Origin of the sequence: Pseudomonas sp. GM18 (genome assembly GCF_000282195.1) — a bacterium.
Taxonomy (GTDB): domain Bacteria; phylum Pseudomonadota; class Gammaproteobacteria; order Pseudomonadales; family Pseudomonadaceae; genus Aquipseudomonas.
Genome location: NZ_AKJT01000070.1, coordinates 1 through 57671, shown reverse-complemented (window position 1 = coordinate 57671; position 57671 = coordinate 1). Strand labels below are relative to the sequence as shown.

At 60.1% G+C, this 57671-nt stretch carries 49 protein-coding genes, 2 tRNA genes and 1 pseudogene (1 of these 52 running past the window's edge); 38 read left to right on the top strand and 14 right to left on the bottom strand.

All coding sequences use genetic code 11. The features are described from left to right. Positions 1-868: the 3' portion of a putative hydroxymethylpyrimidine transporter CytX gene (cytX, locus tag PMI21_RS10310; RefSeq protein ID WP_007939633.1), read on the top strand. It extends 425 nt beyond the left edge of the window; 868 of the gene's 1293 nt are visible here — the last part of the coding sequence; the start codon falls outside the window, past its left edge; it ends in the stop codon at positions 866-868. Here cytX and PMI21_RS10315 read toward each other — a convergent pair. Next, entirely contained in the window at positions 837-1583 is a 747-nt protein-coding gene (locus PMI21_RS10315) for an RsiV family protein (protein ID WP_007939631.1), read from the bottom strand. The two genes, cytX and PMI21_RS10315, sit on opposite strands and share 32 nt — an antisense overlap. 229 nt (positions 1584-1812) lie before the next feature. Between PMI21_RS10315 and PMI21_RS10320 the strand changes: the two genes are divergently transcribed. The 9 genes from PMI21_RS10320 to PMI21_RS10360 all read left to right on the top strand — a co-directional run bounded on the left by PMI21_RS10320 (position 1813) and on the right by PMI21_RS10360 (position 11198). Then, on the top strand, positions 1813-2430 hold the full coding sequence (locus PMI21_RS10320; RefSeq protein WP_007939630.1) for an NUDIX domain-containing protein: 618 nt from the start codon (positions 1813-1815) through the stop codon (positions 2428-2430). Then, on the top strand, positions 2421-2873 hold the full coding sequence (locus tag PMI21_RS10325) for a DUF1249 domain-containing protein (protein WP_007939629.1): 453 nt from the start codon (positions 2421-2423) through the stop codon (positions 2871-2873). The genes PMI21_RS10320 and PMI21_RS10325 overlap by 10 nt, the downstream gene beginning before the upstream one ends. Before the next feature lie 111 nt (positions 2874-2984). Next, on the top strand, positions 2985-3800 hold the full coding sequence (gene cpdA / locus PMI21_RS10330; RefSeq protein WP_007939628.1) for a 3',5'-cyclic-AMP phosphodiesterase: 816 nt from the start codon (positions 2985-2987) through the stop codon (positions 3798-3800). Positions 3801-3968: 168 nt separating this feature from the next. Beyond that, positions 3969-4577, top strand: a complete 609-nt coding sequence (locus PMI21_RS10335) for a YqiA/YcfP family alpha/beta fold hydrolase (protein ID WP_007939626.1) — start codon at positions 3969-3971, stop codon at positions 4575-4577. 41 nt (positions 4578-4618) lie between these two features. Then, positions 4619-6526: a DNA topoisomerase IV subunit B gene (gene parE / locus PMI21_RS10340; RefSeq protein WP_007939624.1), complete on the top strand. Its 1908-nt coding sequence runs from the start codon at positions 4619-4621 to the stop codon at positions 6524-6526. Beyond that, the gene (locus PMI21_RS10345) at positions 6526-7515 is read left to right on the top strand and encodes an esterase-like activity of phytase family protein (RefSeq protein ID WP_007939623.1); all 990 of its coding nucleotides are present in this window, start codon (positions 6526-6528) and stop codon (positions 7513-7515) included. The genes parE and PMI21_RS10345 overlap by 1 nt, the downstream gene beginning before the upstream one ends. Then, the gene (locus PMI21_RS10350) at positions 7512-8033 is read left to right on the top strand and encodes a retropepsin-like aspartic protease family protein (RefSeq protein ID WP_007939622.1); all 522 of its coding nucleotides are present in this window, start codon (positions 7512-7514) and stop codon (positions 8031-8033) included. The genes PMI21_RS10345 and PMI21_RS10350 overlap by 4 nt, the downstream gene beginning before the upstream one ends. A 10-nt stretch (positions 8034-8043) precedes the next feature. Beyond that, a complete protein-coding gene (gene parC, locus PMI21_RS10355; RefSeq protein WP_007939621.1) occupies positions 8044-10308 on the top strand; it encodes a DNA topoisomerase IV subunit A in 2265 nt (754 codons plus the stop codon). Positions 10309-10484: 176 nt separating this feature from the next. Beyond that, the gene (locus PMI21_RS10360) at positions 10485-11198 is read left to right on the top strand and encodes a PqiC family protein (RefSeq protein WP_007939620.1); all 714 of its coding nucleotides are present in this window, start codon (positions 10485-10487) and stop codon (positions 11196-11198) included. Between the two features lie 239 nt (positions 11199-11437). Here PMI21_RS10360 and PMI21_RS10365 read toward each other — a convergent pair whose 3' ends face one another. Further along, positions 11438-12967, bottom strand: a complete 1530-nt coding sequence (locus PMI21_RS10365; protein WP_007939618.1) for an AhpA/YtjB family protein — start codon at positions 12965-12967, stop codon at positions 11438-11440. 135 nt (positions 12968-13102) lie between these two features. Here PMI21_RS10365 and serB point away from each other — a divergent pair, with 135 nt between their 5' ends. Beyond that, positions 13103-14317 (top strand): phosphoserine phosphatase SerB, encoded by a 1215-nt coding sequence (gene serB / locus PMI21_RS10370; protein ID WP_007939616.1) that lies wholly within the window; start codon positions 13103-13105, stop codon positions 14315-14317. 99 nt (positions 14318-14416) lie between these two features. Here the strand turns inward: serB and PMI21_RS10375 are convergent, their stop codons facing one another. The 4 genes from PMI21_RS10375 to PMI21_RS10390 form a co-directional block, all read right to left on the bottom strand. Further along, the gene (locus PMI21_RS10375; protein WP_007939615.1) at positions 14417-16204 is read right to left on the bottom strand and encodes a hypothetical protein; all 1788 of its coding nucleotides are present in this window, start codon (positions 16202-16204) and stop codon (positions 14417-14419) included. A gap of 135 nt (positions 16205-16339) precedes the next feature. Next, the gene (gene asd / locus PMI21_RS10380; protein ID WP_007939614.1) at positions 16340-17200 is read right to left on the bottom strand and encodes an archaetidylserine decarboxylase; all 861 of its coding nucleotides are present in this window, start codon (positions 17198-17200) and stop codon (positions 16340-16342) included. An 18-nt stretch (positions 17201-17218) separates the two neighbouring features. Next, a complete protein-coding gene (gene rhdA, locus PMI21_RS10385; RefSeq protein WP_007939613.1) occupies positions 17219-18034 on the bottom strand; it encodes a thiosulfate sulfurtransferase in 816 nt (271 codons plus the stop codon). 96 nt (positions 18035-18130) lie between these two features. Next, a complete protein-coding gene (locus PMI21_RS10390) occupies positions 18131-19663 on the bottom strand; it encodes an HDOD domain-containing protein (protein WP_007939612.1) in 1533 nt (510 codons plus the stop codon). A 166-nt stretch (positions 19664-19829) separates the two neighbouring features. Between PMI21_RS10390 and motA the strand changes: the two genes are divergently transcribed. From motA to PMI21_RS10415, 5 genes are all read left to right on the top strand, one after another. Further along, a complete protein-coding gene (motA, locus tag PMI21_RS10395) occupies positions 19830-20681 on the top strand; it encodes a flagellar motor stator protein MotA (protein WP_007939611.1) in 852 nt (283 codons plus the stop codon). A gap of 3 nt (positions 20682-20684) precedes the next feature. Further along, the gene (motB, locus tag PMI21_RS10400) at positions 20685-21710 is read left to right on the top strand and encodes a flagellar motor protein MotB (RefSeq protein ID WP_007939610.1); all 1026 of its coding nucleotides are present in this window, start codon (positions 20685-20687) and stop codon (positions 21708-21710) included. Positions 21711-22186: 476 nt separating this feature from the next. After that, the gene (locus PMI21_RS10405; protein WP_007939608.1) at positions 22187-22456 is read left to right on the top strand and encodes a hypothetical protein; all 270 of its coding nucleotides are present in this window, start codon (positions 22187-22189) and stop codon (positions 22454-22456) included. A gap of 210 nt (positions 22457-22666) precedes the next feature. After that, positions 22667-23821, top strand: coding sequence for a hypothetical protein (locus PMI21_RS10410; RefSeq protein WP_007939606.1), 1155 nt, complete (start codon positions 22667-22669; stop codon positions 23819-23821). Then, positions 23815-24576: a hypothetical protein gene (locus PMI21_RS10415; protein WP_007939605.1), complete on the top strand. Its 762-nt coding sequence runs from the start codon at positions 23815-23817 to the stop codon at positions 24574-24576. Before PMI21_RS10410 ends, PMI21_RS10415 begins: the two co-directional genes overlap by 7 nt. Before the next feature lie 116 nt (positions 24577-24692). Here PMI21_RS10415 and PMI21_RS10420 read toward each other — a convergent pair whose 3' ends face one another. The 3 genes and pseudogenes from PMI21_RS10420 to rsgA form a co-directional block, all read right to left on the bottom strand. Continuing rightward, positions 24693-25178 carry a toll/interleukin-1 receptor domain-containing protein gene (locus PMI21_RS10420; RefSeq protein ID WP_007939604.1) on the bottom strand — a complete coding sequence of 162 codons (486 nt, stop codon included), beginning with the start codon at positions 25176-25178 and terminating at the stop codon, positions 24693-24695. A 44-nt stretch (positions 25179-25222) separates the two neighbouring features. Then, positions 25223-25309: pseudogene (locus PMI21_RS29045) on the bottom strand (TIR domain-containing protein); the annotation flags it as partial. A gap of 225 nt (positions 25310-25534) precedes the next feature. Further along, entirely contained in the window at positions 25535-26566 is a 1032-nt protein-coding gene (gene rsgA, locus PMI21_RS10425; protein ID WP_007939602.1) for a small ribosomal subunit biogenesis GTPase RsgA, read from the bottom strand. A 108-nt stretch (positions 26567-26674) separates the two neighbouring features. On the opposite strand from rsgA, the gene orn reads away from it, so the two are divergent. Together orn and PMI21_RS10435 are read left to right on the top strand one after the other, a co-directional pair. Next, positions 26675-27217 carry an oligoribonuclease gene (gene orn, locus PMI21_RS10430; protein ID WP_007939601.1) on the top strand — a complete coding sequence of 181 codons (543 nt, stop codon included), beginning with the start codon at positions 26675-26677 and terminating at the stop codon, positions 27215-27217. Positions 27218-27334: 117 nt separating this feature from the next. Next, a complete protein-coding gene (locus PMI21_RS10435) occupies positions 27335-27946 on the top strand; it encodes a trimeric intracellular cation channel family protein (protein ID WP_007939599.1) in 612 nt (203 codons plus the stop codon). Between the two features lie 113 nt (positions 27947-28059). Here the strand turns inward: PMI21_RS10435 and queG are convergent, their stop codons facing one another. Further along, a complete protein-coding gene (gene queG, locus PMI21_RS10440; protein WP_007939597.1) occupies positions 28060-29124 on the bottom strand; it encodes a tRNA epoxyqueuosine(34) reductase QueG in 1065 nt (354 codons plus the stop codon). A 63-nt stretch (positions 29125-29187) separates the two neighbouring features. On the opposite strand from queG, the gene PMI21_RS10445 reads away from it, so the two are divergent. The 12 genes from PMI21_RS10445 (at position 29188) to PMI21_RS10500 (ending at position 44189) form a co-directional block, all read left to right on the top strand. Further along, the gene (locus PMI21_RS10445; protein WP_007939596.1) at positions 29188-30687 is read left to right on the top strand and encodes a bifunctional ADP-dependent NAD(P)H-hydrate dehydratase/NAD(P)H-hydrate epimerase; all 1500 of its coding nucleotides are present in this window, start codon (positions 29188-29190) and stop codon (positions 30685-30687) included. Then, entirely contained in the window at positions 30675-31145 is a 471-nt protein-coding gene (gene tsaE, locus PMI21_RS10450; RefSeq protein ID WP_007939595.1) for a tRNA (adenosine(37)-N6)-threonylcarbamoyltransferase complex ATPase subunit type 1 TsaE, read from the top strand. Before PMI21_RS10445 ends, tsaE begins: the two co-directional genes overlap by 13 nt. After that, entirely contained in the window at positions 31146-32579 is a 1434-nt protein-coding gene (locus tag PMI21_RS10455; RefSeq protein ID WP_007939594.1) for an N-acetylmuramoyl-L-alanine amidase, read from the top strand. Then, on the top strand, positions 32576-34486 hold the full coding sequence (gene mutL, locus PMI21_RS10460) for a DNA mismatch repair endonuclease MutL (RefSeq protein ID WP_007939593.1): 1911 nt from the start codon (positions 32576-32578) through the stop codon (positions 34484-34486). Before PMI21_RS10455 ends, mutL begins: the two co-directional genes overlap by 4 nt. Further along, a complete protein-coding gene (gene miaA, locus PMI21_RS10465) occupies positions 34486-35457 on the top strand; it encodes a tRNA (adenosine(37)-N6)-dimethylallyltransferase MiaA (RefSeq protein WP_007939592.1) in 972 nt (323 codons plus the stop codon). Before mutL ends, miaA begins: the two co-directional genes overlap by 1 nt. A 94-nt stretch (positions 35458-35551) precedes the next feature. Continuing rightward, positions 35552-35812: an RNA chaperone Hfq gene (gene hfq, locus PMI21_RS10470; protein ID WP_007902656.1), complete on the top strand. Its 261-nt coding sequence runs from the start codon at positions 35552-35554 to the stop codon at positions 35810-35812. A 12-nt stretch (positions 35813-35824) separates the two neighbouring features. Further along, positions 35825-37126, top strand: coding sequence for a ribosome rescue GTPase HflX (gene hflX, locus PMI21_RS10475; protein WP_007939591.1), 1302 nt, complete (start codon positions 35825-35827; stop codon positions 37124-37126). A gap of 96 nt (positions 37127-37222) precedes the next feature. Further along, positions 37223-38395 carry an FtsH protease activity modulator HflK gene (gene hflK / locus PMI21_RS10480; protein ID WP_007939590.1) on the top strand — a complete coding sequence of 391 codons (1173 nt, stop codon included), beginning with the start codon at positions 37223-37225 and terminating at the stop codon, positions 38393-38395. Beyond that, positions 38395-39264, top strand: a complete 870-nt coding sequence (gene hflC, locus PMI21_RS10485; protein ID WP_007939589.1) for a protease modulator HflC — start codon at positions 38395-38397, stop codon at positions 39262-39264. Before hflK ends, hflC begins: the two co-directional genes overlap by 1 nt. 317 nt (positions 39265-39581) lie before the next feature. Further along, on the top strand, positions 39582-40769 hold the full coding sequence (locus PMI21_RS10490; RefSeq protein ID WP_007939588.1) for an ATP phosphoribosyltransferase regulatory subunit: 1188 nt from the start codon (positions 39582-39584) through the stop codon (positions 40767-40769). Between the two features lie 54 nt (positions 40770-40823). Further along, positions 40824-42116 carry an adenylosuccinate synthase gene (locus PMI21_RS10495; protein ID WP_007939587.1) on the top strand — a complete coding sequence of 431 codons (1293 nt, stop codon included), beginning with the start codon at positions 40824-40826 and terminating at the stop codon, positions 42114-42116. A 138-nt stretch (positions 42117-42254) separates the two neighbouring features. Next, positions 42255-44189: a methyl-accepting chemotaxis protein gene (locus PMI21_RS10500; protein ID WP_007939584.1), complete on the top strand. Its 1935-nt coding sequence runs from the start codon at positions 42255-42257 to the stop codon at positions 44187-44189. A 48-nt stretch (positions 44190-44237) separates the two neighbouring features. Here PMI21_RS10500 and PMI21_RS10505 read toward each other — a convergent pair whose 3' ends face one another. From PMI21_RS10505 to PMI21_RS10520, 4 genes are all read right to left on the bottom strand, one after another. Continuing rightward, positions 44238-45803, bottom strand: coding sequence for an ABC transporter permease (locus PMI21_RS10505; RefSeq protein WP_007939583.1), 1566 nt, complete (start codon positions 45801-45803; stop codon positions 44238-44240). Then, positions 45803-46813: an extracellular solute-binding protein gene (locus tag PMI21_RS10510; protein ID WP_007939582.1), complete on the bottom strand. Its 1011-nt coding sequence runs from the start codon at positions 46811-46813 to the stop codon at positions 45803-45805. The genes PMI21_RS10505 and PMI21_RS10510 overlap by 1 nt, the downstream gene beginning before the upstream one ends. 234 nt (positions 46814-47047) lie before the next feature. Further along, a tRNA-Leu gene (locus tag PMI21_RS10515) sits at positions 47048-47134 on the bottom strand. Positions 47135-47298: 164 nt separating this feature from the next. Next, positions 47299-47385: transfer RNA gene (locus PMI21_RS10520), tRNA-Leu, on the bottom strand. A 226-nt stretch (positions 47386-47611) separates the two neighbouring features. Between PMI21_RS10520 and rnr the strand changes: the two genes are divergently transcribed. The 8 genes from rnr (at position 47612) to PMI21_RS10560 (ending at position 57537) form a co-directional block, all read left to right on the top strand. Next, positions 47612-50251: a ribonuclease R gene (gene rnr / locus PMI21_RS10525; RefSeq protein ID WP_007939581.1), complete on the top strand. Its 2640-nt coding sequence runs from the start codon at positions 47612-47614 to the stop codon at positions 50249-50251. Then, entirely contained in the window at positions 50248-51009 is a 762-nt protein-coding gene (gene rlmB / locus PMI21_RS10530) for a 23S rRNA (guanosine(2251)-2'-O)-methyltransferase RlmB (protein ID WP_007939580.1), read from the top strand. Before rnr ends, rlmB begins: the two co-directional genes overlap by 4 nt. Positions 51010-51335: 326 nt before the next feature. After that, the gene (gene rpsF, locus PMI21_RS10535) at positions 51336-51758 is read left to right on the top strand and encodes a 30S ribosomal protein S6 (RefSeq protein ID WP_007939579.1); all 423 of its coding nucleotides are present in this window, start codon (positions 51336-51338) and stop codon (positions 51756-51758) included. Between the two features lie 28 nt (positions 51759-51786). Beyond that, positions 51787-52017 carry a 30S ribosomal protein S18 gene (gene rpsR, locus PMI21_RS10540; RefSeq protein ID WP_002551829.1) on the top strand — a complete coding sequence of 77 codons (231 nt, stop codon included), beginning with the start codon at positions 51787-51789 and terminating at the stop codon, positions 52015-52017. Positions 52018-52053: 36 nt separating this feature from the next. Continuing rightward, positions 52054-52947 (top strand): hypothetical protein, encoded by an 894-nt coding sequence (locus tag PMI21_RS10545; RefSeq protein WP_007939578.1) that lies wholly within the window; start codon positions 52054-52056, stop codon positions 52945-52947. 19 nt (positions 52948-52966) lie between these two features. Continuing rightward, a complete protein-coding gene (gene rplI, locus PMI21_RS10550; RefSeq protein WP_007939577.1) occupies positions 52967-53413 on the top strand; it encodes a 50S ribosomal protein L9 in 447 nt (148 codons plus the stop codon). A gap of 136 nt (positions 53414-53549) precedes the next feature. Then, positions 53550-54947: a replicative DNA helicase gene (gene dnaB, locus PMI21_RS10555; RefSeq protein WP_007939576.1), complete on the top strand. Its 1398-nt coding sequence runs from the start codon at positions 53550-53552 to the stop codon at positions 54945-54947. A gap of 286 nt (positions 54948-55233) precedes the next feature. After that, the gene (locus PMI21_RS10560) at positions 55234-57537 is read left to right on the top strand and encodes a YgiQ family radical SAM protein (protein ID WP_007939575.1); all 2304 of its coding nucleotides are present in this window, start codon (positions 55234-55236) and stop codon (positions 57535-57537) included. The last annotated feature ends 134 nt before the right edge of the window (positions 57538-57671 follow it).

Here is a 57671-nt window from a genome sequence, read left to right as displayed (position 1 = left end):
GTGGACGCTGTTCTTCGGTGCGCTGGCCACCTTGCTGGCGGTCAGCGGTCCGCTGACTTTCGTGCGCAAGATCCTGCGCAAGTGGGGCATCTGGCTGTTGCTGGCCGCGTGCATCTGGCTGACCTGGAACCTGTTCGCCAAGGCTGATCTGGCGGCGTTGTGGGCGCAGGCCGGTGATGGTTCGATGCCGTTCGCCGTGGGCTTCGACATTGCGATCGCGATGCCGCTGTCCTGGCTGCCGCTGATTGCCGATTACTCGCGGTTCGGCAAGCGTGCGAAGAATGTGTTCGGCGGTACGGCGTTGGGTTTCTTTATCGGCAACTTCTGGCTGATGAGCCTGGGCGTGGCGTACACCCTGGCGTTCGCGCCGAGCGGTGAAGTGAATGCCTTGCTGCTGGCGCTGGCCGGTGCGGGCCTGGGGATTCCGTTGCTGCTGATTCTGTTGGATGAATCAGAAAATGCCTTTGCCGATATTCATTCGGCGGCGGTGTCCAGCGGGATTCTGCTGCGCTTGAAAGTCGAGCATCTGGCCTTGGCCATCGGCGTGATCTGCACACTGATCGCTTGCCTGGCGCCATTGGCCCAGTACCAGAATTTCCTGCTGCTGATCGGTTCGGTGTTTGCGCCGCTGTTCGGCGTGGTGCTGGTGGATCACTTCATCCTGCGCAAACGCAGTAGCCAAGTGGCGTCGGCTGCCTTGCGCTGGCCGGCGTTGCTCGCCTGGTTGGGCGGGGTGAGCACCTATCACTTGCTGGCCAATCTCTATCCGGACATCGGCGCAACCCTGCCGTCTCTGGTACTGGCAGGGCTGCTGCAACTGGTGCTTGGTCGGGCCTTCAGCTACGGCCGGGAAACAGCTCAGGCTTGAGAATGCCGTTCAGGCGTGGGTAGGGGATCTTCAGTTCGACGTGGCCCAGCGCGTAAGGCGCGAGGGTGCTCACTTCGTACTTGAGGATCACCCCGCCGTACGTCAACGCCACGTTCTGGGTTTTCACGAAGGGCCAGCTCTTGACGAACTCCGGCTCCTGATCGAGTTTGGTGCTGATCAGCCAGCTGTTGTGCGCCACCTGGGCCGCTTTCCAGAACGCTTCTTCCTGCCCCGGGATCACCATGTCCGACAGCGTCAGCACTTTATGTTGCTGACGCGAGTAGTTGATGAAACCGCGGCCCGGCGTGCCATGGGCACCGCCGTTGTCCAGGTAGCTGGACAATTCAATGATCACCAAGCCGTCATGCTGCTCACGTACCTTGGCTTGCAAGTAGCTGCTGTAGCGCGGCTCGGCACTGCTCAAAAATTGCTCGCGATACGCCGCCAGTGTCGGCGCTACAGGGGCGTCGGGCGAGGTACGGGTCATTTGCAGCAAACGTTTTTCGATGATGCCGTCAAGCGCAGGCTCGGTCGGGAAGTGCAGCGTATCGATGTTCACCAGCGGGCAGTCAGGGTTGGCGCAACCCGGTTTCAGCTGTTCGGAAGCGTCGCGGGTGGTTTCCAGTGGCGTCCGGTAATTGGGCTGGAAAAGACTCTGGCACGCACCCAGGGTCAGGGCGATGGCGGCCACGGAGGCGATCTTGAAAAGCGACATGGGCGTCCTTAATGAAACAGGGGAAGGCGAAAAGTTACCCGCTTCGACTCTCAACGAGGCAGTCAGTTCGCCACTAAGCTAATTAGAGTTGGTTTCGCCCTCACCGTCTATCCCGCTGACTGTAAAGGGGCTGCATCAAACATCGCGGGCGCGTTAGGATGGCGCGAAGTCGAGGTTGCAAGTAACAAAAAGGAGCCTCGTAACGGATTTGCAGTAAACGAGGATTGTCATGACTGATTTTGCCAACGCCATTCCGACCGCCGTTGATATCGTTCGGCGCGAAAAGTGCTACGAGGGCTTCTACAAGCTCGACCGCGTGCACTTGCGCCACGAATTGTTCGACGGTGGCATGAGTCGCGAGATCAATCGTGAAGTGTTCTTGCGCCACGATGCGGTGTGCGTGCTGCCTTATGATCCACAGCGCGACGAAGTGGTGCTGATCGAGCAGTTTCGCGTCGGCGCCATGGGCAAGACCGACAATCCGTGGCTGATCGAACTGGTCGCCGGTCTGATCGACAAGGATGAAATACCGGAAGAAGTTGCTCACCGCGAAGCGCAGGAGGAAGCTGGACTTGTATTCGGGGCACTCTGGCCGATGACCAAATATTTTCCATCGCCGGGTGGCAGTAACGAGTTTGTGCATTTGTACCTGGGGCGTTGCGACAGTGCCGGGGTTGGCGGCCTGCATGGGCTGGAGGAAGAGGCAGAAGATATTCGCGTCACGGTCTGGGCTTTCGAAGATGCCCTGCAAGCCGTGCGCGACGGACGTATTGCCAACGCGGCAAGCATCATTGCCTTGCAGTGGCTGGCTTTGAACCGCGTGGAAGTGAGGGGGTTATGGTCGTAAACAAGCTGCGCGATCGCTATCGGGTCGACCTCGTGGGGCTGCAAGCCTCTTGCGAGGCCAACTACGCGCGCCTGATGCGACTGTTGCCGGACATGCGCAACGATCCGGCGGCCCGGCGCATTGCCGTGACCCAGGGTGACCAGATGCTTGGCGTGCTGGCCCTGGAAGTGCTGCAAGCCTGTCCGTACACCACCACCCTGCAAGTGCGGCAGGAACACAGCCTGCCCTGGTTGCCGGTGCCGCAACTGGAAGTGCAGGTGTATCACGACGCGCGCATGGCCGAAGTTATCAGTGCTGAACATGCACGACGCTTTCGCGGCATCTATCCTTACCCGAACGCCGCGATGCATCAGCCGGACGAAAAGGCTCAACTCAATCTGTTCCTGGGGGAATGGCTGAGTCATTGCCTGGCTTGCGGACACGAGTACGCCGTTGTGCGCTAAGAGTGCTGTGTAGTTGTGAACTGCTTCCGGTTCACAGGTTTCCTCTTTTGATCGTCCCCCAGCATAATTGCGGCACTTTCCAATCCCGTGATCACGCCCTGGGAGAACGCCTTGCCGAGCGTATCCACTTTGACCACCGCCGATCCGGCGTTGCTGGTGCAACTCTCCGACAGTCACCTGTTTGCCGAGGCGGACGCGACGTTGCTGGGCATGAATACCCGCGACAGCCTGCAACAGGTGATTGAGCTGGTATTGAAGCAGCAACCGCAGATCGATCTGATGATTGCCACTGGCGATCTGTCCCAGGACGGGACGCTGGAGTCGTACCAGCTGTTTCGCGATCTGACCCGGCAGATCGATGCCCCGGCGCGCTGGATTCCCGGTAATCACGACGAGCCGCGGATCATGGCCGAGGCGGCGGTGCAGAGTGCATTGTTGAAACCGGTGGTGGACATCGGCAACTGGCGGGTGACGTTGCTCGATTCGGCGGTGCCAGGTTCGGTGCCGGGGTATTTGCAGGATGAGCAGTTGCAATTGCTCGTGCGCTCGTTGAGCGAGGCGCCGCAGCGGCATCATCTGGTGTGTTTCCATCATCATCCGGTGTCGATCGGGTGTGCGTGGATGGAGCCCATTGGCTTGCGTAATCCAGAGGCGTTGTTCGCGGTACTGGATCGGTTTCCGCAGGTGCGTGCAGTGCTTTGGGGGCATGTGCATCAGGAGATCGATCAAGAGCGCAACGGTGTTCGCCTGATCGCATCGCCCTCGACCTGCATTCAGTTCGAGCCGGGCAGCGACGATTTCAAGGTGAGTGAGCAGGCGCCGGGGTATCGGTGGTTGCGGCTGTTGCCCGATGGTCAGCTTGAAACTGGCGTTGAGCGCGTGACCGGGTTCGATTTCCAAATCGATTACGGCTCCAACGGCTACTGACACTTTTCCCTGTAGGCGCTAAGGCCCCCGTAGGAGCTGCCGAGTGCAACGAGGCTGCGATCTTTTGATCTTGCTTTTAAAAACAAAGTCAAAAGATCGTAGCCTCGTTGCACTCGACAGCTCCTACAGTAAACTCCGCCTTCTTTACCCGACGCACATGGAGCTCAAATGTCTGGTTCGATCCTTTATATCCACGGTTTCAACAGCGCGCCGGCGTCGAAAAAGGCCTGTCAGTTGATGAATGTGATGGAACGGCTGGGCTTGAGCGATCAGTTGCGTGTACCGGCCCTGCATCACCATCCCCGTGAGGCCATCGCTCAGCTGGAACGGGCGATTGTGGAGCTGGGGCGGCCACTGCTGGTCGGCAGCTCACTCGGCGGCTACTATGCGACTCACCTGGCCGAGCGCCATGGCTTGAAAGCCCTGTTGATCAACCCTGCCGTCAGCCCGCACCGGATGTTCGACGGGTTTCTGGGGACGCAGAAAAACCTGTACACCGATGAGACCTGGGAAATGACCCACGACCACGTGACGGCCCTGGCCGAACTGGAAGTGCCGGCGCCCCAGGATCCGCAGCGGTTTCAGGTATGGTTGCAGACTGGCGATGAAACGCTGGACTATCGCCTCGCCCAGCAATATTACCGGGCCTGTGCCTTGCGCATTCAGGCCGGCGGCGACCATAGTTTCCAGGGTTTTGCCGCGCAACTGCCGGCAATATTGAGTTTTGCCGGCATCGGCGCAGATTTGTATCAGGCGATCGATTTCACTGCACTGTGATTGCTCGCCTCTTTTTTTACTGACACTGACGACGAGACCCCATGGCCACTCCCAGCGCTAGCTCTTATAACGCAGACGCCATCGAAGTCCTCTCGGGCCTCGACCCGGTGCGCAAACGCCCCGGCATGTACACCGACACCAGTCGGCCGAACCACCTCGCCCAGGAAGTCATCGACAACAGCGTCGACGAAGCCTTGGCCGGGCACGCGACGTCGGTGCAGGTCATTCTGCACGCCGATCACTCCCTGGAAGTCAGCGATGACGGCCGTGGCATGCCGGTGGACATTCACCCGGAAGAAGGGGTGTCGGGTGTCGAGCTGATCCTCACCAAACTCCACGCGGGCGGCAAGTTTTCCAACAAGAACTACCAGTTCTCCGGCGGTTTGCACGGGGTGGGTATTTCCGTGGTCAACGCCTTGTCGACCGAAGTCCGGGTGCGTGTAAAACGTGACGGCAACGAATACCAGATGACTTTCGCCGACGGTTACAAGAAAACCGAACTGGAAGTGGTCGGCACCGTCGGCAAGCGCAATACCGGCACCAGCGTGTTCTTCGCGCCGGACCCGAAGTATTTCGATTCGCCGAAATTCTCCATCAGCCGCCTCAAGCACGTGCTCAAGGCCAAGGCCGTTCTGTGCCCGGGGTTGCTGGTCAGTTTTGAAGACAAGGCCACCGGCGAGAAAGTCGAATGGCATTACGAAGACGGCCTGCGCTCCTACCTGGTAGACGCGGTCAGCGAATTCGAACGCCTGCCGGACGAGCCGTTCTGCGGCAGCCTGGCCGGTAACAAGGAAGCCGTCGATTGGGCGTTGCTGTGGTTGCCCGAGGGTGGCGACAGCGTTCAGGAAAGCTACGTCAACCTGATCCCGACAGCCCAGGGCGGTACTCACGTCAACGGTCTGCGTCAGGGCTTGCTCGACGCCATGCGCGAGTTCTGCGAGTTCCGCAGCCTGCTGCCGCGCGGTGTGAAGCTGGCGCCGGAAGACGTCTGGGAGCGCATCGCGTTCGTGCTGTCGATGAAGATGCAGGAACCGCAATTCTCCGGCCAGACCAAAGAGCGCCTGTCCTCCCGTGAAGCGGCCGCCTTCGTTTCCGGTGTGGTCAAGGATGCCTTCAGCCTGTGGCTCAACGCCAACCCGGAAACCGGCATGTTGCTGGCCGAACTGGCGATCAACAACGCCGGCCGTCGTCTGAAGGCCAGCAAGAAGGTCGAGCGTAAACGCATTACCCAAGGGCCAGCATTGCCGGGCAAACTCGCCGACTGCGCCGGGCAAGACCCGATGCGTTCCGAGCTGTTCCTGGTGGAAGGTGATTCCGCCGGTGGTTCGGCCAAGCAAGCGCGAGACAAAGAGTTTCAGGCGATCCTGCCGTTGCGCGGCAAGATCCTGAACACCTGGGAAGTCGACGGCAGTGAAGTACTGGCCAGTCAGGAAGTGCACAACATCGCCGTGGCGATTGGTGTCGACCCGGGTGCGGCGGATATGAGCCAGCTGCGTTACGGCAAGATCTGCATCCTCGCCGACGCCGACTCCGACGGTTTGCACATCGCAACCCTGCTTTGCGCCTTGTTCGTCCAGCATTTCCGCCCGCTGGTGGATGCCGGTCACGTCTACGTCGCGATGCCGCCGCTGTACCGTATCGACCTGGGCAAAGAGATCTACTACGCCCTCGACGAGGCCGAGCGCGATGGCATCCTCGATCGCCTGGTGGCCGAGAAGAAGCGCGGCAAGCCGCAGGTCACCCGATTCAAAGGCCTGGGTGAAATGAACCCGCCGCAGTTGCGCGAAACCACCATGGACCCGAACACACGGCGTCTGGTGCAACTGACGCTGGGTGAAGATTTCGCCGAGACCTCGGAAATGATGGACATGCTGCTGGCGAAAAAACGCGCAGGCGATCGCAAGACCTGGCTGGAGTCCAAAGGCAACCTGGCCGAGGTTCTGGGCTGATGCGGTTTGGCTGGGCCCTGGCATGTGCGTTGCTGCTGACTTCGGTGACGGTTTCTGCCGAACCCGCGCCAGAGCTGCGCCTGTTGTCCGAACATGCCGTCGACGGCATGCGCGGCGGCAATCTGTCGGGGCTGGCCCAGTGTGGCAAGGAGCTGTGGACCGTTTCGGATCGCGACGATGATCAAATCTATCGCCTCGACACCCGCAACCCCACCTGGCAAGCCGAAACCGTGCACATTGACGTACCCCTGGTGCCCGACAGCGGTTTGCCCTGGGGCTTGCGTTCGCGGACCTGGGCGGCATCGTTCGTGCGCGGTGGGGATCTGGATTTCGAAGGTATCACCTGCGACAGCGCCGGCAATCGTTACATCGTCAGTGAAGGTCACGCCACGGTGTTGCAAGTACCGCCAATCGGGCCCGCCTCCTGGCTGAAAATCTCGCCGATGCTGGTGCGCGAAGCACGGGCGAGCGGCATGTTGTTGCACTTCAATGCGTTGTTCGAAGGCCTGGCGATCAATCCGGCCGGTGACACGCTGTGGCTGGCCGCCGAGCGTGAGCGCCGTGGTCTGCTGCTGATCAAGCGCCAGCAAACGGTGTGGGACTGCGATGGTGGTTGTGTGTTGCTGAGTGAAGGCGGGGTAGAAATGCAACCAGCGCAATTTCCCAACGCCAAAGCGCGCCCCCGGGATTTTGCCGATCTGTCATTGTTTGACGGCAAACTGTTTACCCTTGAGCGCAATGCCTTCCAGATCTGCCGCCGTGATGCGGTGACGGCCAAGGTCGAGCGCTGCTGGTCGTTTGCCGCCGAGGCCTTGCAGGAAAATCGTCGTTATTCGCAGCCCTTTGGGCTGGCGGAAGCGCTGATCATCGACGTCGACGGTGCCTGGATCGGTATCGACAACAACAACGGTGCGCGTGCCGACGGTGAGGTGCGCCCGATTGTGTGGCGCTTTGCCGCGCCTGAAGGTGGCTGGAGTGCCAAGCCATGAGTCAGCAACCGCCGGGCAAACGCGCCGGTCGGGTGTTGCTGGTGCTGGCATGGGGCGCCGCGCTGTTTTTGGCGACGCGGTTCTTCGGACAGTGGGAGGAGCGTCAACAGAATCCCAACACCGTCGTCAGCTCTGAGCAGGGCCAGGGTTTTATCGAAGTGAAGCTGATCGGCAACAGCCAGGGGCATTTTGTCGCCACCGGCCAGATCAACGGCCAGCCCGTGGAGTTCATGCTCGATACCGGCGCGACCGATGTGTCGATCCCGGCCGAAATGGCTGAGCGCTTGAAACTGGAAAAAGGCTTCGGGGTGACCCTGAGCACGGCCAATGGCTTGAGCGAGGGCTATCGAACCCGCCTCGACCGGCTGCAATTGGGCGCCATCGTGCTGCGTGACGTTCGCGCGCTGGTGGCGCCCGGTTTGCACGGCAATCAAGTGCTGCTCGGCATGAGCGCACTGAACAAACTTGAATTTACCCAGCGCGGTGGCACCATGCTGCTGCGCCAGACCACGAAATAATGAGGCCCGCATGAGCGACTCCCTTGATCTCAGCCTGGACGGTGTAGAACGCCGGTCACTGGCTGACTTCACCGAAAATGCCTACCTCAACTACTCCATGTACGTGATCATGGACCGTGCCTTGCCGCATATCGGCGACGGCCTGAAACCGGTTCAGCGACGCATCGTCTATGCGATGAGCGAGTTGGGGCTGGACGCCGATTCCAAGCACAAGAAGTCGGCGCGTACCGTCGGTGACGTGCTCGGTAAATTCCACCCTCACGGCGACTCGGCGTGCTATGAAGCCATGGTGCTGATGGCCCAGCCGTTCAGCTACCGCTACACGCTGGTCGACGGCCAGGGTAACTGGGGTGCGCCGGACGATCCCAAGTCCTTCGCGGCCATGCGATACACCGAAGCGCGGCTGTCGCGTTATTCCGAAGTGCTGCTCAGCGAATTGGGCCAGGGCACCGCGGACTGGGGCCCGAACTTTGACGGCACCCTGGAAGAACCTCTGGTGTTGCCGGCCCGTTTGCCGAACATCCTGCTCAACGGCACCACCGGTATCGCCGTGGGCATGGCCACCGACGTCCCGCCGCATAACCTGCGCGAAGTCGCGACCGCTTGCGTGCGCTTGCTGGATGAACCGAAAGCCACGGTCGAGCAACTCTGCGAACACATTCAGGGGCCGGATTACCCGACCGAAGCGGAGATCATCACGCCGCGCGCCGACCTGCTGAAAATCTACGAAACTGGTCGCGGTTCGGTGCGCATGCGCGCTGTTTACCACGTCGAAGACGGCGACATCGTCGTGACGGCACTGCCGCACCAGGTCTCTGGCGCCAAAGTGCTCGAGCAGATTGCCGCGATGATGCAGGCCAAACCGTCGAAAGCACCGCAGATTGCGGACTTGCGCGACGAGTCGGACCACGAGAACCCATGCCGCATCGTGATTATTCCGGTCAACAGTCGGGTCGATCACGAAGCGCTGATGCAGCACCTGTTCGCGACCACAGAGCTTGAGTCCAGCTACCGGGTCAACATCAATATCATTGGCCTCGACGGCAAGCCGCAGCTCAAGAATCTGCGCGCATTGCTGGTGGAGTGGCTGGAGTTCCGCGTGCGGACCGTGCGTCGACGCCTGCAGTTCCGTCTGGACAAGGTCGAGCGTCGCCTGCATCTGTTGGACGGTTTGTTGATTGCTTACCTCAACCTGGATGAAGTAATCCACATCATCCGTACCGAGGAGCACCCAAAGGCCAGCCTGATCGAGCGCTTCGCCCTGAGCGAAATCCAGGCCGACTACATTCTCGACACCCGTTTGCGTCAGTTGGCGCGACTGGAAGAAATGAAGCTGCGTGCCGAGCAGGATGAACTGCTCAAGGAGCAGGCCAAGCTGCAAGCCCTGTTGGGTAGCGAAGCCAAACTGAAGAAACTGGTACGCAGCGAGCTGATCAAGGATGCGGAAACCTATGGCGACGACCGTCGTTCGCCAATCGTCGAGCGCGCCGAAGCCAAGGCGATGACCGAGCACGATCTGCTGCCGAACGAGAAAGTGACGGTCGTGCTGTCGGAAAAAGGCTGGGTTCGCTCTGCCAAAGGTCACGAAATCGACGCTACCGGTCTTTCCTACAAGGCCGGGGATGGCTTCAAGACCTCGGCAGCCGGGCGTTCCAACCAGTTTGCGGTGTTTATTGACTCCACCGGTCGCAGTTATTCGGTTGCGGCCCACACCTTGCCATCGGCCCGTGGCCAGGGCGAACCACTGACCGGTCGTCTGACACCGCCGCCAGGGGCGAGCTTCGAATGCGTGCTGATGCCTGAAGACGACGCGCTGTACGTGATTGCGTCCGACGCCGGTTACGGCTTCGTGGTCAAGGGCGAAGACCTGCAAGCCAAGAACAAGGCGGGCAAGGCCCTGTTGAGCCTGCCGAACAACGCCAAGGTTATTCTGCCGCGTCCGGTGGCCGATCGTGAACAGAACTGGCTGGCCTCGGTAACCACCGAGGGTCGCCTGCTGATCTTCAAAATCAGCGATCTGCCACAATTAGGTAAAGGTAAAGGTAATAAGATCATCGGGATTTCCGGTGAACGTGTTGCCAGTCGCGAAGAATATGTCACGGACATTGCCGTGTTGCCGGAAGGTGCCACGTTGGTGCTGCAAGCCGGCAAGCGTACCCTGTCACTGAAGGCGGACGACCTCGAACACTACAAAGGTGAGCGTGGGCGTCGCGGTAACAAACTGCCACGCGGCTTCCAGAGGGTGGATGCGCTGTTCGTCGAAAACCTCAATTAAGCGTCCTAGAGCGCTCGATCTACGATTTGACGCGTAGATCGACGCTTTGGCGCTGGAGTCGGAACGCATATTCACGGATGATATGGCCTTTCAAGCGCCGGCGTGGCCGAGCGTTCTTCATATTTTTTGAGTATTTTCACTGTGGTGAGCCTTGTGGCAGCCACCTGGATGGGACGATGACTGCTCTGCGCCTTCCTTTTATTTTGATGCTCGCTGGCGTTCTTGGCCTGGCGGGTTGCAGCGTGCACCAGCCGGTGTCGCTGTATCAGCTGGACAGCGGAAGTCCGGCTCAACCTGCGCAAAGCGCGGGCATGGCGGTTTTGTTGGGTCCGGTAACGGTTGCTGATTACCTGCAACGCGAAACCTTGTTGCAGCGTCAGCCGGATGGCAGCCTTCAAGCATCGGCCGACGGTCGTTGGGCGGGCAGTCTGTCGTCGGACATCGATCAGCTGTTGCTGCGTCAGGTCGCCGGTCATCTGGACAGCCAGCGCGTTGTCCTGGCACCTGCGTCAGTGGGCTTCACGCCGGATGTTCAGGTTCTGCTGACCATCACCCGTCTGGACTCGGGTGCGTCGCAACCGGCGATCCTGGATGCGCAATGGCGCCTGATCGACCGTCGTGGCCAGGTGCGTGATAACCGCATCATTCATCTGCAGGAGCAGCACGCCGGCGGCACGGCGTCTCAGGTTCAGGCCCAGGGTGTGTTGCTGCAGCGTCTGGCCGAGCAACTGTCGACAGCGCTCAAGCCGCTGGCCAACCAGCCGCCAATCGCTGAGGCACCGCGCAAACCGGCTGCCAAGCCTGTGGCACCGGCAGCAGAGCCGGAGAAACAGCCGAAAATCCCGATGGCTTCGCCGATTCGTACAGATATGGAAGTGTTCAGGTTCTGAGCCCGGATTGAGTCCAGAACAAAGCCCGCCTTGTGCGGGCTTTGTTGTTTCTGCAGGTTAGAGATGATCGTTCCCACGCTCTGCGTGGGAATGCAGCCCGTGACGCTCTGCGTCACATCAGTGCAAGGTTCCGGGTGGAACGCGGAGCGTCCCTGGAGGCATTCCCACGCGGAGCATGGGAACGATCAGCCCGCAGACGATCGCTCGTTTGCGGGCTTCTTTACAACGAGGAGTAACGTTTACGCCCGGCGTTCGTGCATCCGCGCCAGTTGCCGCTCCAGCATCGACGGATAAGGCTCCATCAGGCGTTCTACGCAGCACGCACCCTCAGGGCTTGCAATCGGGCGGATCCGCGCACGCTGGCGAATCAGTGCGTCGTCGCTGATCTTGCGTTCCACCAGCAGCAGGTTGCGGCTGTGTTGCGACAGGGCCAGCGCATCTTGAGCGGTTTCGGTCAACAGCAGGTCGATCTGGCTCAAGCCGAACAGTTCGTCGCCCAAGGTCAGGCCCAACTGCAATTGCAGGGTGATGCCGCTGTCGGCGACTTCGATCTGCAACTGATGGCCCAGGGCGCGCAGCAACTCACCGCAGCAGATGGCGTTGGTCAGGTAGTCATCGCCGCTGTCTTCGGTATGGAACAGCATCAGGGTGCTGCCATCGTTCAGGGTGTGCAGTTCGCTCTGGTAGAGCGACGCAGCCTGATCGAGGCAATCGCGGTAGCGTTTGAGCAGCTCTTCCAGACGTGTGCGGGGCAGGCGACGCAGTTGATCCTGTGCGCCCAGTTGCACCGCCAGTACCGCGCTGTGTTGAGGTACGTTCGATACCTGCGGCTTTGCGCCGGGTTTCGGCGCACTGTCTGTCGAGTCGTCACGCAGATCGGCAAACGGGTCTTCGTCGTCCTCGTCATCTTCGACCGTGCTGACAATGCGCCGTGGCGCAGGCTTGACGCTGGCCACAGGCCTGGTTTCATCGAAACTCGGATCGCGCAGGTTGCGTACTTCGAAGGCCGGATCGGCCTCCTCATCGTCATCGCTGTCGTCGAACTCGGGCTCTGGAACGGGCTCAGGCTCGGCCGGCTCCGGCGCGAAATTGGCGTGTAGCTGGCGAGCGAGATCGCCGACTTCATCTTGACGTTCGGTGGCCGGGGTGTATTCGTCGATATTGCGCAGCCACACTCGCAGCTGCAGCAGCGGCGTGGAGATATTGCGTCCCAGGCGCAGGCTCAAGGCCAGGGACAGCGCCAGCAGAATCGCGCTCAGAATGCCCATGCTTTGCAGGCTAATCGTCATCGGCTGCTGGAACTGATCCATGTCCAGGCTGATGCGCAGTTGCCCGGCGGTCACGTCCTGGAAGGTGATCTTGCTCTGGTACATGCCTTCGGCTTCGCCCAGCAGGCCGTGCTTGGGGCGCTGACCGGCTTCGGCGAGGATGCGGTTATCCACGCTGTAGATGGCAGCGTGGGCCACCAGCTTGTTCTTGGTCAGGTTGTTGAGCAGCACATTCAGGCTGAGGATGTCGTTGGACACCAACAGCTCCGTAGCTGACGTAGCCGTCTGGGTGGTCAGGCTTTCGCCCAGGGCATCCGCCTGCTCGTGCATGGCCTGCTTGAACTGCAAACCCATCACACAGGCATAGATCACCAGGGCCAGGGCGACCAGGATCACGTTATGGCTGGCAATGCGCAATGCGATCGGTACACGGCGATGACGCAGTGCCCGGAAGATCAGCAGAAAGAAGTTATCGGTTTTTACTGGCGTGGGCCGGTTCACTTGAGCTCGGCTCTTTAGTCCGTGAAGTTGACGCGCAGTATAGCGACAGGCCATAGACCGTCAAAGCGCTCGCGGTGCCCGATGGTCACTGAAAATGGGTAGAATGCGGTTTTTTTCCACCTGCGGGGGTGCGCCTTGCGCGAAATCGTCCTGATAAACATCACGGGAGTCGACCGTCCGGGTCTGACTGCGGCCATAACCGGCGTTCTGGCCCAGGGTGGTGTGAACATTCTCGACATCGGTCAGGCGGTGATCCACGACACCCTGTCGTTCGGCATCCTGGTTGAAATTCCTGATACCGAGCAGGGTAACTCGGTGCTCAAAGACATCCTGTTCAAAGGCTATGAGCTTGAGCAACAGGTGCGTTTCACGCCGGTGTCCGAAGAGGATTACCAGCAGTGGGTCGGCAACCAGGGCAAGAAACGCCACATCGTCACCCTGCTCACCCGCAAAGTCACCGCCGAGCAATTGCAGCGTGTGAGCTCGATCACCGCCAAATACGGTTTGAACATCGACCATATCGATCGTCTGTCCGGGCGCATGCCGCTGGACACCCCGGCCGACAAGGGCAAGGGTTGCATCGAGTTTTCCGTGCGTGGTGAGGCGGCTGACCCGCAAGCGCTGCGGGCCGAATTCCTCAGCGTTGCGCAAGAACTGAACGTCGACATCGCCTTCCAGGAAGATTCGCTGTTCCGCCGTAACCGTCGTCTGGCGGTGTTCGACATGGACTCGACGCTGATTGAAGCCGAAGTCATCGACGAACTGGCCAAGGCCGCCGGTGTGGGCGACCAGGTGTCCGCGATCACTGAGCGGGCGATGGCCGGCGAGCTGGACTTCCGCGCCAGCTTCAAGGAGCGCCTGGCCTTGCTGCAAGGGCTGGACGTCAGCGTGCTGGACTCCATCGGTGCATCCCTGCGCCTGACCGAAGGCGCCGAAACCCTGTTCGCCGAACTCAAGCGCCTGGGCTACAAGACTGCGATTCTGTCGGGCGGCTTCACCTACTTCGCCAAGCAACTGCAGGCCAAGCTGGGCATCGACTATGTGTTCGCCAACGAACTGGAAGTGGTCGACGGCAAAGTCACCGGCGTGGCGGTCGAGCCGATTGTCGACGCGCAACGCAAAGCGGATTTGCTGCGTGAGCTGGCGCATAAAGAAGGTTTGCGTCTGGAGCAGACGATTGCCGTCGGTGACGGTGCCAACGACCTGCCAATGCTGGCGATTGCCGGGCTGGGCGTAGCGTTCCGTGCCAAACCGCTGGTCAAGCAATCGGCGAAGCAGGCGATTTCCACCCTTGGGCTGGATGGCGTGCTGTATCTGCTGGGTTTCCGGGATCGCGACGGGCAGCTCTGAGTTTCAGGTTGTCCGGGCGGGCCTCTTCGCGGGCAAGCCTCGCTCCTACAGAAGCGAGGCTTGCCCGCGAAGGCATCACCGCCGACTAATGTCTGACAATCAAAGCGACTTCCACAACGAATCAAACTCTTGCGCTGCCCCGACCACGCCGCTTTCCGCGGCGTTTTCGTTTCTGGCTACCTCCAGCGAGCGGTAGGCAAACTGATTGAAGCTGTTGGTGCTCGTCACCCGATGCTCCAGCTCGGCCGGGCGCTCCTGGCCATTGGTGTTGATCAACACCTTATTCCCTTCCTGGAACGGCAAACGCGGCGTGAGCAGGGTGGCCGGAAGGTCGATGGCGCTGATGGCGGGCAATAACAGCCCGCGCAAGTACTGACTATGTTCGTCGTCGGAGCGCATCAGTTGCAGGCCGCAGGGTTCGGCGTAAGGCGCAACTTGCTCGATACCCATCTGCGTGCCGCCGCCCCGTACCTGGCGGATCCAGCGCACTACGGCAACGCTCCAGCCTTGACCGGCAGTATCCTCGATACCGACCATTTCGCCAGCCTGCAGCTCGGCAGGCACTGCGCCGGGCCAGGCCAGGCAATAACCGCCAGGGCTGTGATTGATCACCGGTAGCGCGTAGGTCGGGAAATGCTGTTGGCCGGACGCCTCGTGGTTGTCATGTTTCTGAAGGTGTGGATATTCGATCTCTTCGTAGGGCAGCAGCGTGTCTGCCGTGCCATGGGGGGCGGCGTCGAAGGCTTGGTTCCATTGGTCCTTGGCGCGTCCTGCCGGTTCTGCTGCCGAGAACTGCGCGGGACGGGCGCCGGGTTTTTTCAGGATGTCGTTGAACGGGCGTTTGCCGCCGAGATAAAAGTGCAGGGCGCTCATCCCTACACACAGGGTCAATGTGCCGTGGCCGACGGTGCGCTGGAAACCGCGCTCGGAGGCCTGGCCCCAGGCGGCATGCAGGTGTTGCAGCGTATCCAGATTCAGCCCCATCGGAACCGGCAGCGGCGATGCCTTATCGGCCGATTGTTGCAGATGGCTTTCGATGGAGTCGACCAGGGGCTGCGGGTCGATGCCCAGCAAGCGCTCCTGTTGTTCGGCCGGGAACTTGGCGCGATAACGCGGGCCGCTGTCGAGGTCCGGGGCGACGGCAAATAACCCGCTGTCCGGTTTGGCCGGTTGCAGTTTGATCCATCGGCTCCAGGGTTCCAGCACTTCGGCGAGCCGGGCGATCTGGTTCTGGCGCAGTTGATTGCAGCGTGAAGCACCCAGCAGGAGGGCGACGACGTAGGTGTGCTCGATGCTCAGGTTTTGCGTCTGGCTGGCCAGTTCATCGCGCACGTTCTGATGTTGCAGCTGATGTTCGCAGCCGATCCGGTACAGCTGATGCAGCTCCAGCCACAGACCTTCGGGCGCCGGACAATACAGCTCGGTGGCGCGGATCAACGTACCATTCAGGCAATGGACGGCCCGTTGCAATGCCTGGGTCAGCAGCGGCGCACGGTCTTTGCTGAAACGCGGTGCGATGCGGATGACGATCTGTTTGTAGCCGATCGCCAAGTGGCTCTGCAGCGCCTGGCAAAGGTTGGCAACCTTGCGCGAGCGTTCGTCGAGCACAATGGCCTGATGCAGGAAATGCCGTTCCAGATGCTTGCAGACGTAATACACCTCGGGTCGCAGCAGTTCGAGCATTTGCAGGCGATTGTCGCTGGGTGTGAGCAGTTGGTTGAGTTCGCTCAAGCCTTGATACAACTGGCGAGCGGTTTCGCCGATGTTGGCTTTGGGCAGGTTGGCGATCCAGCGCTTGAGGTCGCGAGGCGTGGCTTCGCAGAAAGACAGGCGCGACTGCGTCGGGATCGGTGCGCGTAGCAGCAGGGCAGGATTGGTGTCATTCATGCCGTGGACAAACTCCGACCGGGAAATGGGCAACGAATGACTTTGACTGTAGCAGCTATGAACGCTGGCGGAGGGGGCGCAGCGGGAGGAGGTGTCCGATCCCACGAAAGGAGTTCGTGGGATCGGATCGAGGGATCAGGCGGTAGGCAAGCCGATGCCCTGGCCCATCTGCACTGGCGAAAGGGCGCCCAGCCCCTCAGCCCATTTCACTTGATCCGGCCCGAACAGCACGACCGCCGTAGAACCGAGTTTGAAGCGCCCCAGTTCCGCGCCTTTTTCCAAGTGAATCGGCGCACGGGCCGCTTCGTCGTAGCGGAAGGTTTTCAGCTCGCGTTTTGGCGGTGTGACCAAGCCAGCCCAGACGGTTTCGATCGACGCCACAATCATCGCGCCCACCAGTACCACGGCCATCGGGCCGCGTTCAGTGTCGAAAATGCACGCTACACGCTCGTTGCGGGCGAACAGTTCCGGAACGTTTTCAGCGGTGGTCTGGTTGACCGAGAAGATGCGGCCGGGGATGTAGACCATTTCGCGCAGAGTGCCGGCCAACGGCATGTGCACGCGGTGGTAGTCTTTCGGCGACAGGTAAATGGTGGCGAAATCGCCGCCCATGAAGGGCGCTGCGTTGGCCGCGTCGCCACCCAGCAGTTCCAGCACGCTGAAGCTGTGGCCCTTGGCCTGGAAAACGCGACCGTGTTCGATCGGGCCGAGCTGGCTGACGGCACCGTCGGCCGGGCTGAGGATCGCGCCCGGGGTTTGATCCAGCGGGCGAGCGCCGTCTTTCAAGGCGCGGGTGAAGAACGCATTGAAGTGCTCGTAAGCGGTCAGGTCTTCGACCAGCGCCTGGGACATATCCACTTGATAACGCTTGGCGAACCAGGCGGTAAAGGCGTTCTTGAACCAGCGCACGCGGCATTCGGCAATGCAGCCGGCCAGTCGCGAGAGCAAGTGATGGGGCAGCAGGTATTGGCTGAGGATAAACAAACGCTTATTCATTAACTGTCCTTGAAAAACTTAAATCTCTACGGGCGTGTCAGGGTGGTTGCCCCATTCGCCCCAGGAGCCGGCGTAGCCTTTGACCCGCGGATAACCGAGCGCCTTGGCCACCAGATAGGTGAAGCCAGAACGATGGTGGGTCTGGCAGTGGGTAATGACTTCTTTGTCTTTGGTAATGCCGAGTTGTTCCAGGATTTTCGGCATGTCGGTGCGGATACGCAGGTTGCGTGCCTGATCCATGCCGGCGGTCCATTCGAAATTGACCGCGCCGGGGATGTGCCCGCCCTTGGCCGCCAGCACTTTCTCACCGGAGTATTCCAGCGGGCCGCGTGCGTCCCAGATCGCCAGGTCAGCGGCGCCGAGGCGGCTTTGCAGGTATTCGCGGGTGGCGACAGGTTCGTCGTGCAGGGTCAGGGCGACCGGGCCGCCGACTGCCGGCGGGATCTGGATCGACATGGGCAAGCCTTCTGCCAGCCAGGCCGGCAGGCCGCCGTCGACATAGTGATACTTGCTGTGGCCGATGACATCCAGCAGCCAGATAAAACGCCCGGCCCAACCGCCGCCTTCGTCGTCATAGACGACGTAGACCGCATCAGGGTTGTGCCCCAGTTCGCCGAACAATGCTTCAAGCGCGGCGTGGGTCGGCAACAGGCCAGGCGCAGGCGCCTGACCCAGCTGAGTGCGTTTTGGATCGACAAAGCGTGCACCGGGGATATGCCCTTCGGCATAGCGGGCGCTGCTGGTCAGGTCCACCAGAATCAGTTCGCGGGAGTCGAGACGCGGGAGCAGGTCGCTCGGTTCGATCACCAGCGCCAAGCCAGAGAAGTCAGACATGTGAGGTCTCCAGAGCACAAAGGGGAGGATTGTAGCGCAGCGCCATGAGGGCCTGTTATCAGTTATTTTGGGGCGGGAAATAACGGATAACAGGCCCTAGCGGTGGCTAAAGCTGTGCAGGGCCTTTTCGATGCATTGCGCGGTTTTGCCGAACGCTTGCACGGTGATTTCCGAGAACGGTCCGCCGCCCTGATCCGCTACCACGATCATGATCACCCGGCCGTTGTTGACCAGTGAGCGCAGCAGCAGGTGTTCGCCGCTGAACTGTGAGCGCAGGCTGGCTGGCAGCAGGGCCGAGAATTGTGCGTTGTTGGCCGGCGTCAGGCGTACCTGGGCCTGTTGCGCGAGCAGGCGTTGCAGCACGGTGCTCTGGCTGACCACCAGGTTCAGGCCGGCCACTTCCTTGGGCAGCCCGGCGGTCTGGTGCACACGCAAGTTGGCGTGCGTGCGGTCGGCCATCAGAATCATCACCCGCCGCATGCCACACGCCACCAGGGCATCCCGGGCCGATGTGGTCAAGTGCATGGCATTGGTAAAACGGCTCGGCTCCACCAGCAGTTCGGCACATTGCTTGCGCCACTTCGCCAGGTCTTCGGCGGTCGGCGCCGGGGCGGGCAGCAAGCCGGCGTGAACGCGGTTCGCACCTGGTGGCCAGATCAGCGATTCGGCCGGGTGCCAGAGGTCCGGCATGGCGTGTTGACGAGCGCTGTTGGCGGCCTGTTGGTGCAATTGTTGCTGCACCTCATCCATCGGCATTTGCAGGTAAAGGCTGGTCAGGTACTGCCAGCGCTCGCAGTGGGGACTGTCCCAGGCCTGTTGTGCCGCCAGCGCCAGACCGTTGGCCAGCAGCACGGTATTGGCGGGCTGATTGAGCCAGCGGCGCAGCGTCGGGTCGTCATCGAGGCGGTTCTGTTGGCGCAATGGGTGATCGCTGTCACGTGCGATGCGCAGGACTTTCACCAGTTCACGTTGCTCGCTGCGCAGCAGCCGATAACCTTGCTGCACCCAGATCGGCAGGCGCCAGACGTCCACCAGCGCCAGACAGATTTCCAGCAGGCGCACGCCGAACAATTGCTTTTCGACTTTGCGTGCCGACTCGCCTTTATGGATGACCCGCAACTCCCACTCTTCAAGCAACTGCGGATGGGCCAATGCCATGGGCCAGAGCGGCGAGAGAAACAGCAGGCTGCCCCAGTGGATGTCCTGCCACAGCCGCGCCAGGCGACTGGCAAAAAAACCGTTGGCCTGTTGAGTGGCGTGCTGGCTGATCAGTTGAAGCTGGCGCAGGGCGACGGGGATCTGTGATTGGGGTTCAGCAGGCAGGCGGTCGAGTAACTCTTCAGTGCGTTTCAAGCCGAGGCGATTGATTGCCACCTCAAGGTTTTCAGCAGGCTCGGTCATGCTGCCATGGGTGTGACGGTTGGCTTCGCGAATCACGCTCAAGGCCAGGGCCGGACTTTCCTGCATCAATTCGGCGATGTCGCGCAGGGAGCTGCGGTTATCGCGGATGGCTTTGCAGACCCGGTCGTGGCTGGCTTGCGGAACCGGCAGGCGCACGCCATCGAGAAGCTTGACCCAGCCTTCAAGCGTGGTTGGTTTTGGCGTTGGGACGTTCGTTTCGTTAGCCATGTCTGGACGCGATCATCGTCTGCTTTACCTATGCCCTGAACGGGTCAAATTAGCTTTTCGCCTTAACTGGCTATAGTCTGGCGCAGTTTTGCCGATAAGTAGAAGAAGAGATTTTTTAACTTCCGAATATGACCTTGAACCCGACTCAGTAAGTGCTCTCCTACCTATGGCTAAAATTATCGGCATCATCGTCGTATTCGCGAGCGTGCTCGGCGGATACGTGCTTTCCCACGGCAAGATTGCCGCCCTCATCCAGCCTTTCGAGGTGATGATTATCGGCGGCGCGGCCCTTGGCGCATTCCTGCAGGCCAACCCCGGCCACATGACGAAGCACGTGCTCAAGAAAGCCTTGGGCATGTTCAGTTCGCGTTTCAACCACACCTTCTACCTGGAAGTGCTGGGGCTGATTTACGAGATCCTCAACAAGAGCCGTCGCGAAGGCATGATGGCGATCGAAGGCGACATCGAAGATGCCGCCGCGAGCCCGATCTTCGCCAAGTACCCGGCGGTGCTGAAGGATGAACGCATGACCGCGTACATCTGCGATTACCTGCGCATCATGTCCTCCGGCAACATGGCTCCCCATGAGCTTGAAGGCTTGTTCGACATGGAGCTGACCAGCCTTAAGGAAGACCTGGACCACCCTTCCCACGCCGTCAGCGGCGTCGCGGATGCCATGCCCGGTTTCGGTATCGTCGCGGCGGTATTGGGTATTGTTGTGACCATGGCCTCCCTGGGTGAAAGCGACCAGAAGTCCATTGGTCTGCACGTGGGTGCGGCGCTGGTAGGTACCTTCTTCGGTATTCTCGCCGCCTACGGTTTCTTTGGTCCGTTGTCCCATGCCCTGGGCCACGACGCCAAGGAAGAACTGAACGTCTACGAAGCCATCAAGGCCTCGCTGGTGGCTTCGGCTTCCGGCATGCCGCCATCGCTGGCGGTGGAATTCGGCCGCAAGGTTCTGTACCCGGCGCACCGCCCTAGCTTCGCTGAGCTGGAACAAGCGGTCCGCGGTCGCTAAGTCATGGAAAATAACCAGCCGATAATCATCAAGCGCGTAAAGAAATACGCGGGCGGGCATCACGGGGGCTCCTGGAAAATCGCCTTCGCGGACTTCGCGACGGCGATGATGGCGTTCTTCCTGGTGCTGTGGCTGTTGTCCACGGCAACGCCGGAACAGAAGATCGCCATCGCCGGTTACTTCAAGGACCCGGTCGGTTTTACCGAAAGCGGTACGCCGTACATCATCGACCTGGGCGGCTCGCCGACCCTGGCGCCGGAGACCACCCTCAACCCCGAGGTGAAATCCCAGCCTCAGCCGGACAAGGTGACGGTCGACTCCGAACAGGTCGAAAGCATGGCCGAACAGGTCGAGAAAGAGCGCCTGGAGTTGTTGCTGCAAGAGTTGCAGAACAAGGTCGATGAAAATCCGCAGTTGCAGAAATTCAAGGACCAGATCCTATTCGAGATCACCCAGGACGGTTTGCGCATCCAGATCATGGACGCCGAAAACCGCCCGATGTTCGACTCCGGCAGTGCGCGTCTGAAGCCGTACTTCGAAGACATCCTGCTGGCCATGGCCGACACCATCAAAGCGGTGCCGAACAAGATCAGCATCAGCGGCCACACCGATGCCAAGCCTTACTCGGGCACCGGCGATTTCGGCAACTGGGAACTCTCGGCCAACCGCGCCAACGCGGCTCGTCGTGCATTGGTCGCCGGCAGCTACCCGGACTCACAGGTGGCGCGTGTCGTGGGTTATGCCTCGTCGGCGCTGTTCGACCGGGAGAACCCGTTCAACCCGGTCAACCGCCGGATCGACATCGTGGTGCTGACCAAGAAGGCCCAGCGTGCCATCGAAGGCGAACAAGGTGCCGAACCGGCGCCAGCGCCGACGCAAGGGCAGGGCGGGCCAGGCGAAGTGCCCGCGCCGCCAGCCGATCCGAACGCATTGCCGGCGGATAAAGAACCGCTGCCGGCCCATGAGCTTCGCGAGCGTTTGAACCTGTTTGATAATCCGGCGCCGAAGCCGGCAGCGCCAGCCAAGTAGTGACCCACAAAAAAGCCGATAGAGATGTCGGCTTTTTTGTCTCTGCTGCTTCGTCCCGAATAAGGTTTACACCTTGGCGTTTTATCAGGAAGTCGTTATGGACAATCAATCCTTGCCACAGCTGCAACAGCGAAACTGCTGGAGTGGATGCCGCTAATCATTTTCGTGACGTCACGAAAATGATCGAGATCGGCAAAGGCGGGCAGCGATTGCCGATATGGAACTCGAAAAAGGCAGCAACGAACGGAAGGCGGATTGATTGATTCACTGCGCAATGGGCTGACGCTGCCAGTGGTAAAAATCAAGGAGTGAGGCTTGTTCGGAGAATGGCGTAGGACAGTTCCGATGCGTATTGGCCGGGTTTTACTTCCCCAGGTTGCTCGCCTATAGTTCGCCCGTCGCCGACGAATCGGCGATCGATCTTAGCCGGTCGAAACAAAGATGAAACCTCACCCAAGTGACCGGAGTTAGACCTAATGGCTAAGTATCATCCCCTGCAAGGCAATTTCAGCGTCGGCCCGACTCTGTACATCGACACCGAAGCCAAAGTCTCGGATCTCCTCGAAACCGCCACTCACCGAATCAAAGCCGCGCGCAATCTGCTCAATAGCGTCACCTGCCTGTGCATCAAAAACGTCGAAGGTCACGATCTGGAACATTTCGCCAATGCTGCACACCTGTTGATTCAGGACGGCTGTGACGCCTTGGATGCTTTGGGCTGGAAGCTGGAAAAAGCCGTACGTTGAAGACCGGAAAGCCGCGATCGTCGCGCATCTGGTCGCGGTAGGGTTGTAGATAACTCTATCCCTACCGCGACTGTCACTCGCTCCCTGGCCATTATCTTTTATCTCGCTTCGCAGAGACTCTGCATCAGAACTCACGGAAGAATATCAGGAATTTTGCACGCTATCAGAGCCTCTGATATCGTGATGAAATCGTGATACGGAAGAATGACCATGGTTGACTTTACCAGCTACGACCACGACCTCCATGAGAGGCGCGACCTGATCGAGCTCAAGGTCTATGTAGAGAGCGTGCTAGGCCTAAAGCTACGCTTCAAACCGTGGGAACACGTCAAAATCCTTCCGTATGCGCTGCGTGACCGATACGAATTTTTCGTCACGGAAATCTTAGGGGTCAGGTGTCTCATCCTCAAGGAGCGTCCACAACGGGAAGCTAGTGTTGCGGATGTAGCCAAGCATATGCAGGCAATCAACAAGCTGCTGGCGAAGAAGATGCCTGAAACCAGCGACCTCATGGTTTTCGTCACAGACACGCTCCCGAGCTATGACAGAAAACGACTGGTCGAGAAAGGCGTCCAATTCATCGTGCCGGGAAACCAGCTTTATCTTCCCGCGTTTGGAATGGATTTGCGCGAGTACTACAGGCAGCGGCTGGAAAAACCTCAGGTACTGAGTCCCGCCACTCAATCCATGCTTATTCAATTCTTGATCAAAGGATGGCAGTCCCGGCTACTGACCACTCGTTCTACTTTCGAGAAATCCTTTACCTACGCGAAAATGACCGTCACCAGAGCCATCAAAGAGCTGACCGACCTGGACATCGTTCAGCCTGGAAAGGAAATGGGTGAAGCCGCGATCTTTTTTCACTTGTCTCCTAAAGAGACTTGGGAAATGGCGAAAGACTACATGCGTACGCCGGTCAAAAAAACGCTTTGGTTAAATGCAATCCCTGAGGCGTTTGACACCCCAATGCTGTTGGCGGGGGAGGCGGCCCTGGCAGAGATGAGCCTTCTCGCCAGTCCAAAAGTACCTGGCTTCGCAATGACGACTGCGCAGTTCGAGCACATTCGAGAGCTCGCTCAGTCTGAACACCGCCAAAAAGTGAATACGGCATATGGGGTAGAGATCGGCTTTTGGGGCTCAACCTCAAAGACGGCCATATCGAAATTCGAGACCACGTTTCCCTATTTTGAGGTGCCGCAAAGCCATGCAGCGTGCTGCATCCAGTTTTGGAGCTATGACCCACTGCGCAACAACATGGCTACTGGAACTGTAGACCCATTTTCTCTCTATCTAAGTCTCAAGGATGACCATGATGACCGCGTGCAAATGTGTTTGGATGAAATGATGGAGAACGTGAAATGGTAGTGGGTATCGAACGGTTTCGAGAGTATTTCAAAGACTATCAGGGCAGCTATGTTCTGATTGGCGGAGTGGCAGCATCCATTAGCATGGAGCTTCTGGATGAGCCATTTCGACCCACCAAGGATCTGGATGTCGTACTGGTCGTTGAGGCTCTCAATCGTGAGTTCGTAGGTCAGTTCTGGAAGTTCATCAAGGACGGCGGGTATACCATTCGCCAAAATGGCGACAGTGAAGGGGGCTCCCCGGTTTTCTATCGCTTCCAGAATCCTGAGGACAAATCCTTTCCAGTTCAGATCGAGCTTTTTTCTCGTCTCCCAGATGGCCTGAAGCACGAAGAAGCGGCCCGAATGACCAAAGTCCCGGTAGAGGAGCAAGCCGCAAGCCTTTCTGCGATCATCCTTGATGATGAGTATTACAACTTTCTCCTGGCTGGCGTCGACCACACCCAGGAAGTCAGTCACATCGGGGCTGACAGGCTCGTTCCGCTCAAAGCCCATGCTTGGCTTAACAAGAAGGCGCAGATCGAGAGCGGCGTGCAAGTGGACAGTCGCGATATCAAGAAGCACTTCAAAGATGTGATCTCACTTTCTGTCCTTCTTACAGAAGGAATGACCGAGCTTTCAGAACGAATAGCTCTCGATTTGACGTCATTTCTCAGCCAAGTGCCCGCTGAGCTTGCGTCAAACCCTCAAGGTTACAAAGGGGTGGATGGCGACCGCTTGATCAAGACCATTCAAGAAGCCTTCAGTCTCAATTAATTCATTTTTCACGCACGGTATCGCAAGCGCTGTGGGGCAGCTTCCAGCCCAGCCCAGTGCATGCAAGGCATGCTGAAGACCAGAAAGCCGCGATCATCGCGGCTTTTTTGCGCCTCTCAGAAACCCCGTCGGATGCGAATCTTGAGCTGGTCATGGAACAGCTCGGCATTGCGTCTGTAGGTGCCGTAAAGGGATTCACTGATCGAATCCAGTGTCATTGAGCGCTTGGTCGCCACTTCTTCACGGTAGGCATCAATGAAAAACTCCAGATCCTTGTTGGTGCTGAGCTTTGGCCATTTATCGAGGTACAGCGGCAACTCCGCCGGTTCGGTCTGGAATGAGCAAATCCGCCGGTTGCTGATGGTCGCTTCGCCGATTGCGAACGGCACCCACCACGAGAGCGCAGTCTTGTCAGAGACCACCGCCATCAGATGCGTGCACGCGGTGATGTTGCGGGTGATGACCCCGGTGATGTCATCGGTGGTCTGTGATTCCGGATCCAGCACGTCAAAGTAGGTCTTGATGTTGGCCTGTATCAGACGGCTGCTGATGGCGATCGCGTAGGGTCGATCCACGTGACGATAGCTGATGAATACGGGCATCAGAAATGTCCTTTGAGGGCGAGTTCGCGGTAATAGGCGCCGAGGGCCTGTGCGCCCAGCAGGCGGACCAGATTGTCGTGGGCGTCTGAATAGTTCCACGAGTGGCTGATGAACAAATGATAGGTTTGCATGGCTGTCCCTCGGTATCGCTAATGTGCGAAGAGGGCTTGAATGTATGCAGTTGAATAGCTGGGACAAGGCCTTCACGGTTAAAGAGAAGTGGCCTTCAAACAGGCGTGCTGACGCCCTACAGAAATATCTGATGTTTAAGTCGACGGGGTGTTTTGTAGGTTGTTTTGTAGGTGGTTACGAGCGGCCAGCCGTCCCATTGATGTCGGGGCGGCTGGCGCGTCTGTTTAATAGCTGTTTTCAGGCAAGCTGGCGATGATCGACCGATAACTGTTCATCCGCTGCTGCTGCACGCGGCCATCTTCCAGAGCCTTGAGCAGGGCGCAACCCGGCTCGCGGTCGTGTTTGCAGTCGCGGAAGCGGCAGGTGCCGAGCAGGTCGTTGAACTCGATGAAACCGGCTTCGACGTCGGCGCGGCTGACGTGGCCCAGGCCGAATTCCCGAATGCCCGGGGAGTCGATCAACTCGCCGCCGCCGGGGAAGTGGAACAATCGCGCGGTGGTGGTGGTGTGGGTGCCCTGGCCCGACAGCTCGGACAGTGGGCCGACGCGGGTTTCGACTTCCGGCAGCAAGCTGTTGACCAGCGACGACTTGCCGACGCCGGACTGGCCGACGAACACGCTGATGCGCCCGTCCAACAGTTTTTGAAGTTGCTCCATGCCGTTGCCGTGGTGCGCCGACACTTCCAGCACCGGGTAACCCAGCGTGCGGTAAACCGCCAGCAAGGCATTCAGCGCCGGGGCGTTCTGCTCGTCGATCAGGTCGAATTTGTTCAGCAGCAGCAACGGCCGGATACCCGCGTGTTCGGCGGCGACCAGATAACGGTCGATCAGGTTGGCGTGAGGCTCGGGTAGCGGGGCGAAGACAATGACGATCATGTCGACGTTGGCCGCCACCGGCTTGAGCTGGCCACGGCTGTCCGGGCGGCAGAGCTCGGTGTTACGCGGCAGTTGCGCCACGATCACACCGATGCCCTGGTTGCCGGCACGCCACACGACCTGATCGCCGGTCACCAGCGCCGGCAGGTTGGCGCGCAAGTGGCAGCGGAATACCTGGCCGGCCAATTCGCCATCGAGGGCCTCGACTTCGACCTGCACACCGAAGTGCGCGATCACCAGGCCCGTCTGTTCCGGACCCAGGTCGCCACCTTCGAGTGCCTCGACAGCCGAGGACTCGCGTTTGGCGGCGCGGGCAGCGCGCTCGCCCTGAATCTTTTCGATGCGCCAGTTTTGACGACGATTGAGTTGGCGTTTGGCCATGGGTGTTCCGTATCGAGAATGCAGCGATTAGGTAAAACGGCCGCGAGTTTAGCACGCCCGGGCACCGGCCTAGGCTAAACTGCGAACCATTGCCTAGGAGCCGACACAATGCAAAACCCGCAGAATCTGATCTGGATCGACCTGGAAATGACCGGTCTGAACCCTGATACCGACGTCATCATCGAGATGGCCACTATCGTTACCGACAGTGATTTGAACACTTTGGCCGAAGGCCCGGTAATCGCCATCCATCACAGCGACGAGATCCTCGCCGGCATGGACGAGTGGAATACCCGTCAGCACGGCGGCTCCGGGCTGACCCAACGGGTTCGCGACAGCCGCATCAGCATGGCCGAAGCGGAAGCCGAGACCATCGCCTTCCTGGAGAAATGGGTGCCGAAGGGCAAGTCGCCGATCTGTGGCAACAGCATCTGCCAGGACCGTCGCTTCCTTTATACCCACATGAAGTCGCTGGAAAGCTATTTCCACTATCGCAACCTCGATGTGTCGACCCTCAAAGAGTTGGCCGCGCGCTGGGCGCCGGACGTACGCGACAGCTTCAAAAAGGGCAGCACCCACCTGGCCCTGGACGACATCCGCGAATCGATCGCCGAGCTGCAGCACTACCGCAAGAACTTCATCAAGTTCTGATTGGGCGGCGATCCGACTTGCTCGCGAAGAAGGCGACACGGTCTATCTGTGTGGTGCCCCCTTTTGGTGCCCTGACGATCTGAGTAGACTGCGCGCCTTCTCGTAAGGACCGCCACCATGTTGCTGATGCTCTACCTGATCGCCATTACTGCCGAGGCCATGACTGGCGCCCTGTCTGCGGGTCGTCGCGGCATGGACTGGTTTGGCGTGGTGCTGATTGCGTGTGTCACGGCGCTGGGCGGCGGTTCGGTGCGCGACGTGTTGCTCGGCCATTACCCGCTGACCTGGGTCAAACACCCGGAATACCTGGTGCTGACGTCGATCGCAGCAATGTTCACCGTCTTCGCGGCACGCTGGATGCGTCATCTGCGCTCGCTGTTTCTGGTGCTCGACGCCGTGGGCCTGGTGGCGTTCACCCTGATCGGCTGCATGACCGCTCTGGAAATGGGCCACGGCATGCTGGTGGCCTCGGTCAGCGGCGTAATCACCGGGGTGTTTGGCGGCATCCTGCGGGACATCTTCTGCAACGACATCCCGCTGATCTTCCGCCGCGAACTCTATGCCAGCGTCTCGTTTGCCGCGGCATGGTGCTATTTATTCTGTGTCTACCTGCAATTGCCGGGTGAGCAGGCGATCCTGATTACCCTGTTCGGCGGCTTCCTGCTGCGCTTGCTGGCGATCCGTTTCCACTGGGAAATGCCCAAGTTCGTTTATAACGACGAAGCCTGACCGATACACGGTCCCTGTAGCAGCTGCCGAAGGCTGCGTCCGGCTGCGAAGCAGTCGTAGATGTTCAGATCCGCCGCGAGTCCTGCGGCCTCGAACGCAGCCTTCGGCAGCTGCTACAGGAGGCCGTGTTGTTTCAGCGCCCATTCGACGTGTTCGCGCACCAGTTCCGACGGATAGTCCCGCCGGGCCTTCAGCGCTTCGAGCACCGGAATGCTCGACGGCGCATTGCCCAAGCCGACCGCCAGATTGCGCAACCAGCGCTCGTAACCGGCCCGACGCAACGGTGAACCTTCGGTGCTGCTGAGGAATTTTTCTTCGTCCCACATGAACAGTTCGGCCAGTTCGGCGTTGTCCAGGTTGTGCCGGGGTTTGAAGTCACTTTCCCCGGAAGGCCGGGCGAAGCGGTTCCACGGGCAGACGATCTGGCAGTCATCGCAACCGAACACCCGATTGCCGATCAGCGGTCGTAAATCTTCAGGGATCGCGCTTTTCAGTTCGATGGTCAGGTACGAAATACAGCGCCGGGCGTCCAGCACATAGGGGCCGACGAAGGCGTTGGTCGGGCAGATATCCAGGCAGGCCGTGCAGCGACCGCAGTGCTCGGTGGCATGGGGCGGGTCCACTGGCAGCGGCAGGTCGACGAATAGTTCGCTGAGGAAGAAGTAACTGCCGGCCTTGCGATTCAAGACCAGCGTGTTTTTGCCGATCCAGCCCAGGCCAGCCTGTTCGGCGATGGCCTTTTCCAGCACCGGGGCGCTGTCGACAAAGGCGCGGTAGCCGAACGGGCCGATCACTGCCTGGATTTTTTCTGCCAGTTGTTGCACGCGTTTACGAATTAATTTGTGGTAGTCGCGGCCCAAGGCATAACGCGAGACGTAGGCTTTTTCCGGTTGGGCCAGCCGTTGCGCCATGTGCGTGTCGCCCGGCAGGTAGTCCATGCGCAGGGAAACCACGCGCAGGGTGCCCGGCACCAGTTCTTCCGGGTGCGAGCGTTTGCTGCCGTGGGCGCCCATGTAGTCCATTTCGCCGTGGTAGCCGGCGGCGAGCCAGCGCTCCAGGTGCTGCTCATGCTCGGCCAGGTCGAGGCCGCTGATGCCGACTTGCTGAAAGCCCAGCTCGCGGCCCCAGTCCTTGATGGATTGGGCGAGGGCGGGCAGGTCTGTGGTAATAGCGGGCATGAGGCGAGAGAAACCGGAGCTGAGATGCGTATAATTCTGCCAGACATCGGAGCCTGAAGACGCATGCCGCACACTAAAGATGAATTACCCGACGCGCTGTATAGCACCGCGCAAGTCCGAGGGCTCGATGCGAGCCTGATCGCGGCCGGTACACCGGGCTTCGAATTGATGCAGCGTGCAGCGCGGGCGACCTGGCGTGCGCTGGTCCGCCATTGGCCGACCGGGCACGAATTGAGCGTGGTGGCCGGCCACGGCAATAACGCGGGCGACGGTTACCTGGTGGCCGTGCTGGCCCGACGTGCCGGCTGGCATGTGCGGGTGCTGGCCGCCGGCGACCCTGGGCGTTTGCAGGGTGATGCCGCGTCGGCGCATGCCGAGGCGGTGGCCGAAGGCGTGGCCATTCAAGGCTGGAGCCCGCACTCCGAATTACGCGGTATTGTGCTGGATGCCTTGCTCGGCACCGGCCTGACCGGTGAAGTGCGCGAGCCGTACGCCAGCGTCATCGCCGCGATCAACGCCAGTGGGCTACCGGTTGCGGCGGTGGATATCCCCTCGGGGCTGTGCGCCGATACGGGGCGCCAGCTCGGCACTGCGGTTCGAGCTGAGCTGACGGTGACGTTCATCGGTTTGAAACTGGGTCTGTTCACCGGTGACGCGGCGGATGTGGTGGGCGATTTGGTATTCAACGATCTGCACGTCGCCCCCGAGACATTTATTGGGGCCGAGATCAGTGCACGTCGTCTGAGCGCCGGTAATGTGCCGCGTCTGGCAGGTCGAATGCCAACCGCCCACAAAGGCAAATTCGGCCATGCACTGCTCATCGGCGGTGATCGCGGTTTTGGCGGTGCCATCCTGCTGAGCGCGCAAAGTGCCCTGCGCAGCGGTGCCGGCATGGTGTCCGTGGCTACGCGCAGCGAGCATGTTCCAGCCGCCCTGGCGCGTTTGCCGGAAGCGATGGTGCTCGGTACTTCGTCGGCCAATCAATTGATGGGGCTGCTTGAGAAGGCCACCGTGCTGGTCGTCGGCCCCGGGCTGGGGCAGGCCGCCTGGGGGCGCAGTCTGTTGTCGGCCGCGGCCAATGCGCCACGGCCGCAAGTCTGGGACGCCGATGCGTTGAACCTGTTGGCCGAAGGTGGCGTGAGCTTGCCCACGGGTAGTGTTATCACGCCGCATCCGGGCGAAGCAGCGCGATTGTTGGGGATCTCGACGGTCGACGTTCAGGCTGATCGTCCGGCCGCCGCTCATGCATTGAGCAAAAAATATACAGCGGTGGTGGTGCTCAAGGGCGCTGGCAGTCTGATCGCCAGTCCCGATGGGCGTCTGGCGCTGTGTCATCAGGGGCATCCGGCCATGGCATCGGCCGGCTTGGGCGATGTGCTGGCCGGTCTGGTCGGCGCCTTGCTCGCACAAAGCATGGACGCGTATGACGCGGCCTGCCTGGCAGTCTGGCTGCACGCCAATGCCGGCGAACAACAAGGTAAATTCGGCCGCGGGCTGGCGGCCAGTGATCTGATTCCAGCCATTCGTCAGTTGTTGGAGGAGCAAGCACCGTGTCTGAAGTAACCCTGTACCTGGCCGACGAGCAGGCCATGAGCGACTTTGGCGCACGTATCGCCAAAACCACCCAAGGGCACGGTCTGATTTTTCTTGAAGGGGATCTGGGCGCGGGGAAAACCACGCTGTCCCGGGGCATCATCCGTGGCCTGGGGCATACCGGCGCGGTAAAAAGTCCAACCTTTACCCTGGTCGAGCCTTACGAGATCGGCGCCGTCCGCGCCTTCCATTTCGACTTATATCGATTGGTCGACCCCGAGGAGCTGGAGTACCTCGGCATCCGCGACTATTTCGATGACGACGCATTATGTCTTATTGAATGGCCCCAGAAGGGTGCAGGCTTTTTGCCAAAGCCCGACCTGACCATTACCATTAGCCCGCATGACAGCGGACGTTCGCTGAAAATTTTGTCCCAGGGCTCGCGCGGCGAGGACTGGTGTGCCGTTTTGGCATTGGAATTCAATTAAATGATGGGGTTAGGTATGCGCTTTCGCGCGTTGGTTGCTGCCGTAGGATTGTTGTTTCTGGCGGTGACCGTCGACGCTGTGGCCGAGACGAAGGTCAACAGTGTTCGCCTGTGGCGGGCGCCGGACAACACGCGGCTGGTGTTCGACCTGACGGGGCCTGTGCAGCACAGCGTCTTTACCCTGACCGCACCCGATCGGCTGGTGATCGACATCAATGGCGCGACGCTCGGGTCGCCACTGAACGTCTCCACCGCCAACACACCGATCACGGCGATGCGCTCGGCTCAGCGTACGCCGACCGATTTGCGGGTGGTCATCGACCTGAAAAAAGCCGTCACGCCGAAAAGCTTTACCCTGGCGCCGAACGCCCAGTACGGCAATCGTCTGGTGGTCGACCTGTTCGATAACGCGGCCGACGCCGCGCCACCGCCTGCGCCGACGCCGTCCGTGGCTACGGTGCCCGCCGTGCCCGTCACGCCGCCATCCGAGCCTTCGATCAAACTGCCACCTGCACCAGCCGGCAAGCGCGACATCATTGTGGTGATCGACGCCGGCCACGGCGGCGAAGACCCGGGCGCCTCGGGCTCTCGCGGTCAGCGTGAAAAAGACGTGGTGCTGGCCATCGCCCGTGAGCTGCAGCGTCAGGTCAATGGCATGAAAGGTTTCCGTGCTGAGCTGACCCGTACCGGCGACTACTTCATTCCGTTGCGCGGCCGTACCGAAATCGCTCGCAAGAAAGGCGCCGATCTATTCGTTTCGATCCACGCCGACGCCGCGCCTTCAGCCGCTGCGTTCGGTGCGTCGGTGTTTGCCCTGTCTGACCGCGGCGCTACGTCGGAGACCGCCCGTTGGCTGGCCGACAGCGAAAACCGTTCCGACTTGATCGGCGGTGCCGGCAACGTCAGCCTCGACGACAAGGACCGCATGTTGGCCGGCGTGCTGCTCGACCTGTCGATGACCGCTTCCCTAACTTCCAGCCTGAACGTTGGCCAGAAAGTCTTGAGCAACATCGGTCGTGTCACGCCGCTGCACAAACAACGTGTTGAGCAAGCCGGGTTCATGGTGCTGAAGTCGCCGGACATCCCATCGATCCTGGTGGAAACCGGCTTCATCTCCAACGCCAACGAAGCCTCGAAACTCGCGGCATCGAGCCACCAGCAGGCGCTGGCGCGCTCCATCAGCAGCGGCGTGCGGCAGTTCTTCCAGCAGAACCCGCCGCCGGGCACCTACATTGCCTGGCTGCGCGATTCCGGCAAGATCGCCCAAGGCCCGCGTGACCATCGCGTGAGTCCCGGTGAAACCCTGGCGATGATCGCCGTGCGTTATCAGGTGTCTGCGGCCACCTTGCGCAGTGCCAACAACTTGCAAAGTGACGAGCTGAAGATTGGTCAGACGTTGACCATTCCCGGCACTGAACTGGCGGCCAAAGAATGAATCAGGTGCTGACCAATACGGCGCGTATCGAGCTACTCAGCCCGCGGCTGGCGAACCAGATTGCCGCCGGTGAAGTGGTTGAGCGCCCGGCCTCGGTAATCAAGGAGTTGTTGGAAAACAGCCTCGACTCCGGCGCCAGGCGCATCGATGTCGATGTGGAGCAGGGCGGCGTCAAGCTGCTGCGGGTGCGTGACGACGGCAGCGGCATTTCTGCCGATGACCTGCCTTTGGCCCTGGCCCGTCACGCCACCAGCAAGATTCGCAACCTGGAAGACCTCGAACAGGTCATGAGCCTGGGGTTTCGTGGTGAGGCGCTGGCATCCATCAGTTCTGTGGCGCGGCTGACCCTGACTTCCCGCACTCGCGATGCCGATCAGGCCTGGCAAGTGGAAACCGAAGGTCGGGACATGGCGCCTCGGGTGCAACCGGCGGCCCATCCGGTGGGCACTTCGGTGGAAGTGCGTGATTTGTTCTTCAATACCCCGGCGCGGCGCAAGTTTCTCAAGACCGAAAAAACCGAATTCGATCACCTGCAAGAAGTGATCAAGCGTCTGGCGTTGGCGCGCTTCGATGTGGCGTTCCATCTGCGCCATAACGGCAAAACCATCCTCAGCCTGCACGAAGCCCATGATGACGCGGCCCGCGCCCGGCGTGTGGCGGCGATCTGCGGGGCGGGTTTTCTGGAGCAGGCGCTGCCGATCGAAATCGAGCGCAATGGCCTGCACTTGTGGGGCTGGGTCGGGTTGCCGACCTTCAACCGCAGCCAGGCGGACTTGCAGTATTTCTTTGTGAATGGCCGTGCCGTGCGCGACAAGCTGGTGGCGCATGCGGTGCGTCAGGCTTATCGCGACGTGCTGTTCAACGGTCGGCACCCGACGTTCGTGCTGTTTTTCGAAGTCGATCCGGCGGGCGTCGACGTCAACGTGCACCCGACCAAGCACGAAGTGCGCTTCCGTGACGGGCGCATGGTTCACGACTTCCTTTACGGCACCTTGCACCGCGCCTTGGGCGATGTGCGGCCGGAAGACCAGTTGGCCGCGCCTGTCGCGACGGCCATGGTCCGGCCGACCGGTATCGAAGCCGGCGAGTTCGGCCCTCAAGGCGAGATGCGTCTGGCGGCCAACGCGTTGCTGGAACAGCCTCAGGCCCAGCCGTCCTTCAATACTTCGGCGGGCTCTGGCGCCGGTGCCGGTTATCAGTATCAATACACGCCGCGGCCTCAGTCCGGCGTGCCCGTCGCCGAGGCCCAGGCGGCCTATCGCGAGTTTTTCGCGCCGTTGCCCGAGGCCAATGCGGTCGCGCTGCCGGCCGGGCAGGACGACATCCCGCCGTTGGGCTATGCATTGGCGCAGCTCAAGGGCATCTACATTCTTTCGGAAAACGCCCAAGGCCTGGTGCTGGTAGACATGCACGCCGCCCATGAGCGGATCATGTACGAACGCCTGAAAGTCGCCATGGCCAGCGAAGGCCTGAGCGGTCAGCCGTTGCTGGTGCCGGAATCCCTGGCGGTCAGCCAGCGCGAAGCCGATTGCGCCGAAGAAAACGTCGCCTGGTTCCAGCGGTTGGGTTTTGAATTGCAGCGCCTTGGCCCGGAAACCCTGGCCATCCGGCAAATCCCCGCGTTGCTGAAACAGGCCGAGGCCAACCGACTGGTTAGCGATGTGCTGGCGGATTTGATGGAATACGGCACCAGCGACCGGATTCAGGCGCACCTGAATGAACTGCTCGGCACCATGGCCTGCCACGGCGCGATTCGCGCGAATCGGCGCCTGGCCTTGCCGGAAATGAACGGCCTGCTGCGGGACATGGAAAACACCGAACGCAGCGGTCAATGCAACCATGGCCGACCGACCTGGACCCAACTGGGCCTGGACGATCTGGACAAACTGTTCTTGCGCGGTCGTTGATGAGCCAGTTCCCTCCCGCGATTTTCCTGATGGGGCCGACGGCCGCCGGCAAGACCGACCTGGCCATCGAACTCACCAAAGTCCTGCCTTGCGAGCTGATCAGTGTCGATTCGGCGCTGGTTTATCGCGGCATGGACATCGGCACCGCCAAACCCTCCAAAGAGATCCTGGCCGAATTCCCGCACCGGCTGATCGATATTCTCGACCCGGCCGAGAGTTATTCCGCCGCGGATTTCCGTCGCGATGCGTTGCAAGCCATGGGCGAGATCACCGCGCGGGGCAATATTCCGCTGCTGGTGGGCGGCACAATGCTCTATTACAAGGCTTTGCTCGAAGGTCTGGCGGACATGCCGGCGGCCGATGCGGACGTTCGCGCACAAATTGAAGAAGAGGCTGCACGCCTTGGCTGGCAAGCCCTGCACGATCAATTGGCGGTGATTGATCCGCAATCCGCGGCGCGTATTCACCCGAACGATCCGCAGCGCCTCAGTCGCGCGCTGGAAGTTTATCGCGTCAGTGGTCAGAGCATGACCGAGCTACGCTTGCGACAATCTGCGCAAAGTACTGAAGCAGCCGCTTCGGGACTGCAACAATTGCCCTATACTGTCGCGAACTTGGTCATCGCTCCGGCAAATCGCCAGGTACTGCACGAGCGTATTAAACAAAGATTCACAAATATGTTGGAACAGGGATTCATAGACGAGGTCGTAGCCCTGCGAGATAGAGGTGACCTGCATTCCGGGATGCCGTCTATACGTGCTGTAGGCTATCGACAAGTCTGGGATTACCTGGATGGCAAGCTGACGCAAGCCGAGATGCAGGAGCGTGGAATCATTGCCACGCGCCAATTGGCGAAGCGCCAGTTCACCTGGCTGCGCAGTTGGGCTGATTTACACTGGTTGGACAGCCTCGATTGCGACAATCTGCCGCGCGCCTTGAAATACCTCGGGACCATCTCCATATTGAGCTGAGTCCTTGCAATTGCCGTCTATCCTTGGGGGTGTGACGGCCCAAGCCATCTGTTTACCTATTTTTTTATATTGAATCCTTAAAGGAGTGCGGCACATGTCAAAAGGGCATTCGCTACAAGACCCTTACTTGAATACTTTACGTAAAGAGAAAGTGGGGGTTTCCATCTACCTGGTCAACGGGATCAAACTGCAAGGCACGATCGAGTCTTTCGACCAATTCGTTATCCTGCTGAAAAACACCGTCAGCCAGATGGTTTACAAACACGCTATCTCTACAGTGGTGCCGGTTCGTCCAATTCGTCTGCCTAGCGCAACCGAATCCGAAGCAGGCGACGCTGAGCCAGGTAACGCCTGATAGGAGTCTCCTTTGTTCTTTGAGCGCCACGGTGGTGGTGAGCGGGCAATTCTCGTTCACTTGGATGGTCAGGACCCTGAGGCGCGCGAAGATCCGCAGGAGTTTCAGGAGTTGGCAATTTCGGCTGGTGCCGAGACCGTCGCGTTTTTTAACGTGCCGCGTCATCGGCCAACCGCCAAAACCCTGATCAGCAGCGGCAAGGTCGAAGAGTTACGCGACCTGGTCAAAGCCGAACAGGTCGATCTGGTGATTTTCAATCACATCCTCACGCCCAGTCAGGAACGTAACCTCGAACGTATTTTCGAGTGTCGCGTGATCGATCGCACGGGTCTGATTCTCGATATCTTCGCCCAACGCGCCCGCACCCATGAAGGCAAGCTCCAGGTCGAACTGGCCCAGCTTGAGTACATGAGTACGCGACTGGTTCGCGGCTGGACTCACCTTGAGCGGCAGAAGGGCGGTATCGGTCTGCGCGGGCCGGGTGAAACCCAGCTGGAAACCGACCGGCGCCTGTTGCGGATTCGTCTGCGTCAGATCAAGGGGCGCCTGGAAAAGGTCCGCAGCCAGCGCGAGCAGTCTCGTCGCGGGCGCAAACGCGCTGACATCCCGACGGTTTCACTGGTGGGTTATACCAACGCCGGCAAATCGACGCTGTTCAACTCGGTCACCGATTCCGACGTCTTTGCCGCCAACCAGCTATTCGCGACCCTTGACCCGACCTTGCGCCGACTCGAGCTCGAGGACCTCGGGCCGATCGTGCTGGCCGACACCGTGGGCTTCATTCGTCACCTGCCGCACAAACTGGTCGAGGCATTTCGAGCTACGCTCGAAGAGTCGAGCAACTCCGACCTGCTGCTGCACGTGATCGATGCGCACGAGCCTGATCGTATGGCCCAGATCGAACAGGTCATGGTGGTGCTCGGGGAGATCGGGGCACAAGACTTGCCGATCCTTGAGGTATACAACAAACTCGATTTGCTCGAGGGGGTTGAGCCGCAGATCCAGCGCGATGCCGATGGCAAGCCGCAGCGGGTCTGGTTGTCGGCCAAGGACGGTACCGGCCTGGACTTGCTCAAGCAGGCAGTGGCGGAACTGTTGGGCAGCGATTTGTTTGTTGGCACCTTGCGCTTGCCGCAACGTTTTGCTCGACTGCGTGCGCAGTTTTTCGAACTCGGTGCAGTGCAAAAAGAAGAACACGACGAAGAAGGCATCAGCCTGCTGGCCGTTCGCTTGCCACGGATCGAATTGAATCGACTCGTGAGCCGCGAAGGTCTGCAACCGATGGAATTCATCGAGCAACACACTTTGCAATAAAAGCCTGAGAAAGCGGTTGTGCCGCGGTGACAGGCATTCTGTAGCATTGGTCGGCGCGCCGTGGGTGCGTCTTTGCTTTATCAGATGGAGAGCGCTATGGCTTGGAATGAGCCGGGTGGCAACTCGAATAATCAGGATCCTTGGGGTGGCAAGCGCCGCAATAACGGCGACCGCAAGGGACCACCGGATCTCGACGAGGCCTTCCGAAAGCTGCAGGAAAGCCTGAACGGGTTGTTCGGTGGTGGCAAGAAACGCGGTGACGAGGGCGGTGGTCCGGGCAAGAGTGGCGGCTTTGGCGGCCTGCTCGGCATCGGTCTGACCGTGCTGGCAGCCGTGTGGCTGTACAGCGCTGTCTACGTGGTCGACGAGCAGGAGCAGGCCGTGGTGCTGCGCTTCGGCAAATACTATGAAACCGTCGGCCCGGGCCTGAACATCTATTTCCCGCCGATCGATCGCAAGTACCTGGAAAACGTCACGCGTGAGCGTGCCTATACCAAGCAGGGTCAAATGCTGACTGAAGACGAAAACATCGTCGAAGTGCCGCTGACCGTGCAGTACAAGATCAGCAACCTGCAGGACTTCGTGCTGAACGTCGATCAGCCGGAAACCAGCCTGCAGCATGCGACCGACAGTGCCTTGCGCCACGTGGTGGGTTCTACCGCCATGGACCAGGTGCTGACCGAAGGTCGTGAATTGATGGCCAGCGAAATCAAGGAACGTCTGCAACGTTTCCTCGATACCTATCGCACCGGCATCACCGTCACTCAGGTCAACGTACAGAGCGCAGCTGCACCGCGTGAAGTCCAGGAAGCCTTCGATGACGTGATCCGCGCCCGTGAAGACGAGCAGCGTTCGCGCAACCAGGCTGAAACCTATGCCAACGGCGTCGTGCCGGAAGCCCGTGGTCAGGCCCAGCGTATCCTCGAGGATGCCAACGGTTACCGCGACGAGACCGTCTCCCGCGCCAAGGGTGAGGCCGACCGCTTCACCAAGCTGGTGGCCGAATACCGCAAGGCGCCTGAAGTTACCCGTCAGCGTCTGTACCTGGACACCATGCAGGAAATCTTCAGCAACACCAGCAAGGTTCTCGTGACCGGCAACAAGGAAGGCCAGAACAATCTTCTGTACTTGCCGCTGGACAAGATGATCGACAGTGGTCGCAGCTCCGGTGCCTCAGTGACCGGCGCGGCAGCCAGCAGCAATGAAGTGAATGTGCGTGCGGCAGCTGATCTGCAGCAACAGCAGGCACGTACCAGGGAGAGTCGCTGATGAGCAATAAATCGCTGATCGCCCTTATTGTCGGCGTCGTCGTGGCGATCGTTGCCTGGAACTGCTTCTACATCGTGGCTCAGACCGAGCGCGCGGTGTTGCTGCAGTTCGGTCGCGTGGTCCAGGCCGATGTTCAGCCGGGCCTGCATGTGAAAGTGCCTTACGTTAACAAGGTGCGCATATTCGATGCGCGCCTGATGACGCTGGATGCACCGACACAGCGTTTCCTGACGCTGGAAAAGAAAGCCGTGATGGTCGATGCCTACGCCAAGTGGCGCGTGAAAGATGCCGAGCGCTTCTACACCGCGACTTCCGGCCTCAAGCAGATTGCCGACGAGCGTCTTTCCCGTCGTCTGGAATCGGGCCTGCGTGACCAGTTCGGTAAACGCACCCTGCACGAAGTGGTGTCCGGTGAGCGTGATGCGCTGATGGCAGACATCACCGCTTCGCTGAACAAGATGGCAGAAAAAGAGCTGGGCATTGAAGTCGTCGATGTGCGGGTCAAAGCCATCGACCTGCCGAAGGAAGTGAACCGCAGCGTGTTCGAACGTATGAGCACCGAGCGTGAGCGTGAAGCCCGCGAGCACCGCGCCAAGGGTAACGAGCTGGCCGAAGGCATCCGTGCCGACGCCGACCGTCAACGCCGCGTGCTGCTGGCTGAAGCTTATCGTGAATCCGAAGAGGTTCGCGGTGACGGTGACGCCCAGGCTGCTGCGATCTACTCCAAGGCATACGGCCAGGATCAGGAGTTCTACGCGTTCTACCGTAGCCTGCGTGCCTACCGTGAAAGCTTCGCGAACAAATCCGACGTCATGGTCCTGGACCCGAGCAGTGACTTCTTCCGTTACCTGGAAAAAGCCAAGCCTTGATACGACGTTGACCTGAATCATCCCCCGCCTGGCGGCTAAAGCCTCGGGCGGGGTGATCCTTTGGGAAAACGTGTGTATGATGCGGCAGCCGGGAAATTCCCGGCTTTTTTGCGTCTGCACGTTTGATTGCTGTTTTTATGCAGGTGCCCGAGTTGAATGACTCGACAGGTTTTTCGAGGAAAGTGGTTGGCGAAGCCGGTTTCAGGCTTTTCGCCACGTTGTTCATGCGCGGGGTTTATGCACATGAGCCGATCATTTTCTGCTTCACTCAAGGCTCGCCCAAAGGCTTGCTGCCCGGATCATAGGGGAATGGCGTAATGGCAACGGTAGACCGCTGGCTGCTGCCAGATGGCATCGAAGAAGTACTGCCACCGGAGGCTGCGCGCATTGAAGTTGCGCGTCGCCAGGTGTTGGATCTGTTCCAGAGCTGGGGTTACGAGTTTGTCGTGACTCCCCATATCGAGTACCTGGAATCCCTGCTGACCGGCGCAGGCCAGGACCTCGATCTGCGCACCTTCAAGGTCATCGACCCGCAGTCGGGCCGGCAGATGGGTTTCCGTGCCGACATCACGCCGCAAGTGGCGCGCATCGATGCGCACACCCTGCGTCGCGAAGGCCCGAGCCGTCTGTGCTATGCCGGTAGCGTGCTGCATGCTCAGCCACGTGCGTTGTCGTCCTCGCGCAGCCCGATTCAACTGGGCGCCGAGTTGTACGGCGATGCCAGCCCGAGCAGCGACGTAGAAGTCATCAGCCTGATGCTGGCCATGCTGCAGCTGGCCGATGTGCCGGATGTGCACATGGACCTCGGGCATGTCGGCATCTACCGCGGCCTGGCCCGCGCCGCCGGTTTGTCCGGCGAAGTCGAACAACAGTTGTTCGATGCATTGCAACGTAAAGCCATCGACGAGGTCATTACCTTGACCGAAGGCCTGCCTGCCGATCTGTCTGGCATGCTGCGAGCGCTGGTCGACCTGTGTGGTGGTCGTGAAGTGTTGAGCGCTGCCCGCGAGCGTCTGGCCAATGCGCCGGCGCCTGTTCTGGCGGCCCTGGACGATTTGCTGGCGATTGCCGAGCGTCTGTCCACGCGTTTCCCGGAGTTACCGCTGTACTTCGACCTGGGCGAATTGCGCGGCTACCACTACCACACCGGTGTGGTGTTCGCCGTGTTCGTGCCAGGTGTTGGCCAGTCCATCGCTCAGGGCGGTCGTTACGACGACATCGGTGCCGACTTCGGTCGCGCCCGTCCGGCGACAGGCTTCTCCACCGATTTGAAAACCCTGGTGACCCTGGGGCGTGCTGAGATCGAGCTACCGTCTGGCGGTATCTGGATGCCTGACAGTACGGATGCAGCACTCTGGCAGCAGGTTTGCCAGTTGCGCAGTGAGGGTCAGCGTGTCGTTCAGGCATTGCCTGGGCAACCTTTGGCCGCCGCCCGTGAAGCGGACTGCGACCGGCAATTGATTCAGCAGAACGGGCTTTGGCAAGTATCGCCACTGGCTTCTTGAGTTTTCCTGCCGGCCGCCGCCGGCACCAAGTTTGCGCGAATGAGGACAAGTGTTATGGGTAAGAATGTCGTAGTCCTGGGCACCCAATGGGGTGATGAGGGCAAAGGCAAGATCGTTGATCTGCTGACCGAACATGCTGCCGCCGTAGTGCGCTACCAAGGTGGCCACAACGCTGGTCACACCCTGGTGATCGACGGCGAAAAAACCGTCTTGCACCTGATCCCGTCTGGCGTGCTGCGCGAAGGCGTGCAGTGCCTGATCGGTAACGGCGTGGTGGTTGCACCCGACGCCCTGCTGCGGGAAATCAACAAGCTGGAAGAGAAAGGCGTTCCGGTGCGTGAGCGCCTGCGTATCAGCCCGTCCTGCCCGCTGATCCTGTCCTACCACGTAGCGCTGGACCAGGCCCGTGAAAAGGCCCGTGGCGAGCTGAAGATCGGCACCACCGGTCGCGGCATCGGCCCGGCTTACGAAGACAAGGTTGCCCGTCGCGGTCTGCGCATCGGTGACCTGTTCCACCGTGAGCGTTTCGCCGCCAAGCTGGGCGAGTTGCTGGATTACCACAACTTCGTACTGGTCAATTACTACAAAGAGCCAGCGATCGACTTCCAGAAGACACTCGACGAGTGCATGGAATACGCCGAGCTGCTCAAGCCGATGATGCTCGACGTCACCGCGGAGCTGCACAACCTGCGTCGCGCTGGCAAGGACATCATGTTCGAAGGCGCCCAAGGCTCCCTGCTGGACATCGACCACGGCACCTACCCGTACGTCACCAGTTCCAACACTACCGCTGGCGGCATCGCCACCGGTTCGGGTGTTGGTCCGATGTTCCTGGATTACATCCTCGGCATCACCAAGGCCTACACCACGCGCGTCGGTTCCGGTCCGTTCCCGACTGAGCTGTTCGACGACGTCGGTGCGTTCCTGGCCAAGCGTGGTCACGAGTTCGGTGCCACCACCGGCCGTGCCCGTCGTTGCGGTTGGTTCGATGCCGTGATCCTGCGTCGCGCCATTGATGTGAACAGCATCTCGGGCCTGTGCCTGACCAAGCTGGACGTGTTGGACGGCCTCGAAACCATCAACATCTGCGTGGGCTACCAGAACCAGGATGGTGCAGTGATCGACGCACCGACCGACGCTGACAGCTACATTGGCCTGGAGCCGGTGTACGAGCAGATGCCGGGCTGGAGCGAATCGACCCTGGGTGCCAAGACCCTGGAAGAGCTGCCTCAAGCCGCGCGCAACTACATCAAGCGCATCGAAGAGTTGGTCGGCGCGCCGATCGACATTATTTCGACGGGCCCGGACCGCAACGAAACCATCGTTCTGCGTCACCCGTTCGCTTAATAAGTCGTTGATGTAAAACACAAAGGCCCCTTAATCGGGGCCTTTGTCGTTTATGCCTGTTGGACGGCATGACCTTTGCTGTGAATATCGCCTTCAGAATGCCATCAATTTAATGGCGTTAAAGTAGAGGGATTTCCTGTGTCGGCCGTTCTCTCACTGTTACAAAGCCGTTTGTTGCGGCCCGTGTTCGTTACCCTTGGTATCGCCCTTTTGGTGCAGGTTTTGGTGGCTGTCGCTCTGACCCGGAGCACGGTGACTGCACTGGAAGCTGATCTGGGCGTGCGCCTGAGCGCCGATGGCCAAAAGCTCTCCGGTGAGCTTGAGCAAGCCGGGCGTGAAGTCACGTCGAGCCTGGATAACCTGTCCAGCAGTACCCGTCAGCGCCTGACTGCCGGGCTGTCTTCGCGTCTGAAAGACGAGCAGGCTCAACTGCGTACGACGCTGGAGAAGGACCTGAAGGAATCGGCCAACGACATGGCGCAACTTCTGGCCTCGGTCGCACCCCGCGCCATGTGGGACAGCGACATTCCCACCCTGTCTGAATTCGCTCGCCGCGCCCAGCGCAATCCCAACGTGCTGTTCGTGGTCTATGACGACGCCACGGGCCAGCACCTGACGCGCTACCTCAACCGGGAGAACCCGATCAACAAGATGCTTCTGGAGAAAGGCCAGGGCGAGCGGGCGCTGGACAAGGTGCTGGATGCAGCGAAGAGCGATCCGTCGGTCTACTACCTCGAAGCCTCGATCAGTCCCAATGGCGTGGAAATCGGCAAGGTCTTGATGGGGGTCTCAACGGCCTCCGTGGAAACCGATCTGGCGGCGCTGGACAAGCGCTTCTCGGCGCTGATCGCCAGCAGCGATCAATTGGTGGGTGACAGCCTCAAAGGCGCGGCGGCCGACAGCGCAACGGCGATGCGCGGGCGTCTGCAGTCGGCGCAGTCCACTGCTTCTGAAATGAAAGCCAACACCACGGGCGCCGTGCAGGAAGCCGCGGGAGCTTTGCGCTGGCGCATCGGCATGGGGCTGGCGGTGGTGGGTTTCGGTGTGCTGCTGTTACTGGCGGTAGTGCTGGGACGTCGAGTGGTCAATCGCCTGAAAATGCTCATTGTCGCGATGGATGACCTGGCAGCGGGTGAGGGCGATCTGACCAAGCGCGTGCAGATCAACAGCCAGGATGAGATCGGCGACATGGCCTCGGCGGTCAATCGCTTTGTGGATAAGTTGCAGCCAATCGTGCGTGAGGCGGGCGATGTGGCCCAGCGTACCGGCGTGGAAATCGGCGCCATGACCCTGCGTAATGCCGGTGCCGATGCGGCGGCTGGCATGCAGCGCGATGAAGTGGCCGAAAGCCTGCGCGCGTTGTCGCAAATGGCTGACGAGGCTCAGTCTGAAAGCCACGCCATGCAGGCCGCTTTGCAGCAGGTGGTGGGCATTCGTCAGGCCACGGATGAGAACACCCGGACTTCGGCGAAAGTCGGCAGCTTGATCGAGGCATTGGCTGGACAAGTCGACACCGGCGCGAAAGTCATCGAGCGCCTGGCGCAACAGAGTGAGCAGATTGAAGTGGTTCTGACGGTGATTCACGGGATCGCCGAACAAACCAACTTGCTGGCGCTGAACGCGGCCATTGAGGCAGCGCGTGCCGGCGAGACCGGTCGCGGGTTTGCCGTGGTGGCGGACGAGGTGCGGGCGCTGGCGAGCAAGACGCAGAGCTCCACCGGCGATATTCAGGCGCACATCGTTGCGCTGCAGCAGGGCGCGCGTGAGGCTGTTGCGGCAATCGGGCAGGCTGGGCGTCAGGCCAGTGAGGGTTTGCTGGTGTTGCGCGACAGTGCGCGGTTGCAGCAATCGGTGCAGGCGTCGGTCGAGCAGGTGCATGCGGCGATCGGTCTGGCGACCCAGGCCGCGGCGCATCAGGCGCAAGGTGCGCAGGCTGTGCGTGGGCGGGTTGAGACTATTCATGCTCAAGCTGAGAAAGCAGCTCAGGCAGTGGTGGAGACCACGGCCAGTGGCAAGGTGCTGGATGGGTTGGCGGCGCAGTTGAAGGCGAGCCTGGGGCAGTTCAGGGCGTAATGTGTTGTAAGAGCTGACGCCATCGCGGGCTTGCTCGCGATGGCGGTCTCAGCGACTCAAATACATCCGCGTCGTCAGCAGGTACACCGGCAACCCCGATACTAATATCAACAACGCCGCATAAGGCGCCGCCGCCGCAAACTCCACATTCGCGGTATGCGCCCAGACTTCCGTCGCCAATGTATTGAGCCCGGTCGGGCTCAGCAGCAGCGTCGCCGTCAGTTCCTTCATTGCATCCAGAAACACCAGCGCAAACGCTGCGCCCAGGGCGGGAAAGATGATGGGCAGAGTCACCCGGCAAAACGCGCTGAAAGACGACGCCCCCAGCGTGCGTGCGGCCTCTTCCAATTGCGGCGCGGCCTTGTTCAGTGCCGTACGAATCGGTGCCTGCGCCAGTGGCAGAAACAACAGCGCATAAGCAATCAGCAGCAGCGCCGAGGTTTGGTACAGCACTGGCACATAATGCAGGGCGAAATACACCAGGGTCAGCGCAATCACCAATCCCGGCAGTGCATGCAGCAGATACGGCAAGCGCTCGGCCCAGATTGCCAGTCGGCCCTTATGGCGCACCACCAGCAACCCCACCGGTACTGCCAGCACCAGGCACAGCGCTGCTCCGCCGAGCGAAAGCGCCAGCGATGACAGCAATGCCTCGCTGATCGCGGCCACCGGGAACGCCGCCGACGAGCCCACCATCAGCCAGTACGCCAGCATTCCCAGTGGAATGCCGCTGCCGACGATCGCCAGCACCAAGCAGTAAAGCTGTCCACCAGTTGCCCACGGCCCCAGGCGAACCTGCTCCGCATGCCGCGCAGCGCCCTGGCCGGTACGTACGTGTCGGCCTTTGCCACGCACGCGCAACTCAAGCCATAGCAGCACCAGGCACAGCGCCAGCAACACCGCAGAAAGCATTGCCGCATTGGCATTGCTGAATTCCAGTTCGAACTGCTGATAGATCGCCGTGGTAAAGGTTTGCAGGCCGATGATCGACAGTGCGCCGAACTCCACCAGCATGTGCAGCGCAATCAGCAGTGAACCGGCCAGCAGTGACGGCCAGAGCAGGGGCAGGGTGATTTTGAAGAATACGCCCCAACGATTCTGCCCCAGGGTCCGGGCAGACTCTTCAAGAGATGGATCGAGATTGCGCAGCGTTGCCGCAACCGGCAGAAAGATCAGCGGGTACTTGGACAGGGTCATCACCAGAATCGCCCCGCCCAGGCCTTCGAAGTGAGCGCTCAGGGACACCCAGGTGAAGCTGCTGACAAACGCCGGCACTGCGAACGGCAGACACAGGATCACGCCCCATAACCGCCGTCCCGGCAGATTGCTGCGCTCCAGCAGCCAGGCGAGTGACAAGCCAATTACCCCGCAGGCCAATGTGACGCCCAGCATCAGCGCCAGGGTATTGCGCAGCAGGCCAAACACGTAGGGCCGCCACAACAGATGCAGCGCCTCGGCCCAGCCGACTTGCCAGGTTTTGAGGCCGACATAGGCCAGCGGCAACAGGCTGAGTACCACCAGTAGCAGAACCGGTAGCAGCAGCCAGATCGATGGCCGCTTGCGCCGTGGCATGTAGCCCCCGCGCGAGGCGGGGGCGGATAGCGAGGCGCTCATCAGTTCAAGCCAACGTCGCGTTCCAGGTCCAGGGCTTCTTCGGCGTTGCCGAGGTCGGCCGGTGTGACGTTCGGTGCTTGCAGTTCACTGAACGGCTTGAGACCGCGTTCCGATGCCATGCCCTTGTGCAGCGGGTATTCGGCGGTGGTCTGGGTGATCACGCGCTGACCTTCTTCGCTGGCCATGTAGGCGAGCAATTGCTGGGCTTCTTTTGGATGTTTGCTGGATTTCAGTACGCCAGCGCTGGAAACGGTGATCAGTCCACCGACGTCGCCACCGGTGAAGTAATGCAGTTTCGAGTCGAGCTGGCCTTTTTCACGCTGCAAGGCGAACCAGTAATAGTTGTTCACCAATACGGTGGCGACCTCGCCATTTTCCACGGCTTTCAGTGCAACCATGTTGTTGCTGTAGGTTTTGCCGAACGCGCGCAGGCCGGTCAGCCATTCTTCGGCGGCGTCCATCCCGTGGACTTTGATAATCGCCACGGCCTGTTCCTGGAAGGCGCCGCTGGAAGGCACGAAGCCGACCTTGCCTTGCCATTTCGGATCGGAGAATCCCATCACTGACTTGGGCAGGTCTTTCTCGTCGATCAGTTTAGGGTTGAAGGCGATGACCCGGACCCGCGCGGTGATGCCGATCCAGGTGCCGTTGCCGGCAACGTAGTCCTTGGGCAGGACTTCGAGCGTGGCGGCATCGGCTTTCGCCAGCAGGCCTTGTTCGCCGAGCTTGTTCAGCGGTGGCGATTCTTCGGTGTAGATCACATCGGCGGGGGAGCGATCGCCTTCTTCGACGATCTGGCTGGCGAGTTGGTTGCTGCTGCCCTTGCGTACATTGACGTGAATCCCGGTCTTGGCTTCGAAGGCTTTGGCGACGGCGTCGCCGACTTCCTTGTGTTGACCGTTATAGAGTGTCAGGGAAACCGGGGCGGCGGCTTGGGTGAGGGGAGTGGCGAGTGTCAGGCCGAGCAGGGTGATGGTCAGGCCGCGGCGCAGGGTATTTCGAAGCATCATTCGCAGGGTTCCTCACTGGCGCATTGCAAAAACTTGAAACAATGATAAACGATATTGTTTCTCAAGTGCGCCTTGCAGGGTGGGTGAGGGGTTTGCTAACGAGGTCTCGGACGCAACACTTGACCCTGTAGGAGGCCGTCCTGAAATGTTCATGGGATTTTCAAAGGCCAGAAACGCAAAAACCCGCTTTCGCGGGTTTTTGTGAAATTCAAGATCGTGACCTTGAATTTGAATTGGTGCCCAGAAGAAGACTCGAACTTCCACGACCTTGCGGTCACCAGCACCTGAAGCTGGCGTGTCTACCAATTTCACCATCTGGGCATGATCTTCAGCGTTGCCGCTGTTGATGTGGCGCACTATACGGAGAGCATTTTGATCTGTAAACCCCTGATTTAATTTTAATAATTCAGAAGCTTAGAATGCAAAAACCCGCTTTCGCGGGTTTTTGTGTGAGCCTTGAAATTGATCTAATCTCAGCTCTAAATTGGTGCCCAGAAGAAGACTCGAACTTCCACGACCTTGCGGTCACCAGCACCTGAAGCTGGCGTGTCTACCAATTTCACCATCTGGGCAGTATCGGCAGCGCTAGTGCGTCGTCGATGGCGCGCACTATACGGAGCGTCTTTTTAACTGTAAACCCCTGTCATCAAAAAAACCTGGAAAATTTTACCGACGGCATTCAAATCAGCTTTGCGGTGTCGATAAAGGGCTTTAGATGGGCTGTCACAGCCTGAAATTTCCCGTTTCATTACGCCTATGCCAAACTAACCCGCATATAGACAAGGTGAAAACTCTCTAATGGCCGATTGGCAGTCCCTCGATCCCGAGGCCGCTCGTGAAGCGGAAAAATATGAAAACCCTATTCCTAGCCGCGAACTGATCCTTCAGCACCTTGCTGATCGAGGTTCGCCTGCTAACCGCGAGCAGCTGGTCGAAGAGTTTGGTCTGACCACAGAAGACCAGATCGAAGCCCTGCGCCGCCGCCTGCGCGCCATGGAGCGCGACGCTCAACTCATCTACACCCGTCGCGGCACTTATGCGCCGGTGGACAAGCTCGACCTGATCCTGGGTCGCATCAGCGGTCACCGTGACGGCTTCGGCTTCCTGGTCCCGGACGACGGCAGTGACGACCTGTTCATGAGCCCGGCGCAAATGCGCCTGGTGTTCGATGGCGACCGTGCCCTGGCACGCGTTTCCGGCCTCGACCGTCGCGGTCGGCGCGAAGGCATGATCGTCGAAGTGGTGTCTCGTGCCCATGAGAGCATCGTCGGTCGTTACTTCGAAGAGGGCGGTATCGGTTTCGTCGTCGCGGACAATCCGAAGATCCAGCAAGAAGTGCTGGTGACGCCGGGCCGCAACGCCAACGCGCAGATCGGTCAGTTCGTCGAAGTGAAGATCACTCACTGGCCGACGCCACGCTTCCAGCCGCAAGGCGACGTGGTCGAGGTCGTGGGCAACTACATGGCGCCGGGCATGGAAATCGATGTTGCCCTGCGCACCTACGATATTCCGCACGTCTGGCCTGAAGCGGTCTTGAAAGAAGCCGCCAAGCTCAAGCCTGAAGTCGAAGAGAAAGACAAAGAGAAGCGCATCGACTTGCGTCATCTGCCGTTCGTGACCATCGACGGCGAAGATGCGCGTGACTTCGATGACGCGGTCTACTGCGAAGCCAAACCGGGCAAGCTGCGCCTGTTCTCCGGTGGCTGGAAGTTGTACGTGGCGATCGCCGACGTTTCCAGCTACGTGAAAATCGGTTCGGCGCTGGATAACGAGTCCCAGGTTCGTGGCAACTCGGTGTACTTCCCCGAGCGCGTGGTGCCGATGCTGCCTGAGCAGTTGTCCAACGGCCTGTGTTCGCTGAACCCGCACGTCGATCGCCTGGCCATGGTTTGCGAGATGACTATCTCCAAATCCGGCGAAATGACCGACTACTGCTTCTACGAAGCGGTGATTCACTCCCATGCCCGCCTGACCTATAACAAAGTCAGCACCATGCTGGAGACGCCGAAAGTCACCGAAGCGCGTCAGCTGCGTGGTGAATACACCAACGTTCTGCCGCACCTCAAGCAGCTGTACTCGCTGTACAAGGTTCTGCTGGCGGCCCGTCACGTGCGCGGCGCGATCGATTTCGAAACGCAGGAAACCCGAATCATCTTCGGTTCCGAGCGCAAGATTGCCGAAATTCGTCCAACCGTTCGCAACGATGCTCACAAGTTGATTGAGGAATGCATGTTGGCGGCCAACGTGGCCACCGCCGAATTCCTGAAAAAGCACGAAATTCCTGCGCTGTATCGCGTCCACGACGGCCCGCCGCCGGAGCGTCTGGAAAAACTGCGCGCCTTCCTCGGCGAGCTCGGCCTGTCCCTGCACAAAGGCAAGGACGGTCCGTCGCCGAAGGATTACCAGGCTTTGCTCGCGGGCATCAAGGATCGTCCGGATTTCCACCTGATCCAGACCGTCATGCTGCGCTCGTTGAGTCAAGCGGTGTACAGCGCCGATAACCAGGGTCACTTCGGCCTGAATTACGAAGCCTATACCCACTTCACTTCGCCGATTCGCCGCTACCCGGACTTGCTCACGCACCGGGCGATTCGCAGCGTCATCCATTCGAAAATGGATACCCCGCACGTTCGCCGTGCCGGCGCGATGACCATTCCGAAAGCGCGGATCTATCCGTACGACGAAGCGACCCTGGAGCAGCTCGGCGAGCAGTGCTCGATGAGCGAGCGCCGTGCCGACGAAGCGACCCGCGACGTAGTGAACTGGCTCAAGTGCGAGTTCATGAAGGACCGCGTGGGCGAATCCTTCCCGGGTGTGATCACCGCCGTGACCGGTTTCGGCCTGTTCGTCGAACTGACCGATATTTACGTCGAAGGCCTTGTGCATGTCACCGCGCTACCGGGCGACTACTACCACTTCGATCCTGTGCACCACCGCCTCGCCGGTGAGCGTACCGGTCGTAGCTTCCGCCTGGGCGACACCGTTGAAGTGCGCGTGATGCGCGTCGACCTCGACGAGCGCAAGATCGACTTCGAGATGGCCGAAAAAACCATCAGCGCACCGATCGGTCGCAAAAAGCGCGGCACTGAAACCGCAGCGCCTGCTGCCGCTACTACAAAATCGGCTGTCGAGCCGGCGCCGGCCAAAGCCGGGCGTCGTCCTGCCAAGGAAAAGGCCGTCGAGGCCTATCGCCCGAGCGATGCCGCGGCAAAAAATGCCGAGTTGCGCAAAAGTCGTGAAATGAAACAGGCGTTGCTGTCTGAAGCGAAAAGCGGCGGTAAAGCGGCGTCTGGGGGAAAGACCGGGCGGTCGGCGCCTGACAAGGCCTCCGGCGGCAAACCAGCCAAGCCAAGTAAACACCGTAAAGGCCCGCCAAAAGCGGGTTCCGCTCCAGCCGCCAGAAGCGGCGGGGCGCGTAAACCTAAGGCCAAGTCATGAGTCAGTTGGAAAAGATCTACGGCGTGCACGCGGTAGAAGCGTTGCTGCGTCACCACCCAAAACGCGTCAAGCAGATCTGGCTGGCTGAAGGCCGCAGTGATCCGCGGGTTCAGACGCTGATCGAACTCGCTGCGGAAAATCGCGTGGCCGTCGGTCAGGCTGAGCGTCGTGAGCTGGACGCCTGGGTTGAAGGCGTGCACCAGGGCGTGGTGGCGGACGTGAGCCCGAGCCAGGTCTGGGGCGAGGCGATGCTCGACGAGTTGCTCGATCGCACCGAAGGCGCACCGTTGCTGCTGGTGCTCGACGGCGTGACCGATCCGCACAACCTCGGCGCTTGCCTGCGTTCGGCCGATGCGGCCGGCGCGCTGGCGGTGATCGTGCCGAAGGACAAGTCAGCCACGCTGACCCCGACGGTTCGAAAGGTTGCCTGTGGTGCGGCGGAAGTGATTCCGTTGGTTGCCGTGACCAACCTGGCGCGCACCCTGGAAAAACTCAAGCAGCGCGGCTTGTGGGTCGTCGGTACGGCGGGCGAGGCTGAGCAGGATCTGTATCAACAGGACCTGACCGGCCCGACCATCCTGATCATGGGGGCCGAAGGTAGTGGCATGCGCCGCCTGACTCGCGACCTTTGCGACTATCTGGTGCGCCTGCCGATGGCTGGCAGCGTCAGCAGCCTCAACGTGTCCGTCGCCACCGGTGTCTGCCTGTTCGAAGCGCTGCGCCAGCGCGGCGTCAAAGCCGCCGGCAAAAAGTCCTGACACAACCCGTATAACCCCTACAACCCCGTAGGAGCGGTGTAGGAGCTGTCGAGTGAAACGAGGCTGCGATCTTTTGACTTTGATTTTTTACAATCAAAAGATCGCAGCCTCGTTTCACTCGACAGCTCCTACAGGGGGGCTTCAGGTTGAAGTGATTGTTCAAATAATCACCAATTGCCTTGCGCCTCTCTCGAGCCTTCTCTACAATTGCGCCCCTTGCTGTGACGGCAGGCACGCATGTGTCTATCGCAAGCAAGTCCATAAGTGTCATTCACTCCTTGTCTGACCGCTTTTGAGCGGCAGGCTACAACCCGTAAGGAGCATTCATGCGTCATTACGAAATCATCTTTTTGGTCCACCCGGATCAAAGCGAGCAAGTCGGCGGCATGGTTGAGCGTTACACCAAGCTGATCGAAGAAGACGGCGGCAAAATCCACCGTCTGGAAGATTGGGGCCGTCGTCAACTGGCCTACGCAATCAACAATGTTCACAAGGCTCACTACGTGATGCTGAACGTTGAGTGCACTGGCAAGGCCCTGGCCGAGCTGGAAGACAACTTCCGCTACAACGATGCAGTGATCCGTAACCTGGTCATCCGTCGCGAAGAAGCCGTTACCGGCCAATCCGAGATGCTCAAGGCTGAAGAAAACCGCAGTGAGCGCCGTGAGCGTCGCGACCGTCCTGAGCACTCCGACGCTGAAGGCGTTGACAGTGATGACAGCGACAACAGCGATAACGCTGACGAGTAATCCACGGACCTTTTGAGGAGCCTATTACATGGCACGTTTCTTCCGTCGTCGTAAATTCTGCCGCTTCACCGCTGAAGACGTGAAAGAGATCGATTACAAAGATCTCAACACTCTGAAAGCTTACGTATCCGAGACCGGCAAAATCGTTCCAAGCCGCATCACCGGTACCAAAGCACGTTATCAGCGTCAGCTGGCCACCGCTATCAAGCGCGCCCGCTTCCTGGCCCTGCTGGCCTACACCGACAGCCACGGCCGCTGAGACCGGGCAGTCGACACGTAGCAAAGGATTGAATGCATGCGCGCCTTAGCTGAGTTCATCATGCGCGGCCGTATGCAGGCCACTCTGGTAGTGGCTGGATGCGCAACATTGCCGTTGTTGTATTGGTTGGGTGCTGCCGCCGGATGCCTTGTGCTCCTGCGGCGCGGATTGAAGGACGCCGTTGGCGTACTTGCTCTGGGACTGCTGCCGGCGTTGATCTGGTGGCTTTACTCCGACGACCCACGGGCACTTCTGGTGCTGCTGGGGTCTTCGAGCCTTGCGTTGGTTTTGCGCGCAAGCGAGTCCTGGAACCGTGTGCTGCTGGTCAGCATAGCGATGGGATTGGTGTTTTCAGTGGTGCTGGGGGCGGCTTTTGCGCCCCAGATCGAGATGCTGGCGCAGGCTTTGATAAAAGTCATGCCGTCGCTACTCGGTGATGTCTACCAGCAATTGTCGGTAGACGAGCAAGCGCGCTTTGCGTCCCTGATTGCACCGGTCCTGACCGGCCTGATTGCGGCCTTGTTGCAAATCGTCAGTGTGCTGAGCCTGATTGTCGGGCGCTACTGGCAGGCGTTGTTGTACAACCCGGGTGGTTTTGGTCGCGAGTTTCGCGCCATCCGAATCCCGCTGGGACCGGCGATGTTGCTGCTGGCGTTAATGCTTCTGGGGCCAAATCTTGGCCCGCAGATGGCCATGTTGACGCCGTTGTGCAGCGTACCGCTGGTGTTCGCCGGGCTGGCCCTGATTCACGGGCTGGTGGCGCAAAAGCGACTGGCCAGGTTCTGGCTGGTGGGGTTGTACGTCACGCTGTTGCTGTTCATGCAGCTGATCTATCCGTTGCTGGTGGTCTTGGCCATCGTCGACAGCCTGATTGATTTTCGCGGTCGTTCGGCACCGAAAGATGCCGATAGCGCGAACGGTGAAGGTTAAAAGTTAAGAGGATTTTCACATGCAACTGATCCTTCTGGAAAAAGTCACCAACCTGGGCAACCTGGGTGACAAAGTGAACGTTAAGGCTGGTTACGGTCGTAACTACCTGCTGCCATACGGCAAAGCTACCGCTGCGACCCCAGCCAACCTGGCTGCGTTCGAAGAGCGTCGCGCTGAGCTGGAAAAAGCCGCAGCAGACCGTAAAGCATCGGCTGAAAGCCGCGCCGCCCAACTGGCTGAGCTGGAAGTGACTATCACTGCCACCGCTGGTGACGAAGGCAAGCTGTTCGGTTCGATCGGCACCCACGACATCGCTGATGCACTGACCGCCTCTGGCGTTGAAGTTGCAAAAAGCGAAGTTCGTCTGCCGAACGGCACCATCCGCAACGTAGGCGAATTCGACGTAGCCGTGCACCTGCACGCCGAAGTTGAAGCCACCGTACGCGTTGTCGTGGTAGCAGCTTAAGCAGCACTTGTCGGCTGGCACCCTCGGGTGCTTGCCGGTAACATCGGGCACGATCCTGTTTACAGGTCGTGCCCTTTGTCTTTCTGCAGTTCCTGATTTTCACAACCCCTGCTTTTCCTGAATAAACCAAGTGGCCATGAACGATATCTCCGCTCCCGAGCAATACGATCTGCAAACCGCTGCCCTGAAGGTGCCGCCGCACTCCATCGAGGCCGAACAGGCCGTGCTCGGTGGTCTGATGCTGGACAACAACGCCTGGGAGCGCGTGCTCGATCAAGTCTCCGACGGCGATTTCTATCGGCATGACCACCGCCTGATCTTCCGGGCCATCGCCAAACTGGCGGACCAGAACCAACCGATCGACGTCGTGACCCTGGCCGAGCAATTGGACAAGGAAGGTCAGACATCCCAGGTCGGCGGTCTCGGTTACCTCGGCGAACTGGCAAAAAACACGCCGTCCGTCGCCAACATCAAAGCCTATGCCCAGATCGTTCGCGAGCGGGCAACCCTGCGCCAGTTGATCGGCATCAGTACCGAAATCGCCGACAGCGCTTTCAACCCTGAAGGCCGCACCGCCGCCGAGATTCTCGACGAGGCCGAACGGCAGATCTTCCAGATTGCCGAGGCCCGTCCGAAAACCGGCGGCCCGGTCAGCGTCAACGACCTGCTGACCAAGGCCATCGACCGCATCGACACCTTGTTCAACACTGACAACGCCATCACCGGCTTGTCTACCGGCTACACCGACCTCGACGAGAAGACCAGTGGCCTGCAACCGGCCGACCTGATCATCGTCGCCGGCCGTCCGTCCATGGGTAAAACCACCTTTGCGATGAACCTGGTGGAAAACGCCGTGCTGCGCAGCGAGAAGGCTGTCCTGGTTTACTCCCTCGAGATGCCAGGCGAATCGCTGATCATGCGTATGCTGTCGTCCCTCGGTCGAATCGACCAGACCAAGGTCCGGGCCGGTCGCCTGGAAGACGACGACTGGCCGCGCCTGACGTCGGCGGTCAACCTGCTCAACGATCGCAAGCTGTTCATCGATGACACGGCGGGTATCAGCCCGTCGGAGATGCGCGCCCGGACCCGTCGTCTGGTGCGTGAGCACGGTGAGATTGGTCTGATCATGATCGACTACCTGCAGCTGATGCAGATCCCGGGTTCCAGCGGTGATAACCGGACCAACGAGATTTCCGAGATCTCCCGGTCTCTGAAAGCGCTGGCCAAGGAATTCAACTGCCCGGTGGTGGCACTGTCCCAGCTCAACCGTTCCCTGGAACAGCGCCCGAACAAGCGACCGGTGAACTCCGACTTGCGGGAATCGGGAGCGATCGAGCAGGACGCCGACGTGATCATGTTCGTTTACCGGGACGAGGTGTATCACCCGGAAACCGAGCACAAAGGCATTGCCGAAATCATCATCGGCAAGCAGCGGAACGGCCCGATCGGCTTTATCCGCCTGGCCTTCATCGGCAAATACACCCGATTTGAAAACCTGGCGCCGGGTAGCTACAACTTCGACGATGACGAGTAACTGTGGCGAGGGCTTCTGTGGCGAGGGGGCTTGTCGGAGCGCCGCACCGCCCCGTTCGGCTGCGAAGCAGTCGTAAATCCTGAATTTGCGGTATCACAGATAAACTATGGGGGCCGCTTCGCTGCCCAACGGGGGCAAGCCCCCTCGCCACAAGGGTTATGTGTGGCCCCAGGATTTTTGCGAAAACAGCTCCACCGATTTCCGACCATAGCCGTCGGAATTGGTCAAAATTTGTGCTATATTCCGCGCCCGCGAAATTCAATGAAAGCCAACACCGGTTATCGACATGCAAGCAGCCAAGCCGTTATTTGACTATCCCAAGTACTGGGCCGAATGTTTCGGGCCAGCGCCATTCCTGCCGATGAGCAGGGAGGAGATGGATCAGCTCGGCTGGGATTCCTGCGACATCATCATCGTCACCGGTGATGCCTACGTCGACCATCCGTCGTTCGGCATGGCGATCATCGGCCGACTGCTGGAGGCCCAGGGCTTCCGCGTCGGGATCATTGCGCAGCCGAACTGGCAGTCCAAAGACGACTTCATGAAGCTTGGCGAGCCGAACCTGTTTTTCGGTGTCGCGGCCGGCAACATGGACTCGATGATCAACCGCTACACCGCCGACAAGAAAATCCGTTCCGACGACGCCTACACCCCTGGTGGCCTGGCGGGCAAACGTCCGGACCGCGCGAGCCTGGTTTACAGCCAGCGCTGCAAGGAAGCCTACAAGCACGTGCCGATTGTGCTCGGCGGCATCGAAGCCTCCCTGCGCCGCATCGCCCACTACGATTACTGGCAGGATCGGGTGCGTAACTCGATCCTGATCGACGCCTGCGCCGACATCCTGCTCTACGGCAACGCCGAGCGTGCGATCGTCGAAGTCGCCCAGCGCCTGTCCTATGGTCACAAGATCGAAGACATCACCGATGTGCGCGGCACCGCGTTCATTCGTCGTGATACGCCGCAAGGCTGGTACGAAGTCGACTCCACGCGTATCGACCGTCCGGGCAAGATCGACAAGATCATCAACCCGTACGTGAACACCCAAGACACTGCCGCTTGCGCCATCGAGCAGGAAAAAGGTCCGGTTGAGGATCCGAGCGAAGCCAAGGTCGTGCAGATCCTGGCCAGCCCGAAAATGACCCGCGACAAGACCGTGATTCGTTTGCCATCGGTTGAAAAGGTCCGTGGTGACGCCGTGCTTTACGCTCACGCCAACCGCGTGCTGCACCTGGAAACCAACCCGGGTAATGCCCGCGCACTGGTGCAGAAGCATGGCGAGGTAGACGTCTGGTTCAACCCGCCGCCGATTCCGATGACCACCGAAGAAATGGACTACGTGTTCGGCATGCCTTACGCACGCGTTCCGCACCCGGCGTACGGCAAGGAAAAGATTCCGGCCTACGAGATGATCCGTTTCTCGGTGAACATCATGCGTGGCTGTTTCGGCGGCTGTACCTTCTGCTCGATCACCGAGCACGAAGGCCGGATCATCCAGAACCGTTCCGAAGAGTCGATCATTCGCGAAATCGAAGAGATCCGCGACAAGGTACCGGGCTTCACCGGCGTCATTTCCGACCTCGGCGGCCCGACCGCGAACATGTACCGCATCGCCTGCAAGACCCCGGAAATCGAATCCGCGTGCCGCAAGCCTTCATGCGTGTTCCCTGGCATTTGCCCGAACCTCAATACCGATCACTCGTCGCTGATCCAGCTCTATCGCAGCGCCCGAGCCTTGCCCGGTGTGAAGAAGATCCTGATCGCCTCTGGCCTGCGCTACGACCTCGCGGTCGAGTCGCCGGAGTACGTCAAGGAGCTGGTGACCCACCACGTCGGTGGTTACCTGAAGATCGCCCCGGAACACACCGAGGAAGGTCCGCTCAACCAGATGATGAAACCGGGCATCGGCAGCTATGACAAGTTCAAGCGCATGTTCGAGAAGTACACCAAGGAAGCCGGGAAAGAGCAGTACCTGATTCCGTACTTCATCGCCGCTCACCCGGGCACCACCGACGAAGACATGATGAACCTGGCCCTGTGGCTCAAGGGCAACGGTTTCCGTGCCGACCAGGTGCAGGCGTTCTACCCGTCGCCGATGGCCACCGCCACCGCGATGTACCACTCGGGCAAGAACCCGCTGCGCAAGGTCACTTACAAGAGCGACGGCGTGACCATCGTCAAGAGCGAAGAGCAGCGTCGCCTGCACAAAGCGTTCTTGCGTTATCACGACCCGAAAGGCTGGCCGATGCTGCGTGAAGCGTTGACCCGCATGGGCCGCGCCGACTTGATCGGGCCGGGCAAGAACCAGTTGATCCCGTTGCATCAGCCGGCGACCGACAGCTACCAGAGCGCCCGTCGCAAGAACTCGACGCCGGCCGGTAGCCATAAAGTGGCGGGGGAAAAGACCACCAAAATCCTGACCCAGCACACCGGCCTGCCACCGCGCGCCAGCGATGGCGGCAACCCGTGGGACAAGCGCGAACAGGCCAAGGCGGCGGCATTCGCCCGCAACCAGCAGGCGGCCAAGGAGCGCAAGGACGCGGCCAAAGGCAAGGGGCCGAAGCCTGCGCGCAAGCCGGTCGTGCCGCGCTAAGCCTCGCTTGAGCTGAATAGAACGCCAACTTTCGGGTTGGCGTGATCGTTCCCACGCTCCGCGTGGGAATGCCTCAAGGGACGCTCCGCGTCCAGTGACGCGGAGCGTCACGGGCTGCATTCCCACGCAGAGCG

What these genes read in the sequence shown, in the direction of transcription:
- PMI21_RS10495 (WP_007939587.1), top strand. Translation starts at nt 40,824, where the DNA reads ATGGGTAAGAATGTCGTAGTCCTGGGCACCCAATGGGGTGATGAGGGC.
- PMI21_RS10375 (WP_007939615.1), bottom strand. Translation starts at nt 16,204, where the DNA reads ATGAATGACACCAATCCTGCCCTGCTGCTACGCGCACCGATCCCGACG.
- orn (WP_007939601.1), top strand. Translation starts at nt 26,675, where the DNA reads ATGCAAAACCCGCAGAATCTGATCTGGATCGACCTGGAAATGACCGGT.
- rsgA (WP_007939602.1), bottom strand. Translation starts at nt 26,566, where the DNA reads ATGGCCAAACGCCAACTCAATCGTCGTCAAAACTGGCGCATCGAAAAG.
- PMI21_RS10510 (WP_007939582.1), bottom strand. Translation starts at nt 46,813, where the DNA reads ATGATGCTTCGAAATACCCTGCGCCGCGGCCTGACCATCACCCTGCTC.
- dnaB (WP_007939576.1), top strand. Translation starts at nt 53,550, where the DNA reads ATGAACGATATCTCCGCTCCCGAGCAATACGATCTGCAAACCGCTGCC.
- PMI21_RS10455 (WP_007939594.1), top strand. Translation starts at nt 31,146, where the DNA reads ATGATGGGGTTAGGTATGCGCTTTCGCGCGTTGGTTGCTGCCGTAGGA.
- rlmB (WP_007939580.1), top strand. Translation starts at nt 50,248, where the DNA reads ATGAGTCAGTTGGAAAAGATCTACGGCGTGCACGCGGTAGAAGCGTTG.
- PMI21_RS10435 (WP_007939599.1), top strand. Translation starts at nt 27,335, where the DNA reads ATGTTGCTGATGCTCTACCTGATCGCCATTACTGCCGAGGCCATGACT.
- parC (WP_007939621.1), top strand. Translation starts at nt 8,044, where the DNA reads ATGAGCGACTCCCTTGATCTCAGCCTGGACGGTGTAGAACGCCGGTCA.
- PMI21_RS10420 (WP_007939604.1), bottom strand. Translation starts at nt 25,178, where the DNA reads ATGCCCGTATTCATCAGCTATCGTCACGTGGATCGACCCTACGCGATC.
- motA (WP_007939611.1), top strand. Translation starts at nt 19,830, where the DNA reads ATGGCTAAAATTATCGGCATCATCGTCGTATTCGCGAGCGTGCTCGGC.
- PMI21_RS10360 (WP_007939620.1), top strand. Translation starts at nt 10,485, where the DNA reads ATGACTGCTCTGCGCCTTCCTTTTATTTTGATGCTCGCTGGCGTTCTT.
- asd (WP_007939614.1), bottom strand. Translation starts at nt 17,200, where the DNA reads ATGAATAAGCGTTTGTTTATCCTCAGCCAATACCTGCTGCCCCATCAC.
- PMI21_RS10560 (WP_007939575.1), top strand. Translation starts at nt 55,234, where the DNA reads ATGCAAGCAGCCAAGCCGTTATTTGACTATCCCAAGTACTGGGCCGAA.
- hfq (WP_007902656.1), top strand. Translation starts at nt 35,552, where the DNA reads ATGTCAAAAGGGCATTCGCTACAAGACCCTTACTTGAATACTTTACGT.
- PMI21_RS10490 (WP_007939588.1), top strand. Translation starts at nt 39,582, where the DNA reads ATGGCAACGGTAGACCGCTGGCTGCTGCCAGATGGCATCGAAGAAGTA.
- mutL (WP_007939593.1), top strand. Translation starts at nt 32,576, where the DNA reads ATGAATCAGGTGCTGACCAATACGGCGCGTATCGAGCTACTCAGCCCG.
- rpsF (WP_007939579.1), top strand. Translation starts at nt 51,336, where the DNA reads ATGCGTCATTACGAAATCATCTTTTTGGTCCACCCGGATCAAAGCGAG.
- rhdA (WP_007939613.1), bottom strand. Translation starts at nt 18,034, where the DNA reads ATGTCTGACTTCTCTGGCTTGGCGCTGGTGATCGAACCGAGCGACCTG.
- PMI21_RS10325 (WP_007939629.1), top strand. Translation starts at nt 2,421, where the DNA reads ATGGTCGTAAACAAGCTGCGCGATCGCTATCGGGTCGACCTCGTGGGG.
- PMI21_RS10345 (WP_007939623.1), top strand. Translation starts at nt 6,526, where the DNA reads ATGCGGTTTGGCTGGGCCCTGGCATGTGCGTTGCTGCTGACTTCGGTG.
- rpsR (WP_002551829.1), top strand. Translation starts at nt 51,787, where the DNA reads ATGGCACGTTTCTTCCGTCGTCGTAAATTCTGCCGCTTCACCGCTGAA.
- motB (WP_007939610.1), top strand. Translation starts at nt 20,685, where the DNA reads ATGGAAAATAACCAGCCGATAATCATCAAGCGCGTAAAGAAATACGCG.
- PMI21_RS10445 (WP_007939596.1), top strand. Translation starts at nt 29,188, where the DNA reads ATGCCGCACACTAAAGATGAATTACCCGACGCGCTGTATAGCACCGCG.
- rplI (WP_007939577.1), top strand. Translation starts at nt 52,967, where the DNA reads ATGCAACTGATCCTTCTGGAAAAAGTCACCAACCTGGGCAACCTGGGT.
- PMI21_RS10320 (WP_007939630.1), top strand. Translation starts at nt 1,813, where the DNA reads ATGACTGATTTTGCCAACGCCATTCCGACCGCCGTTGATATCGTTCGG.
- PMI21_RS10315 (WP_007939631.1), bottom strand. Translation starts at nt 1,583, where the DNA reads ATGTCGCTTTTCAAGATCGCCTCCGTGGCCGCCATCGCCCTGACCCTG.
- PMI21_RS10335 (WP_007939626.1), top strand. Translation starts at nt 3,969, where the DNA reads ATGTCTGGTTCGATCCTTTATATCCACGGTTTCAACAGCGCGCCGGCG.
- PMI21_RS10545 (WP_007939578.1), top strand. Translation starts at nt 52,054, where the DNA reads ATGCGCGCCTTAGCTGAGTTCATCATGCGCGGCCGTATGCAGGCCACT.
- PMI21_RS10390 (WP_007939612.1), bottom strand. Translation starts at nt 19,663, where the DNA reads ATGGCTAACGAAACGAACGTCCCAACGCCAAAACCAACCACGCTTGAA.
- rnr (WP_007939581.1), top strand. Translation starts at nt 47,612, where the DNA reads ATGGCCGATTGGCAGTCCCTCGATCCCGAGGCCGCTCGTGAAGCGGAA.
- hflC (WP_007939589.1), top strand. Translation starts at nt 38,395, where the DNA reads ATGAGCAATAAATCGCTGATCGCCCTTATTGTCGGCGTCGTCGTGGCG.
- PMI21_RS10505 (WP_007939583.1), bottom strand. Translation starts at nt 45,803, where the DNA reads ATGAGCGCCTCGCTATCCGCCCCCGCCTCGCGCGGGGGCTACATGCCA.
- PMI21_RS10410 (WP_007939606.1), top strand. Translation starts at nt 22,667, where the DNA reads ATGGTTGACTTTACCAGCTACGACCACGACCTCCATGAGAGGCGCGAC.
- PMI21_RS10405 (WP_007939608.1), top strand. Translation starts at nt 22,187, where the DNA reads ATGGCTAAGTATCATCCCCTGCAAGGCAATTTCAGCGTCGGCCCGACT.
- miaA (WP_007939592.1), top strand. Translation starts at nt 34,486, where the DNA reads ATGAGCCAGTTCCCTCCCGCGATTTTCCTGATGGGGCCGACGGCCGCC.
- PMI21_RS10350 (WP_007939622.1), top strand. Translation starts at nt 7,512, where the DNA reads ATGAGTCAGCAACCGCCGGGCAAACGCGCCGGTCGGGTGTTGCTGGTG.
- parE (WP_007939624.1), top strand. Translation starts at nt 4,619, where the DNA reads ATGGCCACTCCCAGCGCTAGCTCTTATAACGCAGACGCCATCGAAGTC.
- hflK (WP_007939590.1), top strand. Translation starts at nt 37,223, where the DNA reads ATGGCTTGGAATGAGCCGGGTGGCAACTCGAATAATCAGGATCCTTGG.
- queG (WP_007939597.1), bottom strand. Translation starts at nt 29,124, where the DNA reads ATGCCCGCTATTACCACAGACCTGCCCGCCCTCGCCCAATCCATCAAG.
- PMI21_RS10415 (WP_007939605.1), top strand. Translation starts at nt 23,815, where the DNA reads ATGGTAGTGGGTATCGAACGGTTTCGAGAGTATTTCAAAGACTATCAG.